This is a genomic window from Haematobacter missouriensis, assembly GCF_000740775.1.
Lineage (GTDB): Bacteria > Pseudomonadota > Alphaproteobacteria > Rhodobacterales > Rhodobacteraceae > Haematobacter > Haematobacter missouriensis.
In genome coordinates, this window is record NZ_JFGS01000031.1 from 1 (window position 1) to 50220 (window position 50220).

General features: G+C 63.3%; 46 protein-coding genes and 1 pseudogene. 28 read left to right on the forward strand and 19 right to left on the reverse strand.

From position 1 onward, the window contains the following. The coding region (locus tag CG51_RS15235) for an SIR2 family protein (RefSeq protein WP_211254210.1) at nucleotides 1-732 on the forward strand (732 nt) is incomplete at its 5' end. Between the two features lie 27 nt (nucleotides 733-759). On the opposite strand, the gene CG51_RS15240 is transcribed toward CG51_RS15235, so the two are convergent. Then, nucleotides 760-1692: an IS5-like element ISPpa3 family transposase gene (locus CG51_RS15240; protein ID WP_026155396.1), complete on the reverse strand. Its 933-nt coding sequence runs from the start codon at nucleotides 1690-1692 to the stop codon at nucleotides 760-762. Between the two features lie 100 nt (nucleotides 1693-1792). Here CG51_RS15240 and CG51_RS19670 point away from each other — a divergent pair. Beyond that, nucleotides 1793-2553: pseudogene (locus CG51_RS19670) on the forward strand (IS5 family transposase). A 69-nt stretch (nucleotides 2554-2622) separates the two neighbouring features. Here CG51_RS19670 and CG51_RS19265 read toward each other — a convergent pair. From CG51_RS19265 to CG51_RS15290, 8 genes are all read right to left on the reverse strand, one after another. Then, nucleotides 2623-2988 (reverse strand): hypothetical protein, encoded by a 366-nt coding sequence (locus tag CG51_RS19265; protein ID WP_051930695.1) that lies wholly within the window; start codon nucleotides 2986-2988, stop codon nucleotides 2623-2625. After that, a complete protein-coding gene (locus CG51_RS15260) occupies nucleotides 2985-3182 on the reverse strand; it encodes a hypothetical protein (RefSeq protein WP_035746427.1) in 198 nt (65 codons plus the stop codon). Before CG51_RS15260 ends, CG51_RS19265 begins: the two co-directional genes overlap by 4 nt. A 52-nt stretch (nucleotides 3183-3234) precedes the next feature. Then, nucleotides 3235-4185 (reverse strand): DUF932 domain-containing protein, encoded by a 951-nt coding sequence (locus CG51_RS15265; RefSeq protein WP_428829759.1) that lies wholly within the window; start codon nucleotides 4183-4185, stop codon nucleotides 3235-3237. A 753-nt stretch (nucleotides 4186-4938) separates the two neighbouring features. Beyond that, entirely contained in the window at nucleotides 4939-5739 is an 801-nt protein-coding gene (locus tag CG51_RS15270) for a phosphodiesterase (RefSeq protein ID WP_035746484.1), read from the reverse strand. Nucleotides 5740-5805: 66 nt separating this feature from the next. Continuing rightward, entirely contained in the window at nucleotides 5806-7089 is a 1284-nt protein-coding gene (locus CG51_RS15275) for an ABC transporter substrate-binding protein (RefSeq protein ID WP_035746428.1), read from the reverse strand. A 23-nt stretch (nucleotides 7090-7112) separates the two neighbouring features. Next, nucleotides 7113-7877: a carbohydrate ABC transporter permease gene (locus CG51_RS15280; protein WP_233141185.1), complete on the reverse strand. Its 765-nt coding sequence runs from the start codon at nucleotides 7875-7877 to the stop codon at nucleotides 7113-7115. A 47-nt stretch (nucleotides 7878-7924) separates the two neighbouring features. Next, a complete protein-coding gene (locus tag CG51_RS15285) occupies nucleotides 7925-8827 on the reverse strand; it encodes a carbohydrate ABC transporter permease (RefSeq protein WP_035746485.1) in 903 nt (300 codons plus the stop codon). Further along, nucleotides 8824-9951: an ABC transporter ATP-binding protein gene (locus CG51_RS15290; protein ID WP_035746430.1), complete on the reverse strand. Its 1128-nt coding sequence runs from the start codon at nucleotides 9949-9951 to the stop codon at nucleotides 8824-8826. The genes CG51_RS15285 and CG51_RS15290 overlap by 4 nt, the downstream gene beginning before the upstream one ends. Nucleotides 9952-10714: 763 nt before the next feature. Here CG51_RS15290 and CG51_RS15295 point away from each other — a divergent pair. From CG51_RS15295 to CG51_RS15315, 5 genes are all read left to right on the forward strand, one after another. Next, entirely contained in the window at nucleotides 10715-11242 is a 528-nt protein-coding gene (locus CG51_RS15295; RefSeq protein WP_035746431.1) for a DsbE family thiol:disulfide interchange protein, read from the forward strand. Between the two features lie 110 nt (nucleotides 11243-11352). Continuing rightward, entirely contained in the window at nucleotides 11353-11760 is a 408-nt protein-coding gene (locus CG51_RS15300; protein ID WP_312528960.1) for a TlpA disulfide reductase family protein, read from the forward strand. Nucleotides 11761-11875: 115 nt separating this feature from the next. Then, entirely contained in the window at nucleotides 11876-12577 is a 702-nt protein-coding gene (locus tag CG51_RS15305; protein WP_416171637.1) for a cytochrome c biogenesis CcdA family protein, read from the forward strand. A gap of 52 nt (nucleotides 12578-12629) precedes the next feature. Next, on the forward strand, nucleotides 12630-13196 hold the full coding sequence (locus CG51_RS15310; protein WP_230383522.1) for a class I SAM-dependent methyltransferase: 567 nt from the start codon (nucleotides 12630-12632) through the stop codon (nucleotides 13194-13196). Nucleotides 13197-13413: 217 nt separating this feature from the next. Continuing rightward, nucleotides 13414-13965 (forward strand): cation diffusion facilitator family transporter, encoded by a 552-nt coding sequence (locus tag CG51_RS15315; protein ID WP_233141184.1) that lies wholly within the window; start codon nucleotides 13414-13416, stop codon nucleotides 13963-13965. Here the strand turns inward: CG51_RS15315 and CG51_RS15320 are convergent. From CG51_RS15320 to CG51_RS15330, 3 genes are read right to left on the reverse strand one after another with little or no spacing between them, the layout of a single operon-like run. Further along, entirely contained in the window at nucleotides 13949-15196 is a 1248-nt protein-coding gene (locus tag CG51_RS15320; RefSeq protein ID WP_035746437.1) for a cytochrome P450, read from the reverse strand. The genes CG51_RS15315 and CG51_RS15320 overlap by 17 nt on opposite strands. Before the next feature lie 3 nt (nucleotides 15197-15199). Further along, the gene (gene lspA / locus CG51_RS15325; protein WP_035746438.1) at nucleotides 15200-15700 is read right to left on the reverse strand and encodes a signal peptidase II; all 501 of its coding nucleotides are present in this window, start codon (nucleotides 15698-15700) and stop codon (nucleotides 15200-15202) included. Beyond that, nucleotides 15697-16551 (reverse strand): cation efflux transmembrane domain-containing protein, encoded by an 855-nt coding sequence (locus tag CG51_RS15330; RefSeq protein WP_035746439.1) that lies wholly within the window; start codon nucleotides 16549-16551, stop codon nucleotides 15697-15699. The genes lspA and CG51_RS15330 overlap by 4 nt, the downstream gene beginning before the upstream one ends. Before the next feature lie 56 nt (nucleotides 16552-16607). Here CG51_RS15330 and CG51_RS15335 point away from each other — a divergent pair, with 56 nt between their 5' ends. The 15 genes from CG51_RS15335 to CG51_RS15405 all read left to right on the forward strand — a co-directional run bounded on the left by CG51_RS15335 (nucleotide 16608) and on the right by CG51_RS15405 (nucleotide 29745). Beyond that, nucleotides 16608-16952, forward strand: coding sequence for an ArsR/SmtB family transcription factor (locus CG51_RS15335; protein WP_035746440.1), 345 nt, complete (start codon nucleotides 16608-16610; stop codon nucleotides 16950-16952). Further along, nucleotides 16949-17137 carry a multicopper oxidase domain-containing protein gene (locus tag CG51_RS15340; protein WP_035746442.1) on the forward strand — a complete coding sequence of 63 codons (189 nt, stop codon included), beginning with the start codon at nucleotides 16949-16951 and terminating at the stop codon, nucleotides 17135-17137. The genes CG51_RS15335 and CG51_RS15340 overlap by 4 nt, the downstream gene beginning before the upstream one ends. Nucleotides 17138-17527: 390 nt before the next feature. After that, nucleotides 17528-17800, forward strand: coding sequence for a hypothetical protein (locus tag CG51_RS15345; protein ID WP_035746443.1), 273 nt, complete (start codon nucleotides 17528-17530; stop codon nucleotides 17798-17800). Then, nucleotides 17797-19713: an ATP-dependent helicase gene (locus tag CG51_RS15350; protein WP_035746445.1), complete on the forward strand. Its 1917-nt coding sequence runs from the start codon at nucleotides 17797-17799 to the stop codon at nucleotides 19711-19713. Before CG51_RS15345 ends, CG51_RS15350 begins: the two co-directional genes overlap by 4 nt. Nucleotides 19714-20165: 452 nt before the next feature. Continuing rightward, entirely contained in the window at nucleotides 20166-21116 is a 951-nt protein-coding gene (gene trbB / locus CG51_RS15355) for a P-type conjugative transfer ATPase TrbB (RefSeq protein ID WP_299364168.1), read from the forward strand. Then, nucleotides 21113-21442, forward strand: coding sequence for a TrbC/VirB2 family type IV secretion system protein (locus CG51_RS15360; RefSeq protein ID WP_035746450.1), 330 nt, complete (start codon nucleotides 21113-21115; stop codon nucleotides 21440-21442). The genes trbB and CG51_RS15360 overlap by 4 nt, the downstream gene beginning before the upstream one ends. Then, nucleotides 21442-21723 (forward strand): VirB3 family type IV secretion system protein, encoded by a 282-nt coding sequence (locus tag CG51_RS15365; protein WP_035746452.1) that lies wholly within the window; start codon nucleotides 21442-21444, stop codon nucleotides 21721-21723. The genes CG51_RS15360 and CG51_RS15365 overlap by 1 nt, the downstream gene beginning before the upstream one ends. A gap of 10 nt (nucleotides 21724-21733) precedes the next feature. Then, complete coding sequence (gene trbE, locus CG51_RS15370) at nucleotides 21734-24241, forward strand: conjugal transfer protein TrbE (protein WP_035746454.1); 2508 nt, start codon at nucleotides 21734-21736, stop codon at nucleotides 24239-24241. Beyond that, complete coding sequence (gene trbJ / locus CG51_RS15375) at nucleotides 24238-25020, forward strand: P-type conjugative transfer protein TrbJ (protein WP_035746456.1); 783 nt, start codon at nucleotides 24238-24240, stop codon at nucleotides 25018-25020. The genes trbE and trbJ overlap by 4 nt, the downstream gene beginning before the upstream one ends. 17 nt (nucleotides 25021-25037) lie before the next feature. After that, on the forward strand, nucleotides 25038-25325 hold the full coding sequence (gene trbK-alt, locus CG51_RS15380; protein ID WP_035746458.1) for a putative entry exclusion protein TrbK-alt: 288 nt from the start codon (nucleotides 25038-25040) through the stop codon (nucleotides 25323-25325). 2 nt (nucleotides 25326-25327) lie between these two features. Then, on the forward strand, nucleotides 25328-26686 hold the full coding sequence (gene trbL / locus CG51_RS15385) for a P-type conjugative transfer protein TrbL (RefSeq protein WP_035746459.1): 1359 nt from the start codon (nucleotides 25328-25330) through the stop codon (nucleotides 26684-26686). Further along, nucleotides 26683-27372, forward strand: a complete 690-nt coding sequence (gene trbF / locus CG51_RS15390) for a conjugal transfer protein TrbF (RefSeq protein WP_035746461.1) — start codon at nucleotides 26683-26685, stop codon at nucleotides 27370-27372. Before trbL ends, trbF begins: the two co-directional genes overlap by 4 nt. Next, nucleotides 27369-28397 (forward strand): P-type conjugative transfer protein TrbG, encoded by a 1029-nt coding sequence (gene trbG / locus CG51_RS15395; protein ID WP_035746463.1) that lies wholly within the window; start codon nucleotides 27369-27371, stop codon nucleotides 28395-28397. Before trbF ends, trbG begins: the two co-directional genes overlap by 4 nt. Next, complete coding sequence (locus CG51_RS15400; RefSeq protein WP_035746464.1) at nucleotides 28394-29521, forward strand: TraB/TrbI/VirB10 family type IV secretion system protein; 1128 nt, start codon at nucleotides 28394-28396, stop codon at nucleotides 29519-29521. Before trbG ends, CG51_RS15400 begins: the two co-directional genes overlap by 4 nt. Before the next feature lie 2 nt (nucleotides 29522-29523). Continuing rightward, nucleotides 29524-29745 (forward strand): DUF2274 domain-containing protein, encoded by a 222-nt coding sequence (locus tag CG51_RS15405; protein ID WP_035746465.1) that lies wholly within the window; start codon nucleotides 29524-29526, stop codon nucleotides 29743-29745. On the opposite strand, the gene CG51_RS15410 is transcribed toward CG51_RS15405, so the two are convergent. Further along, nucleotides 29740-30372, reverse strand: a complete 633-nt coding sequence (locus CG51_RS15410; protein ID WP_035746466.1) for a TetR/AcrR family transcriptional regulator — start codon at nucleotides 30370-30372, stop codon at nucleotides 29740-29742. The two genes, CG51_RS15405 and CG51_RS15410, sit on opposite strands and share 6 nt — an antisense overlap. 250 nt (nucleotides 30373-30622) lie before the next feature. Here CG51_RS15410 and CG51_RS15415 point away from each other — a divergent pair, with 250 nt between their 5' ends. After that, a complete protein-coding gene (locus tag CG51_RS15415; protein ID WP_051930700.1) occupies nucleotides 30623-31609 on the forward strand; it encodes a LysR family transcriptional regulator in 987 nt (328 codons plus the stop codon). Between the two features lie 167 nt (nucleotides 31610-31776). On the opposite strand, the gene CG51_RS15420 is transcribed toward CG51_RS15415, so the two are convergent. The 5 genes from CG51_RS15420 to CG51_RS15440 all read right to left on the reverse strand — a co-directional run bounded on the left by CG51_RS15420 (nucleotide 31777) and on the right by CG51_RS15440 (nucleotide 44496). Then, nucleotides 31777-33897, reverse strand: a complete 2121-nt coding sequence (locus CG51_RS15420; RefSeq protein WP_035746467.1) for a UPF0149 family protein — start codon at nucleotides 33895-33897, stop codon at nucleotides 31777-31779. Between the two features lie 89 nt (nucleotides 33898-33986). Then, nucleotides 33987-37286, reverse strand: coding sequence for a DUF499 family protein (locus tag CG51_RS15425; RefSeq protein ID WP_035746468.1), 3300 nt, complete (start codon nucleotides 37284-37286; stop codon nucleotides 33987-33989). 13 nt (nucleotides 37287-37299) lie between these two features. Then, nucleotides 37300-40098 (reverse strand): DUF1156 domain-containing protein, encoded by a 2799-nt coding sequence (locus CG51_RS15430; RefSeq protein ID WP_035746469.1) that lies wholly within the window; start codon nucleotides 40096-40098, stop codon nucleotides 37300-37302. Further along, entirely contained in the window at nucleotides 40095-43607 is a 3513-nt protein-coding gene (locus CG51_RS15435) for a helicase-related protein (protein ID WP_035746470.1), read from the reverse strand. The genes CG51_RS15430 and CG51_RS15435 overlap by 4 nt, the downstream gene beginning before the upstream one ends. Before the next feature lie 25 nt (nucleotides 43608-43632). Further along, entirely contained in the window at nucleotides 43633-44496 is an 864-nt protein-coding gene (locus tag CG51_RS15440; RefSeq protein ID WP_035746472.1) for a WYL domain-containing transcriptional regulator, read from the reverse strand. A gap of 104 nt (nucleotides 44497-44600) precedes the next feature. Between CG51_RS15440 and CG51_RS15445 the strand changes: the two genes are divergently transcribed. From CG51_RS15445 to qatD, 5 genes are read left to right on the forward strand one after another with little or no spacing between them, the layout of a single operon-like run. Beyond that, nucleotides 44601-44837, forward strand: a complete 237-nt coding sequence (locus tag CG51_RS15445; RefSeq protein ID WP_233141183.1) for a DUF2188 domain-containing protein — start codon at nucleotides 44601-44603, stop codon at nucleotides 44835-44837. 42 nt (nucleotides 44838-44879) lie between these two features. Next, nucleotides 44880-46862 carry a Qat anti-phage system ATPase QatA gene (qatA, locus tag CG51_RS15450; protein WP_035746473.1) on the forward strand — a complete coding sequence of 661 codons (1983 nt, stop codon included), beginning with the start codon at nucleotides 44880-44882 and terminating at the stop codon, nucleotides 46860-46862. Beyond that, the gene (gene qatB / locus CG51_RS21065) at nucleotides 46862-47749 is read left to right on the forward strand and encodes a Qat anti-phage system associated protein QatB (RefSeq protein WP_035746475.1); all 888 of its coding nucleotides are present in this window, start codon (nucleotides 46862-46864) and stop codon (nucleotides 47747-47749) included. The genes qatA and qatB overlap by 1 nt, the downstream gene beginning before the upstream one ends. Continuing rightward, complete coding sequence (qatC, locus tag CG51_RS15460) at nucleotides 47746-49116, forward strand: Qat anti-phage system QueC-like protein QatC (RefSeq protein ID WP_035746476.1); 1371 nt, start codon at nucleotides 47746-47748, stop codon at nucleotides 49114-49116. The genes qatB and qatC overlap by 4 nt, the downstream gene beginning before the upstream one ends. Next, complete coding sequence (gene qatD, locus CG51_RS15465; RefSeq protein ID WP_035746477.1) at nucleotides 49113-49868, forward strand: Qat anti-phage system TatD family nuclease QatD; 756 nt, start codon at nucleotides 49113-49115, stop codon at nucleotides 49866-49868. The genes qatC and qatD overlap by 4 nt, the downstream gene beginning before the upstream one ends. 139 nt (nucleotides 49869-50007) lie before the next feature. Here the strand turns inward: qatD and CG51_RS20430 are convergent. Further along, the coding region (locus tag CG51_RS20430) for a hypothetical protein (protein WP_211254211.1) at nucleotides 50008-50220 on the reverse strand (213 nt) is incomplete at its 5' end.

Consider the following 50220-nt stretch of genomic DNA (forward strand, 5'->3'; position numbering starts at 1 on the left):
GCAGCACATCAAGGAAGGCAAATATGCCTCACAACACTTGCCCCAACCTATCAAAAACAGATTGATGGCCTGAAAGCCGAACTCGCGCAGCACGACATCGAGACGATCCTTTCGAGGATTCGCTCTCTGAGCCAGGTGATTGGTTCGTCGAAAGTCCACGATCTCGACGGCCCAGGTTTTGCGACTTTCGGAGAAGCGATCTGCTCCGAGATAGGCAAGATCGTGGACGTCCGATTGCCAGAGACCGGATCAGCTTATGCAGATCTCGTGAATTGGATCACGGGCACAACGCGTGACTATCCGGTCGAGATTTTTACCACGAACTACGACTTGTTGTTCGAAGAAGCGCTCGAATCCGTACGAGCGCCGTACTACGATGGCTTCACGGGTGGTCGCGAACCATTCTTCGACCCCGTCTCAGTGTCGCGCAGTGATCTTCCCGCGCGCTGGACGCGGCTATGGAAGCTCCATGGATCGCTCGGCTGGCGCGCCAGCGCGAAGGGCGAAGTGATCCGCACGGGGCAGAGCTCGGCAAGTCACCTCGTCTTCCCCGAACACCTGAAATACGATCAAACACAGAAAGCGCCCTACGCAGCGTTGCTCGATCGCCTTCGTACATTCCTGCTCACCCCCGACACGCTACTCATCTCTATTGGATTTTCTTTTGCCGATGCACACATCGCGGCCCGGATAGATGAGGCGCTCGGCGTTGTTGCAGAAGTCAGTGTGTGAGCGCAGTTTTCCCTTTCCGCGTTGAGTTCATGCCACGCGTTTGATCTCGGCGGATCCGAGGGCATTGAAGCGGTTCATGAGGGCGATGCGGATATGGATTTCGGCGGTCTGGCGGTCCGGGTCTCGTGATGAGATGCGTTCACCGAAGGCCTTGAGGCAGCGCATCCTTGCCTCGATCCTGCTTCGGACGTGATAACCTGACCAGCGCTTCCATATGGCCCTGCCCAAGCGCTGGGTTGCCCGGAGGATCTCGTTGCGCGCCCTGGCTGCGGGGCAATCCTCCTTCCAGAGACGGCCATTCCTCCGGATCGGGATGATGGCGGTGCCGCCTCGATCCAGGATCGCGGTGTGGCAGCGTCGGGTGTCAAAGGCACCGTCGCCGGTGACGGTGCCGATCTGTTCATCCTCTGGGATCTGGTTGAGCAGGTCGGGCAGAACAGGGCTGTCGCCTTCACGGCTTGAGGTGAATTCGACGGCGCGGATGTCACCTGTAGCCGTGTCCATCGCCAGATGAACCTTACGATATTGGCGTCGGCGATGCGGGCCATGCTTGCGGGCAAGCCATTCCCCATCACCAAGAAACTTGATCCCGGTGCTGTCCACCAGCAGGTTCAGCGGCCCCGGCGCACGGCGGCTCGTGATCTGAACCGTGATGCGCTTCTGCCTGCGGCTCAGGGTCGAGAAATCGGGCACCCGCCAGTCGAGCCCGGCCATCGAAAGGATGCTCGCCACCATCCCTGTCGTTTGCCGGAGAGGCAGGCCGAACAGAACCTTCACCATCAAGCAGAACTGGATCGCGGCATCAGAGAAGACCGGCGGCCGACCATTGCATCCGGATTTGGGTGCGCGCCAAACCATGTCCTTGTCCAGCCAGATCAGAAGGGACCCGCGCCGCTTCAAGGCATCGTTGTAGGACTTCCAGTTCATCGTGCGGTAGCGGGTGGGCTCAGGCTTGCTCATACTCGCCCCTTAGGGCGTGTTGACAAAAGGGATTCACCGGGCGCGGTGATCGTGATTCAAGCTGGTATCTGCAATGGAGACCAGCGTGGCACGAAACCTGATGTCGAACGACGAGTGGGCGTTCTTTGAACGCTTCATCCTGGCTGTCCGTTCTCCGAACGGCCGCAAGCCCACGAACCATCGGCTTGTTCTGGATGGGATTTTCTGGATCGCCCGAACGGGGTCGCCCTGGCGCGACCTGCCGGAAGAGTTCGGCAAATGGTCGTCTGTCTATCGGCAGTTCCGGCGCTGGACGTTGGCGGGGCTGTGGGAACAGATCCTGGAGGCGCTGAACGAGAGCCGGATCGTGCCGGATGCGCTGCAGATGATCGACAGCACCGTGGTTCGCGCTCATCATCAGGCAGCGGGCGCAAAAGGGGGACTCCGCGCCAAGGTTTCGGCCGCTCGCGAGGTGGCTTCACGACCAAGATCCATCTGCGGGTCAATGCGGCAGGCCTGCCCATGAGAACCGAGATCACGGCCGGGCAGACATCGGACTACCTCGGCTTCGATCTGGTCATGGCTGACAACCTGCCCGAGCCAAGCGTTCTGCTCGCAGACCGCGGCTACGACTCCGACAACATCCGCAAGACCATGGAGGTGCGCGACGTGGTGCCGGTCATCCCCATGCGCAAAACCCGGAAGCTACGGGTCGCCGTTGACCGCAGGCTCTACCGCCTGCGCAATCTCGTTGAGCGGTGCTTCAACAAGCTCAAGAATGCCCGTCGCGTCGCCACCCGCTACGACAAGACCGCCGAAAGCTTCCTGGGCTTCATCGACATCACGTCGATCCGCCTCTGGCTCCGCCATTTGTCAACATGACCTAGACAATGACAAACCCGCCAGCATTAGTGACATCGATTCGGTTCTGTCACTAAGCGCGGCTGAATATCAGGCTGCGGCGCCAGGGCGGCAGGACGCCAACAGATCGGACGCGAGTTGTCGCCGCGCATGTGGCGGCAGCTCGTCGGCCGCTCGTTTCGCAAGCTGTGCCATGCCACGCTGGCCGAGGTCATCGTGCCGAAGGCGATGACCGCAGGCCACGAAGTAATACCAGATTTCCGGCGCGGTGGCGCAGGCCGCCCAGTTCTCCGCTTCCGCCTCGATAGAGGCGAACGCGGGGAACGGCGTGCCGGGCCTGACAGTATCCAGCCACGCATAAACTACTTCCTCGGCGTCATGTACGTCACAGTCGGCCAGGGCGGCCATCAGCCGCCGCCGGGCCGCAATGCGATCTGCAAGGGCGTTCTGTGTCACAGCCGATACTCCTCGACGATCCGGCGGGCGCGCTGATGGTTATCCAGCATGGCGCGGAAAAAGGCGTGGCGGCCTTCGCGGTGTTCACGGCTGCGCTGAAACAACGGGTCGATAACCAATCGCGCAGCGCGAATGACGGCGCGGTCCGATGCGCTGACATGCAGGTGAAGGCGGTTATAGGTTCCGGTCCACATGGTCTATCCTCCTGATGATGGGAAAGGGCGGGCCGCAACCCGCCCCTCGTGATTAGCCGTTCTTCAGCTCGGCCATGCGATCAGTGAGAAGCCACAAGGCACGGTTCAAGGCACGGTTCTGGTCGATACCCTGAATGGCGCGTGTGGTGCGCTTTGCCGGTCGGCCGTTGGAGTCGATGACGCGACCACGCTGGCCGCCCTTGATGACGTTTTCCTGCACCACATTGAATGCGGTCCAGAGATCGGCTGCGCCATCGCCGGAACGGCGGGGCCGCAGCAGGGCCTCCGGCGTGATGGGCGCGACGCTGGCGTCGCCTTCGGTCGGAAAGCGCAGGCCATGGGCGCTTTCGGCCAGAATGTTGCGCTCTGCATCCGACAGCATGATGCCTTTGAAGCGGCTGACCTGATCGGCCACGACAGGCGCATCTTCCAGCACGGTATAGGCACCTTCGATCACCTGACCGATGGCATCTCCCGAATGGCGGACCTTCACTTCGCTGAACGTGTCGCCGCACATCAGGCCATTGGCGCAGACGAAGCGGAAAAAACCGGGAATCACCTGATAGGCGCTGGTTCCGTCATTGGCGTTGATCAGGATGATTTCGAAGGCATCGCCTTGGCTGCTGACAAGCGAGCGGTGGCGCAGGCGGACCATGTGCTTGGTGTATTCGGCCTTACCTTCGATCCGGGTGCGGGCCTGATAGGCGCTGAACGGTTCAAAGCCCTCGCCGCGCAAGCCTTGCAGCACGGTGATCGTCGGCACCGGGGCAAAGCGGGTGCTGCGGCTCTCGTGGGCCTCGGTCGCAAAGATCGACGGCACGGCGGCGCGCAGTTCGTCATCGGTCAGGGCTTCGCCGCTGGCGTGACCGCTGACATTCATTCCGCGCATGAAACGATTGAAACCCATTTTTTCTTTCCTTCCAAAGTGGTGTGACGGCTGCCCTTGGTGCCCTTCTGATAATGGGGCGAGCCGGAATGAGGGCAGCGAAGTGCGGCCCCTCATTCCGGCTTGCCTCCCGGCGAGGGCAGGAGGGGGTCCCATGCAAGGTTGGAGGTCAGGGGCGAAGGGGAGGGGGATCACCCGGCCTGCACGACGACGAAGGAGGAGGAAGGCTGGGGATACCCCTTCGCCCCGTCCGACCGATGGCCTTGAATGGGGGAACCGGCGGTTCCCAAGGCGGACGCGCGCAGCGCGGCCAAAAAACAGGGCGGGGGCGTTCGGCTTGTCCGAATCCCCCCGACCAGGCGCAGCCCGCATCTGTGATCTGTCAGCTATTTCTGGCTTTCCGTCAGATTTCTGACCCAAACGGCACCGAGGCCGGGGTCACGTTATCGACGCTTTGAGCCCATCAGCGACATTCGTGCCGGCTGCATCGAATGCAGGTGCAGCGTGAGCACTCGGCCCTTTGCGGTCGGTCGGGAGAGCAGCAACGCCGCGGTGCGGCTTTCCCAGACCAGACATTGGTGCAGGTCGCAGCGTGGACCATCGGGCCATGTCCGGTTACCTCGGCACGGAGCATCAAGGTCATGCCAGCTGCGAATATCACATGCGACCGCATGCTGCGATCGTTAGATTAAAGACCTGAAACCACCGCTTGTCTGGAGCAACTGCCGAATGTTCTCGCTTGCCGCGTCCAGACTACGACCGCCCGTAGCGACACCGACGTGAAGGCCACCACGGCAATCGACAGCTTAACCCCGACGCGTAGATCGTGATCGCCCACAGGCGCCTGATTCTATCCCCGTTGACCATGTCTCACGGTCCCTCGCAGATAGGAGCGCGGACTGTCGGGACTTGTCCGACCTCGACCGTGAACGCCCGGAAGCCGAGTTCGTCGATCAACAGGATGCGATAGGTGGGGTTGCCGTCGGTCCACCAAGGGTCTGGCAGGGTGAGGTCGGTGATGAAGCGATGCGTGCAGGACTGGCCGGAACTGTAGGGGATTCCCTCGGGGCTGGTGCCCGACAGGGGCATGTGGATATGGCCGAAGACGATGTGGCGCACCCCAGCCGAATGGGCGACAAGGCGCGCCAGAAGGGCGCCGTCGTCATGCAGGCTGATGTCGCGGAAATGGCGGATGCCGTCCGCGACGGGGGGATGGTGGACGAAGACCGTCACGGGCGCCGGACCCGCTTCGGCCAGCGCCGCGTCCAGCCAGGCAAGGCGATCGGCGCCGTAGATGCCGCCGATCACCCCGGCCTCGTGCGTGTCCAGGAACAGGAGCCGGCCGGAATCGGTATCAAGGACGGACTGGATGTAACCGTTCGCGTCGCGCGGGTGATCGGGGAAGGCGGCGACGAATTCGGGGCGGCGGTCGTGATTGCCCAGCAGAAGCCGCACCGGAAAGGGCGCAGGCGCAAGGATCTCGCGCAGAAGCGCATAGGCTTCGGCATCGCCGTGATTGCAGAGATCTCCGGTGATCACCAGAAGGTCCGCGTCGGCGTGCCGCCCCAGGATGTCGGCCATCGCCGCGCGCAGCCGCGCCTCGGGATCGACGCCATTGGCGGGGATGCCCGGCGGCATCAGATGCGTGTCAGTCAGCTGGATGATCTTCATGGTGGTCCCTGCGAAAGAAAAGATGCGGGGCAGCGCGCCCCGCATCCGTGACGGCGCGAACGCGCCTTACTGCATCAGCGCATTCGTCTGCTCGACCATCTGGGCCAGCCCGTCCTCGGGCGAGACCTCGCCGCGCATGACGGTGCCGATGATGTCTCGCTGCGTGCGCCAGACGCGGACCGAGTCGCCGCCCGGATAGCCAGCCCAGGGCAGCGAGCGGTCGGCCTGGCGCGCGGCTGTCGCGACATTCGGATGCTCGGCGTAATAGGGCGCGAGGTAATCCTCGCCCGTGGCGCGTTTGTTGGTGGGCAGATAGCCGGTGATGCGCACGATGATGTCCTGCGCCTCGGGGCCGGTCACCCATTTGATGTAGTCCCACGCCGCCTGCTGCTTGGCCTCGTCCTGCGTCAGCATCACGGCCGAGTTGCCGCCGGTCGGCACGCCGCCGTTTTCGGGATCGTCCAGCGGGAAGGTGGTCGTGATCAGCTCGAAGCGGTCGCCGACCAGACCCTCGATGGTCTGGACATGGGCGGGGGTCGAGAACAGGAAGCCCGTCATGCCGGCGCCGAACTGCTGGCGGGCCTGATCCCAGTCAAAGGTCGGCGCGCCGGCCTCGGCCGCCATCTGGCGGATCATCGTCAGCCCGTTCAGGCCGATCTCGTTGTCAAAGGCGACCTGATTCGTCTCGGTGTCGATCAGCTTGCCGCCCTGCTGGTAGACCATCGCCTGCCACAGCCAGTCATCGGGCCAGCCCGCAATGTCATAGGACATGCCGGCGACGCGGGGATCGGCCTCGTGGATGGTCTTGGCCAACTCGATCAGCTCGGGGAAGGTGGTCGGCATGTTTTCGGGATCGCCGCCCGCGGCGCGCACCAGATCGGCGTTCACATACATGATGGGCGAAGAGGCGTTGACCGGCAGCCCGTATTGCTTGCCGTCCACCACGCCAAGCGCCAGCATACTGGGTGCGAAGTTCTCGTCGAGGAAGGTCTGCCCGCCCTCGGCCTCGATGAAGGGGGCCAGATCGACGATCTGATCGCGCGGGGCCAGCGCCTCGACCAGCTCCGCCGTCAGGTTGTAACCCGAGAAGTAGACATCCGGCAGGTTGCCGGTCACGGCCGAGCGCAGGATCTGCTGCTGGCCCTCGTTATAGCCGACGGCGGGGGCCAGGAAGTTGATGGTCACGTCAGGGTTGTTTTCCATGAACGCATCGGCCAGCGGCTGGTGGAAGCGCGTGAAGCCGGGCAGGTTGTAAAGCACGTCCAGCGTGACCTGCTGGGCCTGGGCGAGGCTTGGCAGCGCCAGCGCGCAGACGGCGGCGCCCAGGGTGAAACGGCGGGATAAAGTCATCTTTGCTCTCCGGGTCGGGGGCCCTATTTGACCCCGGTCATGGTGATGCCCGCGATGAAGCTGCGCCTAGCCAGCAGGAAGCAGACGATCATCGGGGCGGTGATCATGGCCGCGCCCGCCATCAAGGCGCCGTAATTCGCGCCGGATTCGACATCCGAGAAGAACAGCATTCCCAGGGGCGGCGGGGCGATCGCCATGTCCGAGACGACGATCAGCGGCCAGTAGAGGTCGTTCCAATGCGCCACGACCGAGAAGACCGAGAAGGCCGCCAACGAGGGCAGCGAGCCACGCAGCACAAGGCACCAGCAGATCTCCATCTCGGAAAAGCCGTCCATGCGGGCAGCCTCGATGATCTCGTCGGGGTAGGAACGGAACGATTGGCGGAACAGGAAGATCGCAAAGACCGACAGGAAGAACGGCATCATCTGCGCGAAGTAGGTGTTCAGAAGATTGGTGCGGGCGAGGCCGACGAACAGTGGCAGCGCTAGGGCCTGCATCGGGATGCACAGCGCGCCGATGACCAGCGCCATCAGAAGACGCCGGCCAGGAAAGCGCAGCTTGGCCAGGGCATAGGCAGCCGGCACCGCCGTCAGGACCTGCACGATCAAAATGCCACCGCAGACGATCAAGCCATTCAGCATGAACCGCGCCATTGGCACCGTGCTGGCGGCCTGACTGTAGTTCTGCACTGCGCTGAACTCGCGCGGGATTGGCCAGAGAGAGACATCAAAGATTTCGGCCGGCGCGCGGATCGAAGTCAGGATCATCCAGTAGAAGGGCAGCAGCATCAGCGCCGCGCCAAGTCCCAAGACCAGGTGGGGAAAAAACCGCCGCATCAGTAATGCACCTTCCGGTCCATGCGCATGGTCTGGCCGATCGACAGGACCAGCACGATTGCCAGAAAGATCAGCGTCAGCGCGGCAGCGTAGCCCGTGTTCGAATACTCAAACCCCTCAAGATAAAGCGCATAGAGCAGCGTTTCAGACCCCGAGCGGCCCTTGGTCAACACGGCCACGGTCTCGAAAACTTTGAAGGCCGAGATCGATGTTGTGACGATCACGAACATCGTCGTCGGGCCCAGCATCGGCCAGGTGACTGTCAGAAATCGGTCGATGGGGCTGCGGGCCCCGTCCATGCGCGCAGCGTCGATCAGGTCGTTCGGGATAGCGGTCAGCCCCGCGAGGAACAGCACCATGTTGAAGCCAAGCACTTGCCAGATGCCGATCAGCGCCAGCGTCGGGATCAGCAGCGCCGGATTGCCGAGGAAAGACACCGGATCGAAACCCGCCCAGGTGATCGCCGCGTTGACGGGCCCCAGGGTCGGGTGCAGCAGGAACTGCCAGACCGTGGCCATCGCGACCAGCGTCGCGGTGACGGGCAGGAAATATGCCGTCTCCCACAGCGCGCGGGACCGCCGGCGCCCATGCACCAGCAGCGCGATGCCCAAGGCGAGGAAGACTCCGGCGGGGATCACCAAGACGGCATAAAGGGCGGTGTTCGCCAGCGCGCGGGTAAACACCGGGTCCTGAAAGGCGGCCCGGAAATTACCGAGACCCACGAACCGCCACTCCAGTGCGCCAAGCCGGTAATCGGTGATGGAAAATCCGGTCAGCACGAGGACCGGCAGGATATAGATCGCCAGCATCAGAAGCACCGCGGGCGCGACAAAGAACAGACCCCGCGGCAGGGCGATGGCACGGTGGGCGGGTGCGGCGGCGGGCAGGACGGCGTCGGTCATGCGGCCACCTGGCCGGCAGCCCATGCGGACAGCCGCTGCCCGTCCGCCGCGAACAGATGCGCCCGCTCGGGCGGGATGCTCAGCCGCAGCATGTCGCCCCGCGCCGGCCGGGCGCTGGCGCCCTGTCGCAACACGAGGGTTGCGTGATCAAACTGCAGCGCACAGGTCAGGAAACGGTCGGGGCCGTGCGTCTCGACGCGGAGGACCTCGGCGGCCAGTCCCTCGTCCCCGGCCTGCAGGTCCTCGGGGCGGATGCCGACGGTCAGGGGGCCCGGCCGCGCTCGGATGCCCGTCGCCTGTCCCGCGATGTTAACGCGGCCCTCGGCATCTGCCTCGGCCGGCAGCAGGTTGATGCCGGGCGAGCCGATGAACCGCGCCACCGCCAGGGTCGCCGGTCGCTGGTAAAGATCGTCGGGAGTGCCTAGCTGCTCGATCCTTCCGTCGATCATCAGCGCGATGCGGTCCGACATCGTCATGGCCTCGGTCTGGTCGTGGGTGACATAGACGAAGGTCGCCCCAAGGCGGCGATGCAGGGCCGCCAGCTCATCCCGCATATGCGCCCGCAGCTTCGCGTCGAGGTTCGACAGCGGCTCGTCCATCAGAAATGCCGCCGGCTGGCGGACCAGCGCCCGCGCCAGCGCGACCCGTTGCCGCTGCCCGCCCGACAGCTGCCCCGGTTTGCGGTCCAGAAGATGGGTGATCTGAAGCGTCTCGGCAGCCTTTGCGACGGCCGCGTCGATCTGGGCCATCACCGCCTTCGGCGCCAGCAGCCGGCCCAACAGCGGCAGCCGGGCGGGCAATGTCAGAAGCCGCATCCGCAAGGGCGTCGCAATGTTCTGACGGACGCTCATATGCGGATAGAGCGCGTAGGACTGGAACACCATCGCAAGGTTTCGGTCGGACGGATCGCGTGAGGTCACATCCTCGGCGCCAATGAAGACCAAGCCATGGTCGGGCGCTTCAAGACCGGCAATGACGCGCAGCAGCGTCGATTTCCCGCAGCCGGACATTCCGACCAGAGAGAGGAACTCACCCTCCTTCACCGAAAGGTCGATATCCGTCAGAACCTGCGTGGCTCCGAAGCTTTTGCGTATGCCTCGGAGGTCGATGGATTGTTGCGACATGCGCGCTCCTTTTTCGAAGGAGAGTGTTCCACGTAGAGATGTCAGATCGGCTACAAGTCGGTTAAAGTTTTTTGACAAGTGCTCCTGGTTCTACTCCCACAGTCGGTGGCGCAGGATCACAAGTGTTTCAGCAAGGCACCCAAGCTCTGTTAGTCGTTGTGTCCGCTGCCAGCCGGCCAAAGCGAGGTGATTTTCCTATGTGACAATCTTGAGTAACCAGCCTTCCACGCGCAAAACGAGAGGACCTGTTATCTGTGAGCAGAGGAACATCTGGCAGCAATTGCTGCACCGGCTTTTGCTGTGGGAGCGGCGAAGGCGGAAGAGAACTTGCCCCACCCCGATTAGAGTTACAATAGCGCCGAGCGCACCTTTGCGCTACTCCATGCATAGAACGGCCCAAAGCGGACCTTCATCCCGACGCCGAGCGCCGCGTTGCAGCTTCTCCAGACCGGCCATTCGCTGCGGGTGCTCGATTTCTTTAGTGTCTGAGGTCAGCAATGCGGACGAAGGGGCCGTTCAGAGGTCTGAATTCAACGGCCTCTTCAGATACCAACCTTTCGCTGATTTCTTAGGAATCTAGACAGTAAGTATGGCTCGGGTCTGCGAAGCCGCGGCCAAGCCTCCCCCATCGTTCGGCATTGTGATCGGCGACGGTTTGCTTCATATCAGCGGTTGCTGATACCTTATTCCTTCCAAGCATTGATGGCAGGCTATGAGTTCGAAGGATACCCAAGAAAAGCGGCGCCGGAGCGGACGGCCGCTCATGATTTTGCCTATTCTTCTGTTTGGGTTGCTGGGCGTAGTCTTCTACTGGGGCCTCTGGAACAACGACGACCGGTTGCCCTCGACGCTGATCGGAAGACCAATCCCGGAATTCGCGCTCCCGCCCATCGAAGGGCGGCAGGACGGCCTAGCCTCGGCGAACCTGCTAGACCAGGTTTCTCTCGTCAACGTCTGGGCGTCGTGGTGCGTCCCCTGCCGCACGGAGAACCCGCTTCTCGTCGATCTTGCCGAAGCGGGCACCGTTCCGATCTACGGTATCAACTACAAGGACGATGCCGAGGAGGCGCTGGGTTTCCTCGAAGAGCTCGGCGATCCCTTCACCCGCATCGGCGCGGACCGATCAGGCCGCGTTGCGATAGACTGGGGCGTCTATGGAGTGCCGGAAACATACATAATCGACGCCGAGGGGCGCATTGCATACAAGCATGTCGGCCCCTTTGATCAGGCCTCGCTTGAGGAGGACATTCTGCCGGTCGTGCGCCGGTTGCAGGCTGAGAGCGACCCGTGAGGCGACGTGACGTCCTTGCCGGAGTCTTGGCGCTTGCGGCAAGCCCTGCCTCCGCCCGACCACCGATCCCTAATCACGGGACTCCGCGTGATCTCCTGTCGCCGCCTTTCGTGGATGGAGATGGACGGAATCTGACGCTGGCGGACTTCGAGGGACGTGTCGTGCTTCTGAACATTTGGGCGACCTGGTGCCCGCCTTGTCGCGAGGAGATGCCGACGCTCGACGCGCTGCAAGCGCGCCTCGGCGGATCGGATTTTCATGTTCTGCCGCTGTCGATCGATCGGGCCGGTCTCGAACCTGTGCGCCGCTTCTACCGAGAGACCGGCATTCGCAACCTCGATCTCTATATCGCGGAGGATACGCGCGCGATGCTGGCCTTGGCCGTGGTGGGCCTGCCGACAACGATTCTGATCGACCGCATTGGGCGCGAGCGCGGGCGCCTCGCAGGCCCGGCCGAATGGAACAGCCCCGAAGCCGTTGCGCAGATAAGCGCTCTTATTGACGAACGTAAGCAATAGGACATGGAAAAGCACGACGACCGCGCCAGCCGTTCCGCTCCGTGCGCACACGTGGTGGCGGTCTACCGATCAGTTTGGAGATGTGGATTTGATTGAACTTTCCGCTCTTGGACTAATGGCGGCATTGCTGGCCGGTGCCGTTTCCTTTCTGTCGCCCTGCGTGCTGCCGCTCGTGCCCGGCTACGTATCCTACGTTGCCGGACGTACGGTCACCGGCAGTGCAGCGCCTTCGAAGGGGCGGGCCGTCTGGCTCAGCTTCTGTTTCGTCCTTGGCTTCTCCACGATATTCATCGCGCTTGGGGCCTCTGCCACCGCGCTCGGTCAGGCGCTGCTGCAGTGGCGCTACGAACTCAACCTCGTCGGCGGCGCGATCGTGATCCTGTTCGGTCTGTTCATGATCGGGGCAGCGCGCCTGTCGGCCATGGAGCGCGACCTGCGTTTCCATCGCGACCTGCCGGGCGGGCAACCGGTCGCCTCCTACGTGCTCGGACTCGCCTTCGGTTTCGGCTGGACACCGTGCATCGGGCCGATCCTCGGCGCCATCCTAACCGCCAGCGCGACAAGCGCGACGATTGGCGAGGGCGTCGCATTGCTTGCCTTCTACTCGGCCGGCCTTGGGATCCCGTTTCTGGTCGTCGCGGGGTTCACCGACAGTATTGCCGGCAGGCTGCGCGGCATCGGTCGTTGGGGTCGCCGCCTGCATCAGGCTGCGGGCGGCGTCATGATCCTGATGGGCCTGGCGATGATGACCGGGCGGTTGAGCGCACTGGCCTACTGGCTGCTGGACACCTTCCCTGTCCTTGCGCGGATCGGGTGAACAGATGCGACTGTACGAGAAACATATCCTCCCTCGGCTGACGCATCTGGCGATGGGCCAGGATCAACTTCTTCCCTACCGGCGCCGCGCCGTCTCCGGGCTGCATGGACGTGTGCTGGAGATCGGGATCGGCTCGGGCCTGAACCTTGCGCTCTACCCCGAGGCCGTGCGTCAGATCATCGGTGTTGACCCGTCGCCCGAACTCCTCTCTCGGGCCGCGCAAACCTCCCATGGCCTGATGCCCGCGGCCGAGATGATCGAGGGCGTGGCCGAAGCATTGCCGCTGGAGGATCGCAGCGTCGACTGCGTCGTCGCCACCTGGGCGCTCTGCAGCGTGTCGGAGCCGGAGAAGGCGCTCGCCGAGATCCGGCGCGTTCTCAAGCCGGACGGCATCTTCCGCTTCGTCGAGCATGGTTTGGCGCCGGAGCCCGGTGTCCGGCGCTGGCAGCGCTGGCTCACGCCCGTCTGGAAACACTGCGCCGGGAACTGTCACCTTGACCGTCCAACGGCCGGCTTGATCGAGACAAGCGGCTTCCGAATGGAGCGGCTCGACACCGGCTACGCGACAGGTCCGAAGCCCTTGGTTTTCATGTATGAGGGGCAAGCTCGCCTCTACTAAGGAAGCTTGGAAAAAGAACAACATCGGCTTTCGATTCGTGGCGCAACACTAATGGCAAGGCAATCAATTCTCGCCTCGAACTTTGGCTGCAGGCTCCGCATTATGAGGTATCACGAGTAGTCAGCAAGATAACCGGCAGGCCAATCTGACGCGCGGCATCCGCGTCGAGATCGCCAGCCTCGTCTACAACATCATCGAGGTCGTCGTATCCGTCACCGTGGGACTTCTGACCGGCAGCGCGGCACTGGTAAGCTGGGGTCTCGACAGCACGGTCGAAGCCACCTCAGCCGCGACGCTGATCTGGCGCTTGAAGGGGGAGAGAGGTGCCGGCAAGCGCACGGTCCTGCACCGCAAGAAGGTCGCGCTCTACGTGGTTGCCTGTGCGTTCTGGATCGTCGTCGCGGCGATCCTCTACGAGGCGGTCTCCGCCTTCATTTCGCAGAAGGCGCCGGGCTTCAACTGGTGGGGTATCGCGATTCTGGGTGCTTCGCTCGTGGTCAACCCGTTCCTCGCCTGGGGCAAGTATCGCTATGGCAAACGGCTCGATGCGCCCGCCCTGAAGTACGATGCCAAGGACACCATGATCTGCCAGTATCAGACAATCGTGGTGTTGGCCGGGATCGGTCTGACGCAATGGATGGGCTGGTGGTGGGCCGACCCGGTCGCGGCGCTTCTGATCGTGCCCTACGTTGCGTGGGAAGCGTTTGAGGCCACCAAGGATGCGCGGTCGGTCGATCCGGAGGAGGCCGACGCTACTGCCGACGCCTGACGTTGCGCATGATGAACCGGGATTTAGGCATGGGCGGCAGTTCTTCGGTTTCCAGATCCAGATCCTGATCTGGCACTTCGTAGTCGATGGCGTTCACGAAGAAACTGCAAAACGCCTTCATCTGGCTGATCGCGATCCACTCGCCCGGACAACGGTGGTTCCTGTGGTGATCACCACCGCCCTGCGGAATGAAGTCGTAGGGGGTGGCCTCCCGATCGTGAAACCGCTCGGGCCGGAACTCTTGCGGCGCGTCCCACGAGCGAGCGTCGGTATTTGTGCCGTAGAGGTCGAGCAGAACCCTGTACCCTTTGGAAAAGCGATATCCGCGCCACTCGAAATCGCTCTTCACCCGTGCCGCGACCGCGGGAAAGAACGGATACAGACGGCGGACCTCTTGCACGAAAGGTTCGAGCTGTCCCTCGTCGTCCTTCAGCTTTTGCCGCCACTCGGGATGCCGATGCAGGGCATGCGCCGCCTGGGCGATGAACGCAGAGACGGCGACGATCGGGCGTACTACGTTCAGAAGCTCCACGGCGGCAACCTTGGAGGTCAGCAGCTCCCCATTCAGATCGCGCCACGTCGCGACGACATGGGCGGCGCTTTCCTGTCCTGTCTGAAGGCTTCCGTCGCGCACCCGTTCAATAATCCCGGCTATCCAACGCTCTGCGCGATGCCGCGCCAGACGCGCACCCCAGTGCTTCCAGCCGACCGCCCCGGCGTCTTGGAAGAGCGCCGTCATCTGCGCCGTCCGCGTCTTGACCTCCGCTTCGGGAAGCGGCACGCCCGACCAGGCGCAGGCAGCTCTGGTGAGGATTTCGCGCACTTCGTCGTAGAGAACGACCTTCTCCGCCGCTTGCCAGTCCCGTGCGTAGCGGTCCAACAGGTCCCGCGTCGTGTTTTCGAGAGCTTCGATCCGCTCCGACGCCATGAGTGACATAAACATCCGCTTCCGATGACGGTGGGCCTCGCCATCGAGCCCCTGGATGCCCTTTTCGCCGAGCAGGGTTCTCTGGATACGCTTCGGCATCGAGCCTGCGCGCACGAGCCCATCCTCGGAATAGAAGACCTCCGCAGCTGCGGCACCAGTCATGCAGATCGTCTTTTGAAAGAGGATGCGGGTCTCGAACAGGTCGCCCTCAAGATCGCGGCATGTGTCCGGAATGAACCCATATGGGTTGCGCAGCAGGGCAAGCGTGCTGTCGATGCCCTTTGCGGATGGAATGCTGGACATCGATTATTTCCCCGTAACGTTTTCTTCTCGGTGGTTACGTTCGGGCTTGTTCTGCGCCGAGCGGAAGCTGTCCCAGAACAGCAGGGCCGCACCGCAGAAAATCGCCACATCCGCAAGATTGAAGGACGGCCAGTGGTATGTTCCGTAATGGAAATCCAGAAAATCCGGGACGGCCTGATAACGCAGCCGGTCGAGGACATTGCCGAGCGCGCCGCCGATGATCAGACCGAGAGCGGCAGCCGTCAGCCTGTCCGGCGCGCGCCACAACCAGATCAGCAGCCATGCCACGATTACGGCAGCAAGTGCGATGAGACCCCACCATGGCACGATCCCGCCCAACATACCGAAGCTGACGCCATCGTTCAGAACCCGCACGAGATTGAGAAAGGGCAGAACCTCGACTCCGCGCTCAAGCGCCGGTGTGTTCAGGGCAAGCGCCTTGGTGCCCTGATCGAGACCAAAGGCTGCGATCGCGCAAAGCCCGCCCAGAAAGCGGCTATTCATGCCGGCGCCTTCAGATCGGCCCGCGCATCGCGAATGATCGCCCAGGACGAGTGCAGGAACAGTCCGGCGATGCCGAAGGCGACGATGAGGTCCGGCCAGGCGCTGCCCAGCCACGCCACGAGACCGGCGGCAACGACAACCGCCGCATTGCCGATGGCGTCGTTGCGAGAGAAAAGCCAGACGGCCCGCATGTTCGCGTCGCCCTTGCGGAACGGCAGCAGCGGCAGAACGGAGATGACGTTGACGACAAGGGCAATCATGCCAAGCAGGCCCATGAGACCCGCATCCGGCGTCGTCCGTTCGAAGACCCGGACGATGGTCGTGCCGAGGACGCCAAGACCGAGGAGCCCGAGGAAGATGCCTTGGATCAGAGCCGACCGTGCCCGCCAAGCGAGGCTCCAGCCGATGGCCAGCAGGCCGAGGAAGGTGATCGCGCCATCGCCGATGAAATCGAGCGCATCGGCCTTCACGGCCTGCGATCCGGAAATGAAACCGCCGATCATTTCGAGGACCCCGTATCCCACGTTCAGGATCACGACGATCCAGAGGGCACGGCGGTAGGCCGGGTCCTGATGGGCGGGATTCGGCGGAATGTCTTCATCGCCCTCGATCCGGTCGAAGCCATAGCCTGTCACCGCGACTGCCTTTTCGATGTCCGGCAGGCGCACTTCGGGTGCAGTCAGTGTCATGATGTGCGTCGCGGCCGACACTTTCACATCGCCGGGCGCGACCCCGGCTGCCTGTGCCGCCCGCTCGATCTGCGCGGCATCCTTGGCGCAATCCATACCGGAAACCCGGTAACGGACGGGCGGGACATCTGCCGTCGATCCGGCATTTTCGGTGTTGGCCATGGTCGCGCTATTCCTGCTAGGATGAATCGAAGAACAACATATCAGCGAGGAGTGATATGGCGCAATTGGTCGATGACCGCAAGAGCGCAACCATCGAGCGACGGGCGAAGCTGTTCCGCGGCTTCGCGGACCCGAGCCGCCTGGCCATCCTCGGTGCACTTTGCAACGAGCCATTGGCCGTTCACGAGATCGTCGAGCGGACCGAACTATCGCAACCCAACGTCTCCAACCATCTGAGGTGCCTGCTGGACTGCGGGCTTGTCGCCAGCGACCGCGAAGGGCGCTTCATCCGTTACCGTATCAGCAACCCGCGCATCACGGTCCTTCTGAACGATGTGGACGCACTTCTCGACGTGGTCGCAAAGGGTGTTGAGGCGTGTGACAATTATCGTGAGGCGTGAGTCAGAACGGACGGCCGGTCGACTCGGCGCAGATCGGTTGGAAAGATGTTGTCCGTGTGCAGGGTCCGACCGGAATCCTGCTGAGGTTCGACAAGCTGGCTTCGGAAGAGACACCATTCATGTATCACTGCCACATCCTCGAACACGAGGATGCGGGCATGATGGGGCAGTTTACGGTCACATAACAGGACCCCACCCGCTCGACACCGGGCGTCGTCAAGAGCTTACGTCTTCTTGCGGCGTTCTATCAGGTGCCGGTGTCGCCTTGTTGAAACGCATTACGGAGTATGTCTAGACCCGAACGGAGAACACCTCGCTAAGCTGCGGGTCCGCCGAAGCGGCCGTCCAGTCGCTCGGCAGCATTCGTCAAAAAGGGCTCGCTACCGACCTTCGCCGCGCCAAGCATGAACGGCAGCTCGGTATAATCCGCAAGGTTGTTGACCGAAGGCACACGGTAGATATTTGCGGTACTTGCAAGAGCGCTCGGTTATCCTTGGCTTGCCGTCGTCGATGGAGATGCCGCCGGGCTCGGCTACATCGCCAGGATCACCGCACGAAAGTTTTCCGCCGAGGAAATGGCTCGCCGCACCTTCTCGTTGCCGGCCGGTTATCTCGAACAGCAGCTCATAGCAGATGGACTGCAAAACGAACTGAAAGCAATTCTTGTCTCTTTTGGAAACGTAGGAGCAGCGGATTTTGACGATGCGACATTGATTGCGGCACTCGAGAACGACAAGAGCGGCTACGCAGCCGTCCTCGCAAAACAGTGCGCCGAGAACCCGGCGCTGGCGCAGCGCATGCCTGCATCATTCCGCAATGCAATCTTGGCATTGAGAGGCCTAACATGACCGATACCGCCCTCAACGTGGCATTGTCAGAACTGACCGAAGCACAAAGTATCGCTGTCGCTTGGCGCGATGGCCCGATGTTCGTTCTCGCCGGCCCCGGCTCCGGCAAGACCCGCGTCCTGACGACGCGGGTGGCCAAGCTGCTTGCCGATACGCCCGATCGTTCGTTCCGCGTGCTGGCTCTGACCTTCACCAACAAGGCGGCTGACGAAATGTCCGCGCGCGTCACTGCATTGGTACCTGAACAGGAACGGCGCGCTCTGATCGGGACCTTTCACTCCTTCTGCATGCAGATGCTGCAGCAGCACGGCTCCCACATTGGCATCAACCCTGATTTTGCAATCTACTCGCTCGACGTCGATCGCCAGGAAATTTTGCGCGACGCGATCAAACAGGCGGGCCTGAGCCAAAACGACGTTCGGCTTCTGTCTACCATTGACAAGCTTAAGTCGCAGCTTATCCAACCGACAGGCTCGGCCCGATACTTTCGTGATCCGTCCGATGGCGCACGGGTGGAGCAGGTATACACCGCATACGAGGCGGCGCTCACCCAAGCCAATGCCCTAGATTTTGGTTCGCTCATCGCCCAGGCCTATCGCCTTGTCACAGACTTCCCCGGCATCGCCGGACGCTATCGCAAGACCTATGCCTACTGGATGTTCGACGAGTTTCAGGACACTACCGATGGGCAGTACCGACTAATCCGCGCGCTCGCCGGCAAGGATTTCAGGAATGTCTTCGCCGTCGCCGACGATGACCAGATCATCTACCAGTGGAACGGCGCGAGCTACCAACAGATCCAGCGGTTCCGAGCCGACTTTTCCCCGCAGGAACTGCAGCTTCCCACAAACTACCGTTGTCCGCCCGCAATTGTTGCCGCCGCGAACCATCTTGTGGTCCATAATCTGCAACGCACGGCCGCCAAGCAGCCGCTGGAGGCGGGCAAGACCTCGCTGAAATATCGCGATGAACAGCACATCCGCGTCCTACGCTATTCCACCGACGAGGTGGAAGCCGCGTCGATTGCGGAAGGCATCGCCAAAATCGACCGCGCTCGATGGGGTGAAGTCGCGGTACTGGCCCGTACGCGCTACATGCTAGAAAAGCTTCAATCCGCGCTGACGCAGAAGCAGGTCAGTGCGGTCATTTCTCAGCGCCGCGATGATTTCCGATCACCTCAGTTCCTGTGGCTCACTGCCGTACTTCGCCAAGCGCTGCGCCCGCTTGATCGGCGTGCGCTGGAAACCCTGACCGGCGCTTTCAATCGTTGGTTTGGCACTGACGCCCGTGTCGATCTCATCATCACCGCCACCGAATTGACGGAACGCTCCCTGCTCGATGAATGGGCGGTAGCGGTCAAAGCCGGACTGGGTGATGATGTCAATGGCAACGCTCTCGTCGATGTAGCTGCAACCTTCGCAAAGGAGCCCGCGCGGTTCAGGCAGTTTGTTGACGCAGTCCTCGCCATGATCCCGGCGCAGGACGATGAAGCCAGTGACATTGCAGAAGACCGGGCGGCTTGGTCCGATCTTGTGAGAAGTATCGGCAAAACCATCGGCCGCGATGCGCCACTTGAACAGTTTCTCCAGGAACTGGCCATCCGCTCAAAGGAAGCCCCAGTCGGCAGCAATACCGTGACCCTTATGACGATCCACGGCGCCAAGGGGAAGGAGTTCGATCATGTTTATGTGGTCGGACTGGCGGAGGACATCTTGCCGAGCTTTCAAAGCCTGAAGGCGGGCGAGAACAGCGCTGAAATGGAAGAGGAGCGGCGCAACTGCTTCGTGGCTATCACGCGTGCGCGAGAGTGGCTCTGCCTCTCCTATGCAGACAACTATCGGGGATGGAACAAGCAACCGTCACGTTTTCTACGCGAGATGGGTTTCGTGTTGCCCGATCAACCAGCGCAATGAAGCTCTGATCAGTCCAGCACCAAGTGGTTGGCCTGCTGGACACTGATGACGAACCCACGAATGTCCGCCCCCGTCATTGCACCACGCCTCCGGCGCAGAAGCAGCGAAAGCCCGCCTTTTCGCCCCTGCTGGTCGAGCTTGCTGCAGTGCAGCCGATTACCGCGCCTCAGCAGCGAACGGCAACTTGGTCCGCAAGGTCGCAATGTTCATCGAATCAGCCGGCTTGTGTTGAGCGACTCCCCCGCGCCGCGCCGCCTTGGCCCTGAGTAGCATCACCGCCATTCTCCTGTATTTGCACGCCACACTACTACGACGGTCGAAACTTGTTGAAACGGCCGCTTTGGGGTCTCTTTTAGTCATCCCCATCCGGGGAACTCTCGCCTCCCCGGTGGAACGGGGACGAGATGGCAGGCATCAACCACAATCAGGCAACGGTGGACCGCGGCGCGCGCATGCTCCGAACGGCGCTCGGGCCTGCCATCTCAGCCCTGCTGCAAGACCCGTCGGTCGTCGAGGTCATGCTGAACCCCGATGGCCGGATCTGGGTGGACCGGCTGTCCGAGGGACTGGCCGATACGGGCGAGATACTGTCGGCTGCCGATGGTGAGCGCATCGTGCGGCTGGTCGCCCACCATGTCGGTGTGGAAGTGCATGCCCGCAGCCCCCGCGTCTCGGCCGAACTGCCGGAGACCGGCGAGCGCTTCGAGGGCCTGCTGCCGCCGGTCGTCGCCGCACCCGCCTTCGCCATCCGCAAGCCCGCCGTCACGGTCTTCACACTCGACGACTACGTGGCGGCCGGCATCATGTCCGCCGGTCAAGCGGAAACGCTCCGCGCCGCCGTCCAGTCGCGTGCGAACATCCTCGTCGCCGGTGGCACGTCCACCGGCAAGACCACGCTGACCAATGCGCTGCTGGCCGAGGTGGCCAAGACGCAGGATCGCGTCGTCATCATCGAGGACACCCGCGAGCTGCAATGCGCGGCACCCAACCTTGTCGCCATGCGGACCAAGGATGGCGTTGCCACTCTGTCCGATCTGGTCCGTTCCTCGCTGCGGCTGCGTCCCGACCGTATTCCGATCGGTGAGGTGCGTGGCGCCGAGGCGCTCGATCTCCTCAAAGCCTGGGGCACCGGGCACCCCGGAGGGATCGGCACCATCCATGCCGGTTCCGGCATCGGCGCGCTTCGCCGCCTCGAACAATTGATCCAGGAAGCCGTCGTCACCGTCCCGCGCGCCATGATCGCCGAAACCATCGACCTCGTGGCCGTCCTTGCCGGTCGCGGTTCCGCACGGCGGCTTGTCGAACTCGCCCGCGTCGATGGTCTCGGTCCCGACGGCGACTACCGGATTTTCCCCGCCTTTTCAGAACCCGGCACCACTCGCAACACTGGAGAACCTGCATGATCCGTCGCGCCTTCCGCATCCGTCACCATATCGCAACCGCCGCCGCCTTCGCCTGGGTGAGCCTGATGACATCCCCGGCCTTTGCCTCCGGCTCTTCGATGCCCTGGGAAGCGCCGTTGCAATCCATCCTCGAATCCGTCGAAGGGCCGGTGGCGAAAATCGTGGCGGTGATTATCATCATCGTCACAGGCCTGACGTTGGCTTTCGGCGACACCGGCGGCGGCTTCAGGCGACTGATCCAGATCGTCTTCGGCATCTCCATCGCCTTCGCCGCCAGCTCCTTCTTCCTCTCGTTCTTCAGCTTCGGCGGCGGAGCGCTGGTCTGATGGCCGTGAGTTTCGAGGCGCTCGACGCGGTGCCGGGCTTCGCTGTCCCGGTCCACCGCGCCCTGACCGAGCCGATCCTGCTCGGTGGGGCGCCGCGATCCGTCGCGATCCTGAACGGCACGCTGGCCGGGGCAGTCGGCCTCGGCCTCCAGCTCTGGCTCGCCGGCATCCTGATCTGGGCGGTCGGTCACATCGCCGCCGTCTGGGCCGCCAAGCGCGATCCGCTCTTCGTCGAGGTCGCGCGCCGCCATCTGCGCATCCCCGGCCATCTCTCGGTGTGAGGTTTGATCCATGATGAATCTCGCAGAATACCGCCGCACCGCTTCCCGCCTGGCCGATTATCTGCCCTGGGTGGCGCTGGTCGGGGAGGGAGTTGTCCTCAACAAGGATGGCTCGTTTCAGCGGACGGCGAAGTTTCGTGGCCCCGATCTGGATTCCGCCGTCGCGGCCGAACTGGTTGCGGTCGCGGGACGGCTGAACAACGCCTTCCGCCGTCTCGGCTCTGGCTGGGCCATTTTCGTGGAAGCACAGCGTTCGGAGGCCGCAACCTATCCTGCGGACCGCTTCCCCGATCCCGCCTCGGCATTGGTCGATGCCGAGCGCAAGGCCGATTTCGAGGAAGAGGGCAGCCATTTCGTCTCCGGTTACTTCCTGACCTTCCTCTGGCTCCCGCCCGCCGAAGATGCCGCACGATCGGAGTCCTGGCTTTACGAGGGCCGCGAGACCTCGGGCGTGAACCCGTGGGAGCTGGTGCGCGGCTTCATCGACCGCACCGACCGCGTGCTGGCGCTGCTCGACGGCTTCATGCCGGAATGTAGCTGGCTCGATGACGCCGGCACGCTGACCTACCTCCATTCCACCATCTCGACCAATCGGCATCGCGTCCGCGTGCCGGAAGTGCCGATGTATCTCGACGCTCTGCTGGCCGATCAGCCGCTGACCGGCGGGCTGGAGCCGCGCCTGGGCTTGTCGCATCTCCGGGTGCTGACGATCACCGGCTTTCCCGGCACGACCACCCCCGGCCTCCTCGACGAGATGAACCGGCTGGCCTTTCCCTACCGATGGTCCACCCGCGCCATCCTCATGGACAAGACCGACGCGACCCGGCTGCTGACCAAAATCCGCCGGCAATGGTTCGCCAAGCGCAAGAGCATCGCGGCGATCATCAAGGAGGTGATGACCAACGAGCAATCCGCGCTCGTGGACACCGATGCCGCGAACAAGGCCGCCGACGCGGATATGGCGTTGCAGGAACTCGGCGCCGACATGGCCGGCATGGCCTATGTCACGGCGACCGTCACCGTCTGGGGCGAGGACGCCCGCCGCGCCGACGAAAAGCTGCGGCTGGTCGAGAAGATCATCCAGTCCCGCGATTTCAGCGTCATGGTCGAGACGGTCAATGCCGTCGACGCCTGGCTCGGCAGCCTGCCCGGACATGCCTATGCCAATGTCCGCCAGCCGCCGGTCTCGACGCTCAACCTTGCCCACATGGTCCCTTCGTCCGCTGTGTGGGCGGGGCCGGAACGGGACGATCACTTCGGCGCACCCCCGCTGCTTTACGGCAGAACCGAAGGATCGACCCCGTTCCGGCTGTCCCTTCATGTCGGCGACGTAGGCCATACCCTTGTCGTCGGACCGACCGGCGCCGGCAAGTCGGTGCTGCTGGCGCTGATGGCCTTGCAGTTCCGTCGGTACGCGCGCTCACAGGTCTTCGCCTTCGATTTCGGCGGCTCCATCCGCGCCTCCGCACTCGCGATGCAGGGTGACTGGCATGATCTCGGCGGTGAACTGACCGACGCTTCCGAGACGTCGGTTTCGTTGCAACCGCTGGCCCGCATCCACGAGACATCCGAACGTGCCTGGGCCGCCGACTGGATCGTGGCGATCCTGATGCGCGAGAACATCCAGATCACGCCCGAGGTGAAGGAACATCTCTGGACCGCGCTGACCTCACTTGCCTCGGCTCCGGTCGGGGAACGCACCATCACCGGCCTCGCCGTGCTGCTTCAGTCCAATGACCTGAAACAGGCGCTGCGCTCCTATTGCGTCGGCGGTCCCTATGGTCGGCTGCTCGATGCGGAGGCCGAGCATCTCGGCTCGTCGGATGTGCAGGCATATGAGATCGAAGGCTTGGTCGGCACCGGCGCGGCGCCCGCCGTCCTCTCTTACCTGTTCCACCGTATCGGCGACCGGCTCGATGGCCGGCCGACGATGCTGATTATCGACGAGGGCTGGCTGGCGCTCGATGACGAAGGGTTCGCGGACCAGCTCAGAGAATGGCTCAAGACCCTGCGCAAAAAGAACGCCAGCGTCATCTTCGCCACGCAGTCGCTGTCGGACATCGACAATTCGGCCATTGCACCCGCGATCATCGAAAGCTGCCCGACACGGCTTCTGCTGCCAAATGAGCGCGCCATCGAGCCGCAGATCACCGCGATCTATCGCCGCTTCGGCCTCAACGATCGCCAGATCGAGATCCTCGCACGGGCCACGCCCAAGCGGGACTACTACTGCCAGTCGCGGCGCGGCAACCGCCTGTTCGACCTCGGATTGTCAGAAGTCGGGCTGGCGCTTTGCGCGGCATCGGCCAAGTCCGATCAGGCCCTGATCAGCGACATCCTCGCCGAGTATGGCAGCAACGGGTTTCTCGCCGCCTGGCTACGTGTACGCGGCGTCGATTGGGCGGCCGATCTCATCCCGGACCTCACCAATCTCGCGACCGAAAGCGAACACCTGCCGCCAGTCGTCGATGAAAACGAATTCGGCATCATCCTGGAAGAAGAGGAGATTACCCCATGAAGCGCGCAATTCCCCGGTTCATCCGCATGGCAAGCGCCTCGACGCTCTTGCTTGCGCTCTCCGTGCCGCTGGCTCTGGCGCCGGTGTTCACGACACCGGCCCATGCCTTCTTCGGCGGGTTCGGCCGGATCGTCTATGACCCGACCAACCATGCCGAGAACCTGCTGACCGCCGCGCGCACGCTGGAGCAGATCAACAATCAGATCACCTCGCTCCAGAACGAGGCACAGATGCTGATCAACCAGGCCCGCAATCTCGCGAGCCTGCCGTATTCGTCGCTCCAGCAGCTTCAGCAGAACGTCCAGCGCACTCAGCAGCTTCTCGGTCAGGCCCAGAACATCGCCTTCGATGTGCAGAACATCGACCAGATGTTCCAGCAGGACTACGGCAATCTGTCCCTGACCGCGACCGACCAGCAGCTCATTGCCGATGCCCGGTCCCGCTGGGAGAATACCGTCGGGGGCCTCCAGGATGCCATGCGGGTGCAGGCCGGCGTTGTCGGCAACATCGACAGCAACCGGGCCGAGATGTCCGCGCTCGTCGGCGAAAGCCAGGGCGCGACCGGCGCGCTTCAGGCCACTCAGGCCGGCAACCAGCTTCTCGCCCTCCAGTCGCAGCAGCTTTCCGACCTGATCGCGGTCATCTCGGCCAATGGCCGGGCCGAGGCCCTCATGGAGGCCGAACGCGCGACCGCCGCCGAGCAGGGCCGCATCCAGCGCGAGCGGTTCCTCACCCCGGGTTCGGGCTACCAGCCCGGCAACGCGCAGATGTTCAACTGAGCCGGGGAGGGCAGATCATGGAAGGGAAGGTGCTGGTCCGGATTGCCGCCATCGTGTTCGTCGCCGTCGCGATCACCGCGGCGATCATCGAGATGACCCGCGAGGAAGCCCCCGCGCCAGCACCTTCCGCTCCTGCTCTTTCGCGTCAGGTCGATCCCCTGCGCGAAGGGCAGCGCCGCTGTCAGGAGATGGGAGAGGCGGCAGCCAATGATGCCGCCTGCCTGGGCATCTGGGCCGAGACCCGCGACCAGTTTCTCGGCCGGACACCCGCGCCGTCGACGCCTGGCCCGGATGAGGGGCGATAATCATGGGCGGGACGGGGGTCATCGACAATTTTCTCGGCATCTTCACCGGCTACATCGACTCGGGCTTTGGCCTGCTCGGCGGTGAGGTTGCCTTTATTGCCACGACGCTCATCGTCATCGACGTGACGCTCGCCGCCCTGTTCTGGGCCTGGGGCGCCGACGACGACATCATCGCGCGCCTGGTGAAGAAGACGATCTTCGTCGGCGTCTTCGCCTATATCATCGCCAACTGGAACAATCTCGCCCGCATCGTCTTCGAGAGCTTCGCCGGCCTCGGCCTCATGGCCTCGGGCACGGGGTTTTCTGCCGCCGATCTCCTGCGCCCTGGCCGCGTCGCCCAGATCGGCCTCGATGCCGGGCGCCCGCTGCTCGAATCCATTTCCGATCTCATGGGCTGGATCGCGGTCTTTGAAAACCTCGTGCAGATCCTCTGCCTGTTCTTCGCCTGGGCACTGGTGATCCTCGCCTTCTTCATCCTGGCGATCCAGCTCTTCGTCACCCTGATCGAGTTCAAGCTGACGACGCTTGCAGGCTTCGTGCTGATCCCCTTCGGTCTCTTCGGCAAGACCGCCTTCATGGCTGAAAGGGTCCTGGGCAATGTCGTCTCATCCGGCATCAAGGTGCTGGTGTTGACCGTCATCATCGGCATCGGCTCGACGCTCTTCGGCCAGTTCACTGCAGGCTTCGGCGGTGCGACCCCGACCATTGACGACGCCATGGCCATCGTGCTGGCCGCCCTTTCTCTTCTCGGCCTCGGTATCTTCGGTCCCGGTATCGCCACCGGCCTCGTCTCGGGCGGCCCGCAACTCAGCGCAGGGGCGGCGGTTGGAACCGGCCTCGCGGTCGGCGGTGCTGCTGTCGCGGGCGGTGGCGTGACCATGCTTGCGGCGCGTGGTGGCGGTGCCGCACTTTCGGGCGGTGCTGCACTTGCCCGCGGCGGGGCCTCGGCCGCCGGTGCGGCCTCGTCGGCCTATACGCTCAGTTCCATGGGCGGGTCCGGTGCAGCCGGTGTCGCGTCCGGCCTTGGTGGCGTGGCGCGCACCGGAGTATCCGCAGCCATCTCGCCCCTCAAGCGTGCCGCGTCTCGCTCCGCCGACAGTATGAAATCCAGCTATTCCGACGGCGCAAAAGCGGGGTTCGCGGCGTCCGGCGGCAGCTCCTCAATGGGCACGATCGGCGGCGCCCCATCGCCTGATCCGTCAACGCCCTCAGCCGCAGATAGCCCGCCGGCCTGGGCGCAGAACATGCGCCGCAGCCGGGCGATGAGCCATGGCGTCACCGCTGCCGCCCATGCCGTCCGGTCCGGCGACAGCCATGGTGGCGGCTCCTCCGTCAGCCTTTCCGAAAGTAACCGCACATGAACATCTTCAAACGACCGACGACCCATTACGGCAAGATGCCGGAACCCGAAACGCCCTATCAGCGCGCCGCGCAGGTCTGGGACGACCGCATCGGCTCGGCCCGGGTCCAGGCAAGGAACTGGCGCTACATGGCGTTCGGCTCCTTGATCCTCGCGGCAGGTTTCGCCGGCGCTCTTGTCTGGCAATCGGCGCGTGGGAGCATCGTGCCATGGGTCGTTCAGGTGGACAATCTCGGCCAGGCGCAAGCCGTCGCGCCGGCAGCAGCCGATTATCGGCCGACCGACCCGCAGATCGCCTTTCACCTCGGCCGTTTCATCGAACAGGTGCGCGCGCTCCCGGCCGACGCCATCGTCGTCCGCCAGAACTGGCTCAGGGCTTACGAGTTCACCACCGACCGGGGCGCGGCCGCATTGAACGACTATGCCCGCTCCAACGATCCCTTCACGCGCGTCGGCCGCCAGCAGGTAGCCGTCGAAGTATCGAGCATCATCCGGGCGTCGCCGGACAGTTTCCGTGTGGCCTGGTCTGAGCGGCACTACGAGAACGGCCAACTCTCCACCACCGAGCGATGGACCGCGATCCTGACGGTCGTGATCCAGACCCCGCGCAATGCCGAGCGGCTGCGCTCCAATCCCCTCGGAATCTATGTCAACGCGATCAACTGGTCGCGGGAGATGAGCCAATGACCGCCACGACTTTCCGCAAAGCCGGGCTTCCGGTTTTCCGCAAACCCGCCTTCGCGGCTTTGCTGCTTTCCGCCACCATGCTGGCCGGCTGCGCCACCAACCGGACGCCGCAGTTCAGCTACGACGCCGATGTGCCGCCGGTGCCGACCGTGCAGGCCGCCGCAGCCGACACAACGCCCCGGCCGCTGCACGTCCCGCCCGCCTGGACTGTGGCGCGGGGCGGCGAGGCTGCCGGCACGGCGACGGCCCGCGTCGAGAACGCCAATGCCGCCGCCCGCGTCGAGCCGCGCCGGGAAGGCTACTATAATGCCATCCAGATTTATCCCTGGTCGGAAGGCGCGCTCTATCAGGTCTATGCCGCAGTCGGGCAAATCACCACCATCGCGCTGGAGCCGGGCGAAAGCCTGACCGGCGCGGGGCCGATTGCCGCCGGAGACACCACCCGCTGGATCATCGGTGACACGGAGAGCGGCAGCGGCCCGACCCGCCGGGTGCATGTGCTGGTGAAGCCGACCCGACCGGACATTTCGACCAACCTCGTCATCACCACCGACCGGCGCATCTACATGATCGAACTCCGCGCCCGCGAAGCTCTCTATATGCCTGCCGTGGCATGGGCGTATCCGACACCACCGCCGGGAAGCCGCGTGACCACGCCCTCAGCCCCCGTCATCCCGGCCGAGACCGCGCGCAACTATCGTTACGGCTTGCAGGTGCAGGGCAGCAGCCCGCCATGGCGGCCGGTTTCCGTCTTCGACGACGGCAGGCGCGTCTATGTCGTCTTCCCGCGTGGCATCGTGCAGGGAGAGATGCCGCCTCTGTTCGTCCTTGGATCGGACGGCGAACCGCAGATCGTCAATTCCCGCATCCATCGGAACGTCCTGATCGTGGACCGCCTGTTCGGCGCAGCGGAACTTCGCCTCGGCAGCGGCGACCGCCAGCAGGTCGTCAGGATCGTCCGCGTCGAGCAGACGCGGGCCGCAGCCCAGCCAGCCGGTGCGACCACGGGAGGATCACCCTCATGAGCGATACCGACACCGCAGCCCCCATGCGGTTGCGCGCCGAGCCGCCCCGCGTCACCCGCCTGTCCCGCAAGGTGCTGGCAGGCGCCGGAGCCGTTGCCCTTCTCGGCATTGGCGGGGCACTGATCTACGCTCTCCAGACCCGCGATGCCGGGCCGGGCGGCGGCGAACTCTATTCGACCGAGAACCGCCCCACAGCAGATGGGCTTGCCGGCCTGCCGCGCGACTATACCGGCCCGGTCCTGGGACCGGCGTTGCCGGGCGATCTCGGTCGCCCGATACTTGAGGCGCAGAATCGGGGACAACCGGTCGCGCCACCGACCATCACGACGCCCGCCGTTGATCCAGATGAGCAGCGGCGTCTCGCCGAGGAAGAAGCCGCTCGTCTGAGCGGCGTGTTCTTCCAGTCTGGCCCGCGGGCTGGAGCGACGCCGGGAACGACCATGCCCGGCCTCGCGGGTCTCGATCTCGGTGGTCAGGCTCCAGCGCAGGATCGCCATACCGCTTTTCTCAACGGGCCTGTGGACCGGCAAACCGTCGCCCCGGATCGCGTCGCACCACCGGCATCGCCCTATATCCTTCAGGCCGGGGCGGTGATCCCGGCGGCGCTTATCACCGGCATCCGTTCCGATCTGCCCGGCCAGATCACGGCCCAAGTGACCGAGAACGTCTATGACAGCCCGACCGGCAGCTTGTTGCTGATCCCGCAGGGAACGCGCATCATCGGCCAATATGATGACGGTGTGACCTTCGGCCAGCGCCGCGTCCTGTTGGTCTGGAATCGCCTGATCCTGCCCGGCGGCCGCTCCATCGTCCTGGAGCGCCTGCCGGGTGCGGACGCTTCCGGTTACGCCGGGCTTGAGGATGGCGTGGATTACCACTGGTGGGATCTGATGCGGGCCGCTGGCCTCTCGACCTTGCTTGCGGTCGGTGCGGAATTGGCCAGCAGCGACGAGGATCGACTGATCCGCGCCATACGCGACGGGGCGCAGGATACCATCAACCAGGCGGGTCAGCAGATCGTCCAGCGCCAGTTGCAGGTCGTACCGACACTGACGATCCGTCCTGGCTACCCGGTCAGGATCATCGTCACCCGCGATCTGGTATTCGAGCCGGCAGGAGGTTGACCATGACAAAGCTGAAACTCGGCCCGCTCCCCGACGACAAGCCCGTGAAGGTGACGGTGGAACTGCCCGCGTCGCTTCACCGCGATCTGGTCGCCTATGCCGAGGTACTGGCCCGCGAGACCGGCCAGCCCACCGCCGATCCCGTCAGGCTGATCGTACCGATGTTGGAGCGGTTCATCGCCACGGATCGTGGCTTTGCAAAGGCGCGAAAGATCCGCTCATGACGTGATCGGGTGTTTGGCCGGGCCGGTTGCCGCGATCATCTCCATGAGCGCGTCTATCACGCTCTGCGTCGAGTCCCACTTCGCCGCGTGGTCCAGCAGGCGGTTCTGAATGTTCAGACTGACCGCTCCATGGATCGTTGACCAGAACATGAAGCCGTAGCGTTGCAGGTCAGCACCCGGCAAGTAACCATGCTCCTGAGATGAGCGCAGGCCTGTCAGCAGCAGACTCAGGACCTGACGACCCGCTTCGCTTGACCACGGATCATCGCTCACCCCAAGCTTCGGGGGCGGTGAGAACATCAGCCGGTACAGAGTGGGGTTCTCCAGGGCGAAGCGCGCATAGGCATAGCTGCCATCGCGCAAATAGCCGAACGGATCGCCTCGCATCTGTTCGAAAACCGCGAACTTCTCGTTGTAGAGGCGTCCAAATCCTTCGTTGCGCGCCGCGCGCAGTAAAGCATTCTTGTTGCGGAAATGGCCGTAAAGGGCCGGCGCCGTGCAGCCCACGGCCTGTGCCACCGAGGTCAGTGGAACATCGAAGTCGCCTTGCTGTGCCAGCAGACGGATCGTTTCCTCGACCGCACGGCGAGCAATATCAAGTTCCTGCTCTTTTCGGGGGCGAGCCATCGAGATCCCTGTTGCGACTGTCCGCTGAAACTGAATACGATTTATTTTTTTCGTTGACGGACCCGTTGTCAAGCAGCACCATTCCAAGAACTGAATGACATTCAGTTTGAGGCGGAGAGGAGGGGAGATGGTCGCGTACGAATCTGGGCATCATGGTGCGCGCCTCTCTTGTGGCACGCGCCGTCGCCTTCGCCGGCAGGCCGCGACCGAACGCCGGCCAGAAGCCGACTGCGGTTCGGGATGATGCGTCATGCCTGCGCGCCGGAACAGGGACGCCCCATCTGGTAGCTCCGTCCTCGCGCGTATTGTCGAGGGCAGCGCCGGTAAGAACACAATCCGGTTGCGCCAGCTGCGGCATTTCCTTGCAGCGGCGGACCAAGGGAGTTTCCGCAAGGCAGCAATCGCGCTCGCCATCAATGAATCGTCGGTCAGCCGCCAGATCCGCGACCTTGAGGATGAATTGGGTGCTTCTCTTTTCATACGACATTCGGGCGGGGTGCGGCTGACAGTCGCCGGGCAGGAGTTTCTGCGCAGCGCCCGGCATGCCCTTCGGCAGATCGACATCGGCGTGACAAAAGTCGCTGCGGTTGGCCGGGCTGACCAGGGACTGCTCAAGGTCGGAATTTTCTCGTCGCTGGCGTCGGGGTTTCTGTTTGACCTCCTGCGGAAGTTCGGGAGGCACCATCCGACGGTTCAGATCGACCTCATGGACGGAAATCCTGCCGAGCATGTCGCGGCTGTCCGGAAGCTGGACCTGGACATCGCCTTCATTACCGGAACCGCTCGCTGGGATGGCTGCGAAACGGAGCATCTCTGGTGCGAACGGGTCTTTGTCGTGCTGCCGACCGACCACCCGCTGGCTGCCAAAGCCCAACTCGGATGGCCTGATCTGACAGGTGAACGCTTCATCGTGAGCGATGTCGCACCGGGCCAGGAGATCCACGACTATCTGGTCGCTCACCTTGCCGGTCTCGGTCATCACCCTGACATTCACTCCCAGCATGTGGGCCGCGACAACATCCTGTCGCTGGTCGCGGTCGGTCGTGGCCTCACCTTGACGAGCGAAGCCACCACCGTCGGGCAATTTCCGGGGATCGCATTCCGGCAACTGGCGGACGAAGTGTTGCCGTTCAGCGTGGTCTGGTCTGATCAAAACGATAACCCGGCCTGCCGACGCTTGTTGAGCATGGCTCGCGCGATGGGGAAAGCTTCTGTGCTGTCACAACCACCTCTCTGAGGATGGCAACCCTCGAAGCAAGAATGTCGTGGGGCTTTCCTCTGGCTCGCGTGCTCTCGAACAGCAACCACCTTCAGATCCGACGGATAGTCTCACCTCCGCCGGATGCGCGCCGCGATAGCCCAGGCGCTCGCCCCTTCGGACGACATTTGCAGTGGAAACAACTATCAGGAACCCCTGTTTCGATCATGACGTGCAGCGATCCACTGGCCGAGACTCTTCAATTCGGCCGCGCTGAAGCCCGTGGCCATCGCATCGGCAGCGCGCTGCATCATCGCCCGATCGTCCGGGGCCGTGGACTTCGCAGGCCAGGACGATCGAAAGTGCTCGCAGGCATGGCTGAACCCGGCCGCCCAGTTCCGCATGGCCATCTGGCTGCGCCCGGACATTGCGGCCGTGAATTCCGCAGGCTTGTTCGCTTGGTCTACGCAGGCGTTCGCGCGCATCAGGATCAGATCGGCGAAGCGCTGGATACTGTCCGGCGTCAGGTTTCCAATGGCGCTGCCGAGGATTTCGGGCAACCACCTGTTGGGCGCGATCACCTTCGGCGCGATGGTGACCGACATCAGGAACCCGTCGATCCAATCCGCCGTGATCGCCGAGCCCTTCACGAGGCGTGCCAGTTCGCCCTTCCGCTCCGGCTTTGGCGTACATGCCTCCGCCTCTTCCGCCCATTCCTCGAGCGTGGCGTCCGGATTCACGTCCGGGTCGTCGAATACCCATGCCTCGACTGTCTGGTCGTGGACATCGGCCATGACCGGGATCCTCTTCAGATCGCGTCCTTCGAGGAGCGCCACAGCCGTGGCCGTGAAGCTGTTGGCGTCCGGGTGGTCGGCCGCCGTCAGCACATCGGCCGCCCGCGCGACAAGTCGCGCCCAGAAGTCGCGTCGGGTCTCGAGCCATCGCCACAGCGCCGAGTCCAGCGCGCGCGGGCTGTGGCGGCCCTCGAGCACCTCATGCGCATGATCGCTTTCCTCGAACCAGCTCTGGACGATCTCATGACGATCCCACCAGCCTTCGCTGGCATTGATCAGCTTGCCTCGCGCCTGCGCCGAGAGGTCGCGTATACGTTCCGACGCGGGCAAGGCAGAGATCATGGCTTCGGTCGTGACGGCTTCAGGTCGCAGCTTGTCGAGGCCGCAGAGTTCCGCCACCTCGATGAGTCCCGGGGCCGGGGGCAGCCCTGCTGCCAGGCCATCGGCCAGCGCCATGGCGAGGCTGCCTTCGAGCCAGGAGAGGGGCACCTTGACCGCGCCGGTTTCCTGGCTGATGCGGCTGATCAGCGCCTTCTGTTCGCTCGCCGACGTGCAGGGCACGGCATAGGCGTCCTTGACCCCGTGGCCCTGCTTGAAGAGCAGCATCGCGGTCTTGCGGCTTCCGCCCGATTGCAGCGCGATCATGAGGCTTTGCGCGCCGCCGCCATCGGGCAGTGTGGCCATGACCGAATTGATGGTCCACGGCTTGGCTGATGCGCCGGTCACCAGGCCCGACCGCATGGCGAGTTTCAATGCCTTGTCCACCGAGGCGCGGGCCTCGTCCTGAGGCATCCAGCTGCGCAGGATCACCATCTTGCCTGCAACCTCTTCCGACAGCGTGCCGGCGGTGGCGCGTTCGCTCAGCGCCCATGCAGCCGCAGCGCGGATCTGCGCTGACGGATCGAGCAGCCAGAAACATGCCAGCTTCACGTGGATCGGCTCCGATCGTCCAACCGACCATGCAATGACGTGCTGACGCATTGCCGACGGCATTGCCGGGAACGTCTCGGTCAGCGCTGCATGCAGCGCGAGCGCATCGCCCTCGGTCTGCTCGATCAGACTGCGGAACAGATCTTCCAGCGCCGCCTCCGCCGCGATAAAATCCTGCGGAGCAGGATCGGGCGCTGCGCGCATCATATCGGCGGAAGAAACCTCCAGAGATGCGGGTGCGGGCAGTCCGTTCCTCGTCCATGCGCTTGCAAGAAGCAGGCGGTGGAAGGGGCTCAGGCGCCCCTGGCCAGAAGCCAGTTCGACCGCGTCCGCCACCGCCTCAAGAAAGGCATCGCCGCGCTTCTTTCGGTTCTCCTTGGCGATACGCGCGGCACTCAGTGCCGATGCCAGCAATTCGGTGAGTGGCTCCAGCTCCGGGGCACTCTCCTCCGTGGCGCAGAGCTTCGCGACCAGACGCCCACCCAATGCAGGCCGATGCAGCATCGTAAAGCTTGCGCGGTCGAGAATCTCGCCGCGCGCGTTATCATCGTCCCGCAGCCGCGACAGTTCCGCCAATGCTGTCTCGATCGGTCCTTCCGACACGTATCCCTACTTTCTGAATCACGCCACCGCTGCCGTGGCCAATTTGTACCATCATTCTTACCTGCGGGACGACGAGCAACCCATCTCGACTATTCGACCGACTTTTCGATGAACCCGAGTGTGTTGGCGTTTTCGACCAGCGTTCTGACCTTTGCCCGATCGAGGCCAGAAGGGACCTCGGCTTCGATTTCGAGCCTCAACTTCACATCGCTACCGGGAATGATGGTGAGTTGTTCGACGATGGCCTCAACGATCTGGTGCATGTCCCGCGCCGGCCTCTCGGCAGATACCATCACCGTTCCGGCAAATCGGGTCGGCCTCTTTTCCGTGGTGGTGGATTCTGATGTACCGCCGGTGTTCTGGCTACCGCTAGTTTCCCCTGAGGTCTCGGTCGCCTCGTCGGGATTACCGGTCGGCTCAGGCGGCACTGGCGACGGTCTATGTGTTTCCGCAACATCCGGTTTCACAATAATGCTGTCGCTATCGATGACCACAACGGCGTTGCCAGCGTGTGAGATCGCGAGACCCAGATAGGTGCCTGTCTTCTCGTCCCACCGCTCGGCATAGGCAAAGGGGCCGGGCAGAATGCCGCTCACGGCAGCCTGCACGGCCTTGATCAGCACCTCCTGGCTTTTGATGCGCGGAAGATAGATGTAGCGATTGAGAAACTCTCGCAGTTCCTTCAGGGACAGATGGGGCTTGCCGTTCCAGATGTATTTCTGGAGATCACGGTCGAGGCGAGACGGCCCCAGTTCCACGAGCAAGCCTTCTTCGGCGACCAGCTTCTTGCTGGCGCGCGCCAGCAGCCCGTCCTGCGCCGGAATTTTGCCCGACACCCATTCCCAGTCAGCCTGGGCGCTCTCCTGGGTCGGATAGTGCAGATAGCACCATGCCTCTTTCAGGCGCGTCTTCATCGTCTCGTTGGCCTCCGACAGTTGTGTCTTGGCCAGCGCACTGTCGCTCTGGGTGAGGTTGAGCCGCTCGGTGTCACGGACGATCTCGCCCCAGGCAAGGGAGGCGCGCACGGCATCCTTCAGATTATCGAGTTGCCGACTTTCCGCAGCGATGAATACCAGCATGTTGCGATAGACGCGCGGCGTGCTGCCGCGCTGCATCAAGATGTCTTTCGCCTCGACCAGCGCGTCCGAACCGTCGCGCCCGTTATGCGGATGCTGGACCCCCAGCACAACGGCACGCACGCCGCCCGCCTCATCGGGGACTTCGGCTGACGAGGCCGGCGCGACCTGAACCGCGTCGAAATGCCCGCGATCGGCGAGGCCATTTACATATTTCCCGAGTTCCGCGTCGATTGTCACATCGACCAGTGCCGCTTCAATCTGTGCCGCCTTATCCGCTGCGATACGGTTGAGGCTCGCCGACATCGAGTACCAGTAGCGGCCAAGATCGGCGTGCATGAACTTCGCCTGGTTGGTCAACCGCCGCAGTGCATCGCCGAAGATCGCCGGACGCTCGCCCGGCTGCACGACCCCGAGATTGATCTGCTTGTCGTCGAGGCCGGTATTCTGCTGCTGGTGCGTCGGAGCTGTGCCCATGAAGATCGTGCGCGCAACGCGCCGAGTCGCCGAATAGCGGTTCAGGTTCGGTGCCGACTGGTCGATCTTGTATGGCGTGGATGCCGTGCCATCGACATCGCCGGCGATGATCGACTGCCAGGTCACGTCGAGATAATGCAGCAACTCCGGCTCAACGCGCGGCGAACTGACCGACACGCTGCCGGGCATGATCATCACCGAGGGGTCACCGCTCATCCAAAGCTCGTGAATGGCCTGCGCCATCAGGCGCAACACGCCGCGTGTGCGCTGGAATTTTTCCAGCGATCCCCAACTCGTATAAAGCTGATCGAACAGTTCGGGATGGATCGGATAGGCTTTTTCCAGCTTGCGCCGGTAATCTTCGTCGGCACAACCCTGCGGGAAGTCGTTGGCGTTTTCCCGGTACAGCTTGGCGAACTGCTTCAGCGTGTTGTCGCGGTGATGGAACTTGTCGCCGGGGATTTCCTTGAACAGCCGCCGCCGGACGATCTCATAGCTTTCTTCCTGGCTTGCCGGTCGCCATGAGGACTCCACGCGGCTGAAGGTCTGCTTGAGGCGGGCAAGTGCTTCTTGCCCACCTTCGCCGCCGACCTCGATCTGCGACGCTGGCAAGGACGCCACCAGCAGAGTGCCGGGGCTGGCCTTGACCGCCTCGGTCAGCGACTGGACGAAAGACAGGTTCGCGTCGAACGAACCGGACGGCAGCCCCTCGACCTTGTAGATCTGCCGCAGATAGGCGACCCATTCGTCGATCAGGATCAGGCAGGGCGCGTATGTCTTGAAGAGCGCCTCAAGCAGGTTCGAGCCCGGCGCAATGCCGCTGGCGTCATTCTCCGCCACCATGTCGAAGCCTTCCGGCCCGCCAAGCTGCCATGCCAATTCGCCCCAGGTCGTGCGGATCTTCCGGCCACCCTCGGCGTTCAGCACGTCTTGCGGTCCCCGCGACGTGCCGACCAGCACCGCGCGGCGGATAGCCTTCGGAACGCTCAGCCCCTGCTTGTCGAGCAACTGGTCCAGCCCCGACAAGTCCTGAACCGGCGTCGGCCCCGCCATGTGGTAAAGCGCCAACATCGAGTGTGTCTTGCCGCCGCCGAAATTCGTTTGCAACTCGACCACCGGATCCCCGCCAGCACCCGCAAGGCGCTTGGCCGCGCCGATTAGCAGCGTGCTCAATCCTTCGGTCAGATAGGTCCGGCTGAAAAACTGCTTCGGATCGCGATACTCGGCCGGCGCGCTGCCCGTATGCACCTTGGCGAGGTCGGCCGCGAACTCGGCCTGCTGGAACTCCCCCGTCGCCACATCCTGGTGCGGCTCGACCACCTCGCGCCACGGCAGCAGGCCCGCCACCGTCTCGACCGAGATTTCCAGCCGCTGGCTTTTGCGCCGCTCCTCGTTGCGCGCCAGTTCGGTGAATTTCGTGCGCAGGATGGTGTCGCGCATCTTGCCGATCTCGGCGGCGACCTCTCCGGCGCTGATCGCTTCCATCAGGCGGCGCATGCTGTCCAGCGCGCGCTCGGCATCGTCATAGGTGAACGGCTCGTTGTGCGAGAGCTTGTTGCGCACATCCAGCAGCTCGGACACATAGGACCGCTCCGGGTGCCCGAGGACCGTGGCGAACGCCTCCTTCCAGAAGGCCATCATGGTCTTGAGCAAGCCCTGCTGGTCCCAGCCCACATTCCCGGTCGAGTTCGGGCGCAACCCCTGAACGCGCTGGACCACCTCAAGCTGCCAATGCCCCTTGATCGCGGTTTCCAGCCGCTTCTCGACAAAGGGGATCAGCGCCGTCGGGATCAGTTCCATCCCCTCGAATACATATTGCCGCGTGCTTTTGGCCATGTTCTGGCTCCCCTCAGAATCCCATACGGATCTGGCGATCCCCGCTTGTGTCGTGAATGCCCGCAGCCGCCTTCGTCAGTTCGGCCCAGTCGGCGATCAGGGCGTTGTAGGCCGTGGCCTCCTTCGCATCCTTCCGCTTGTTCGCGCTGATGTCGTAAAGGCAATAGGCTAGGTCTTTCACCGCCTCGGCCTGGCTGCCGATCTTTTTCAGCAACACGGCGGCATCGTGCGAGATGCCGTCCCGCTCATGCGCCTTGACGAGGTGCTGGAGGCATTCCCACACCGTCAGGTGGCCGTCGCTCTCCGGCTCCCAATCCTCGGCAAGTTCGTCGCGGGTCAGGATGCGGAGCTTGCCTGCCGCGCTTTCGACGATTCCGGCGTGCTTGACGCTTTCGACCGAAATGCCGCGCGCGCGGGCGAGGTTGTCGGCCACGCCGTAATCCCCCTTGCCGTTGCCGTTCTGCTGGAACCAGGTGATGGCAAAGCGGGACTCAGAATCGAACTCGCCCTCGATGCCGCCGAGATATTCGTCCAGTTCCCGGTTGATCAGTTGCAGCGCGGTCTTGACGCTCATCGGGCTGTCGTCGGATTCCAGCACGGCCCGGTAGCGCGAGAACACGCCCATGCCGGGGCCGATGGCCGATTGCGGCATGTCGGCGGGGGCGATGTTGGCGGCCTGAAGCTCGGCGATGGCCGGGGGCAGTTCGCGCCTCAACGCGCGGATGAACTCGGCCCGGGTGATGACCTCGGCGGAGGCCTCCTTCTTGCGGCAGACAAGCACGACCGAGTTGGCGAGGGCGTTGGTGCCCGCGGCGATCATCCGGTTCGCCATTTCGGTGCGCATCGGCCATGTGCCGACGACGGCATAACCGGCCTCGACCACGGCTTGCAGAAAGGTTGCCCAGCCGGTGGAACTGATGCCTTCTTGGTCTATCTCGCTCTGCTTGAATGCGTAATAGATCGAGGCGGGGAAGGCATCAGACGACTGTTGCGCCATATTTGCGATAGCTTTTCCCATGCCGTCCATGAAAAATGCCTCGGCCGCATCTCTGCCGCCATGCCGATATGGCGTCGCGACGAGTTCCTCAGCCTTGGGGGTTGCTAGCACCCCGAAAATATCTGGATAAACTGGGCGAAGCGCGGGCTTTAGCCAACAGAAGAAAAAGTCCGAAAGATCGGCATAGCCGATATTATCATAGTAAGGTGGATCAGTCGAAATAACCGTCCCAACGGGGTAGTCAACCGTTTGAGCGTCGTGGTTTCGCTCTAGTCCATCTGCACGAGGGCTGAAGCGTTCAATGACTTTGACGATACTGCCAAGGCTTGTTCGGTAATCTCCAGCGGCATCGGCGAATGCATTGTTCTCGCCAAAGTCCCACAGCATCGGGATGGCCTGTCGGCCAAACAAGTTCCGAACTTGTGTCTTCGATGACTCCCAACGGCAAAGTGAGTTTTGAATATCAGACAGGCGGCTAACGCCAAAACCCAGATACACGCTCACCGCCTCGGCATAGGCTTTTGCGCCCTTGCCGCCGTCGCGGAGCGGGGTTTCGTCGGGGGGCATCCCGGCGGCGAGGGCGTCGGCCTGAACCTGCGCCCGCGCCTCATGCACCAGATCGCTGAACGTGTTCAACGCGACAAGCTGGCGGTTGGTGAACAGTTTTCCGAACGTATCAAGTCCGTAATCCACCGTCCAGAAATTGCGCGGATCGCTCGGCAGGGGCGTTTCCGGCGACCATTCCGGCTTGGCGGAAAGCGCCAGTTCGGCATGATCGGCCTTCGGTTCGACATAGGCGCGGCTGCGGTTGCCCTCGGCCACGATGGCAATCAGGGTCTGCCCCATTTGGCCGGCCTTGCCCTTGGCTTTCACATAGTCCGGCGTGATTGCCGTATCCGAGATGATGCAACGGAAGTTGGCTCCACGACCGGCCTTGGTGCCCTCTTTCGCCGCCGCAAGCTCGGCCTTCGTTCCGCCCTGCCGGATGCGATAGCTGATGGTCTTGGCGTGACGGTCCACGACGGGCTCGACCCAAGCCTCGCGTCCGGCCTTGGAACTCAGCAGAAAGCTCGATGCAATCGGCACCTGCACATCCGCGAATGCCGGGTCTGGGCTCGGCACCGTCCGCGCCCAGATCCAGGCGATCACCGTCGCCTTTCCTCCTCCATACTCCTTTGGCAGGTCCACCTGCGGGTAAAGATGCCCGATACGCTCCCACGCCTTCTCGCGCATCCATTCGCCGTAATATTTCACATCCTCGGCCAGCCCCTCGGCGTTGCGATAGAACGACCGTTCCTTGATGCCGGGGTGGATCGGGGGCATGTCCTTGAACTTCGGTGGGATCTCGATCATCGCCTTGCCGATCATCACCGCCACCGGGTTCAGGTCGGACCCATAGGCCGGCAGGCCCAGCCGCTGCGCCTCGAGCGGGATCGACCCGCCGCCCGAGAACGGGTCATAGACCGGCGGCAGCACCCCGCCGCACGAGCGTCGGATTTCCGCCCGCGCGCGTTCCAGCACCTCCTCGTTGGTCGAGTTCTCCCATTTCACCAGGTCCTCGATGATGGCAAACAGCCGCTGCCGCTCGCGCTCCTGATCCTCATGGGTGGGGAACTGGTCGGGGAGGCTGGAGGGATCGTCCACCAGCTGCGCAAACAGCACCGCCCGGCACGCCGCCAACGGCCGCCGCGCCCACCACAGATGCAGGGTGGAGGGGTGCCCATGCCGGATCGACTTCTCCCGAGCCGAGGCGGCGTTGATGGCCTCGAGCGGGATGGCGACTTCGATCAGTTTCTTCTTGTAGGGTTGGGTCATGCGGGCACCTCTGCCCGCTCAAGCAGGCGCTTTAGATTAAACTGGATCGCGGTGTGTTCGAACGCGGGCTCGTGCTCCGACAACGCCCCCCGGACATATCGCGGCTCACGGGCAAAGCCGCTGTCGATCTGGACGATGGCCAGGACGTATTTGCCCGGTTCGTGCAGCGAGGTGATGATCTCCTGCCGGGTCAACATCACCGTGTCGGCGCCGTCGATGCGGCCCTTGACCTCGATGAAGCGCAGATGCCCGGCGCGGGGATCGAGCGAAGCGATGTCGTAGCCGATCTTCTGCGCGGATACGTCGGTGGGCTCGTTGCCCAAGGCGCGCTCGGCCGCCATGACGGCCTCCATCGCGGCAAGTTCGATCGCACGGCGCGCGGCGGGGTCTTCCGCGAAATGGTTCGGCACACCCGGTGAGGTGGGGGTCTGGCGCGCGTCCAGAAGCCCGCGCGGAATGACGACCATGCCGCCCCGCACGCGCGGGGGCTGCGATGAAATGAAACGCTCACGTTCGAGTTGATCCATGCGGCGTTTCTGACGTTCCGCCAGTTCCTCGGCCCGGCGCTGCGCGTTCTGCCAGTTGACCCGCGTCTTCTTGCCGGCCCGCTCCTCTTCCTTCAATTCGAAGGCGCGCGAGTCCCAATAGTTGATTTCCTTCTTCAGCCGCGCGCGGACTTCCCGCTCGACCTTTTCGATCTCGGGCAGGCGTCGCGCCTTGACCTCGGCGACATGGCGCTGGGCAAGCTCCACCGTTGCGAACCGGACAGCCGCTTTTTCCAGTTCGGTGGTCAGCCAGTCTTCAGCCAGGAGGTCGCTGACACTGGCAACCTCCTCGGCCGTGGCTGGTCGAAGGTTGAGGTGCGGCGCAATCCCCGCGTTGATGGTCTGGCCGGTCTTGTCGATAGCGGCGAACTGAAGCCGCTGCGAAATCACATGCGGCTTGCCGGCGCTGGTCACGCGACCGTCCTGGACCGTGTGCTCCAGCAGGAAGATCGCTGACAATGCGTCGCCCGAATCCGTGTCGTCCACAAGGATCGCGCCTTGCCGCATGATCTGCTCATACTGTTCTCGGATCAGGCTGATCACAGCTTCGAGTAGTGGGTGGCCGGGGCAGACGAAGGCGGCAACGGGCTGCTGGTTGATCTTGTCCTTTTCGAAGCAGATGCGCTCATACTGCTTCTGGATCGGTGCCCCGGTGCCGATCTGACGATCACGCTCGCGGATGCGCGCGGGCACATGGGTGATCTCCCAGCGGCCCTCCTCGCGGCGCTTGAGACGACCGCCCAGATGCTGGAACGCTTCGACGAAGAAGCTCTGGATGTGGTGCGGCTGCAGGCGCAACGCTTCTGCGCGCTCCATTTCGAGTCGCAACTCCTCGACCTTCCCCTCCGGCATGGTGTCGTTGGACAGCGCCCGGCGGCGCAACAGTTCCAGCAGATGCCCCTGATCGACGGCGCCATCGACCTGCTGGAAGAGGCGCGCCTTGACGTCTTCCTGCTCGCCATACTGGATGGCTTCGAACAGTAGATCCTTGAGCGCCGTTCCCTCGAACAGCTCGCCAAGTACATCATAGACGCGCCCGCCGAGGGCTTCGCGCGCGGCTTCCAGCTTTTCAAGCAGCCGCGCATAAACCTCGCCCTCGCGCGTGTCGGCCGCGACGAGATTCCAGAGGTGGCAAACCTCGGTCTGGCCGATGCGGTGGATGCGGCCGAACCGCTGCTCGATCTTGTTCGGATTCCACGGCAGGTCGTAGTTCACCATCAGGTGGCCGCGCTGGAGGTTCACGCCCTCGCCGGCCGCGTCGTTGGCGATCAGGACCAGCATGTCCTTGTCCTGCATGAACCGCTCGACAACCTTGCGCCGTTCCTCGCGCGAGACGCCGCCGTGGATCACTTCCACGGCTTGCGTGTTACCGAGCCGAGCCCGCACCTTGTCGAGCAGGTAGTGCAAGGTGTCCTTGGGTTCGGTGAAGATGATCAGCTTGCGGCGATTGCCGGCGGCGTCGATCATGAGGTCGTCGTCAAGAATACGATTGAGCTGGCTCCACTTCGTGTCCACGCCCGAACGCAGCACGCCAAGTGCCATAGACTCCAGGCCCTTCAGCGTCTCAACCTCCAGTGCAAGTTGCTCGACCGTCTCGGCTGTTGTCGCGCCGGTCGAGATCAGATCCTCGAGCTCGTCTATTTCCTCCTGCCCGTATTCCTCCATGTTGCCCAGCATGTCGGTGTTGATAGTCGGCTCGTCGAAACCGGCCCGGCGGCCCTTGGCGGCAAGGCGCGCTTCGCCCAACTCGTTTTCCAGCCGTTCGCGCCGGCGCTTGAGCGACTGGTAGATGGCGGCCGGCGATGAGGCGAGACGCCGCTGCAGGATCTGCAAGGCAAAGCCGACATTGTTGCGCTTCTTCCCGTCTCCCTCGGCGAAGCGCTGCACACGGTTCATCTCGGTGCGAACATATTCGGTGACGGCGGTGTAGAGCGCGGCTTCTCCTTCCGAGAGCTGATACTTGACCGTGCGCGCCCGCCGCTCGGGGAAGAGCGGCCGGCCATCGAACTTGAGCAGTTCCTCCTTGGTCAGCCGCCGCATCATGTCTTCGGTGTCGGCATAGTGGACGCCGTCCCGGAACCTGCCCTCGAACCGATCGCCATCGAGCAGGGCCATGAAGAGCTGGAAATCCTCTTCCTTGCCGTTGTGCGGTGTCGCCGACATGAGCAGCAGATGCCGGCAGACCTGGCCGAGCTTCTGGCCGACCTGATAGCGCCGCGTATATTTGACCTCGCCCCCGAAATAGGTGGCTGACATGCGGTGGGCTTCGTCGCAGATGATCAGGTCCCATTCACGGGCGCTCATGAGCTTCTCCTGAAGCTCCTCGTTGCGCGCCAGCACGTCGAGGCGGACGATCAGCCGATCCCGGTCGCTGAACGGATTGCCTGACCGCGAGTTCTCGATCATGTCACGGGACAGGATGTCGAATTCGAGATTGAACTTCTGGCCGAGTTCGTCCTGCCACTGTTCGACCAAGCTGCCCGGCGCAACGACGAGACAGCGTTCGAGATCGCTGCGGGCGATAAGTTCCTTGATGAGCAGGCCTGCCATGATTGTCTTGCCGGCACCGGGATCGTCGGCGAGCAGGAAGCGAAGCGGCTGCCGCGGCAGCATCTCGCCATAGACCGCCGAAATCTGGTGTGGCAGCGGATCGACGAGGCTCGTGTGGATCGCCAGATACGGGTCGAAAAAATGCGCCAGCTTGATGCGGTTGGCTTCCGTCACCAGGCGCAGCAGGGCACCATCCGCGTCGAACGACCAGGGCCGTCCGTTCTGCTCGACATCAAGACGATGCTCATCGTCTCGATAAAGGACAGCTTCAGCCACCGTGCCGTTGTGGTCGCGATAGACGACGTTGATTGCCTGATCGCCGATCCAGTCCACTGACACGACCTGCACGGGTTGGATCGAGGCAATTCCCCGCACCGATGCGCCGTTCTTGATGTCTTCAAGCCTTGCTGTCATCGGTCAGCACTTCCTTTCGGCACGTTCAAAGTCGAAGCCCCGCCTTCTCCAGGGCGGCCTCCGTCTCCTTACGATTTACTGTCACAATATGCTGCGTATAGGCACTTTGCTTCGCAGCGTCGCCAAGCAAACCAAGCCGTTTCAGCACATAGAAAAGCATCGCGTAGCGGACGGAAAGTGCGCCGTTGCCGCGGTCCAGCCCATAGTCTTTGGCGACGACCTTCTTCTGGCTCTCGGTAAGGGCAGGGTGAGGCCCGATAACTACGTCGAAGTAGTTGTTCCAGAGCCAGTCCTGCTCACCGGCTTCGCCTGGCTCACCCTGCGAGCCGACTTCGAGGATGCGCGGCAACAAGAAGTCCTTGAACTTGTGCTCCAAGTGGCAATAGGCCCGCGCGTGCCAGCGGAAACCGTCATGACCGAAGGCATGCGGCGTGATCCGTCGCCAGATGGGGTCCGGCCGCACCTTGTTCATCGACTGGTAGAGGACATCGATGGACACGCCCTCGCGGATGGCATCGAGAATCTTGCGCAGGACCGTGATGTCGATGTCCCGTTTGGGGGTCAGCGCGACATCGGCGCTGGGAAGCGATGCAATCCACGACTCGCTCGCGGGGACAACGCCTTCGGCGACCGAGCGAAGCTGGGAGAGATAGGCGTAAGGGTCCGGATCGACGAAGCGTAGAACGAATTTCTCGGCGGCGACGTAGCGCTTGGCGCGGGTGTCATATTCGATGTTTCCGGGTGCGCGTTCCTGATAGAGTGTCAGGTCCTTCGACGCCTGAGGGACGGATACGCCAAAGAAATCCTTGATATCAGAACGGTTTATCGACCCCTCCCAGAACAGGCGGAACTCGATGAACTCCAGTCTTTGTTCGACGCCCCAGCGCAATTTTGATCCCTTTGTGGGTTGAGAAACTATACTGTCATTGACGTGCGATGCGTATAGTTCATATATGTGACATCCCAGCCGAGTCAATGAGAGGAGAGGGGGCAGTGGCCGACAGGTACGTTACCAAACATCCGAAGGGTTGGGCAGTGAAAGCCCCTGGAGGCGAAAGGGCGAGCAGCGTTCACGCCACGCAGCGCGCGGCCGAGCAGGCAGCAAAGCAGACGGTTCGCAATCTCGGTGGCGGCGAAGTCCGCATTCAGGGGCGTGATGGTCGCTGGCGGGATTCTGACACCGTGCCGCTGGGCAATGACCCGAACCCGCCCAAGGACAAGAAGCACTAGGACCGAGGCGGCATCGCCACATTTCCAGCTTGGGAGCCCACGATGATCCTGACCGACAACGAGACCAAGGTCGATCTCCTCAACAATGAGGCGATCGCCGCGACGATCATCGAGCTCCTTCGCGATAGGCCGGATCAGCCGGTGACCGTTGGCGTCCATGGCGATTGGGGTGCCGGCAAGTCGAGCGTTCTGGAGATGATCGAGGCCGGTTTCGAGGGCGAAGCGAAGGTCCTGTGCCTCAAATTCAACGGCTGGCGCTTCCAAGGCTTCGAAGACGCCAAGATCGCTCTGATCGAGGGAATCGTTACTGGTTTGGTCGAAAAGCGGCCCGCCCTCACCAAGGCAGGCGAAGAGGTAAAGGCTGTTTTCCGTCGAATCGACTGGCTGAAGGTCGCGAAGAAGGCAGGTGGTCTCGCGTTTACTGCGTTCACCGGTATCCCGACACCAGAGCAAATTCAGGCTATCGTGGGGACGCTCGAAGGAATTCTTGATGATCCAGCAAAACTCGCCACCAAGGAAAATGTCGCAGCCGCCATCGACGGTGTGAAAGACTTGTTGAAGCCGGCCGGTGAAGGCGGATCGACTAACGTGCCCGAAGAGATCAACGCCTTCCGCAAGGCGTTCGACGGTCTCCTCGACAAAGCTGGCGTCGAGCAACTGGTCGTTCTAATCGACGACCTTGATCGCTGCCTTCCCGACACGGCAATCGAGACGCTCGAAGCTGTGCGCCTCTTCGTCTTCACGTCACGCACCGCGTTTGTCGTCGCCGCCGATGAAGCGATGATCGAATATGCGGTGCGCAAACATTTTCCTGACTTGCCTGACACGACTGGGCCGCAGACCTATGCCCGAAACTATCTGGAGAAGCTGATCCAGGTGCCGTTCCGCATTCCGGCTCTCGGTGACACCGAGACACGCATCTATGTGACGCTGCTGCTCGTGGGCGCAGAGCTCGGCGATGTTGATCCGGCCTTCAACAGCCTCATTGACGTCGCCCGCGAGCGGCTGAAGCGGCCATGGACATCTGGCACGCTCGATGCTGCCACCGTTAAGACGGCGCTGGGCGACAAAGCCCCGCGAGCGAACAGCGCTCTGGCACTCAGCGATCAGATCGGGCCGATACTCGCCAGCGGGACCAAGGGGAATCCGCGTCAAATCAAACGATTCCTCAACACACTGGTCTTGAGGCAGCGAACCGCTGAAGCCCGCGGTTTCGGCGATGACGTCAAGCTTCCCGTTCTCGCCAAGCTGATGCTCGCCGAGCGGTTCCTCCCGCGCCTGTTCGACCAGATCGCCGCTGCCGCCGCTACCGCACCGGATGGCAAATGCTCCGATTTGGCGGAACTTGAAGCAACCGCAAACGGCACGGGAAACGACGAGGAAAAGGTGAAACCGGCCAAGGCAGCAACCGGCAAGGGCAATGCGGCGGATAAGGCCGCACCCAAGCCGGTGGCCCCGAAAGCAGCTGACAGTGCGCTGTTGGGCGAGTGGCTTTCGTCGCCCACCATCAAGGACTGGGCCGCGGTGCCAACCAAGATAGGCGACGAGGATCTCCGTCCCTATCTGTTCGTCGCCAAGGACCGTAAGGACTATTTCGGCGCCGCCTCTGTGCTCGGACACCTGGCTACCGTCGTCGAGCAGCTCTTCGGCGGGAAACTCGCGGTCCAGGGTCTCGAAGGCGATCTGAAGCGCCTCGCGTCTCCCGAAGCCGCCAAGGTCTTCGAGGCGGTGCGCGGGCGTATCGTCGGCAGCGACATCTTCGAGACCGAGCCGGCCGGCGTGGACGGCCTAGCCGTCCTCGTCAAAGCTCACCCCACTCTTCAGGGCGATCTCCTCGACTTCCTCGAAGCGCTTCCCCAAGGCCGACTGGGACCGTGGGCGTGCAGAGGATGGGAGAGCGCGCTCAAGGACGTCGAAGCCACGCAGCGATTTAATCGGCTACTCCAGATCTGGGAAAAGGATGGTGGAGCGATGCTCAAAGCTGCGGCCAATGGCGTGTTGCGCACGCGCCAAGGAGTACGCTGATGGGCACGTCCAGCGCTTTCGGCGGCCAGGGCGGCGGCACGCCGCTCGTCCCGAGTTGGCTCGGCAATGAAGGTTCGCCGCCCGCCGCGCCAGACGGAGCCACACCTCCCAACGGCGGCGGCGCGCCACCTGCCCAACCGCCCGCCAGACCACCGGCACCTCCCGAAAGGCCGCCCGTTCCCCCGACGGCGGACCCAACACGCTTCTCGGCGGCCCGTGGCAATTTCTCCCGCTTCGCCGGCTCCGGCGGAGACGATCGCAAAGCCCTCGGCCGAGCCGTATCTCATTATGTCGGATCGTCTTCGGGTGGGGCGCGAACGGCAGCAGCCCGGATGGGGTCGGCGCGCGGCGCCGGCAGCCGCCTCCTCGGCTTCCTGTCGGACGCGGCAAGGCGTGGCGCGACCGAGGCGCTCCGCGCCCTCAATCTCGGCGCGCTCGCCGGCCGGCCGATCGAGGAGATATTCCTGGGGCTGGCCGACTATGTGTGCCCGGACGGCGGCACCATCGACGAAGGCATCGCCAGGGAGGCGTTCGTCGAGACGATTGCCGACCTGGCTGGCGCGGGGATAACTGACCTCGACAGCCTAACTCCCGACCAGATGCAGACTGTCTTCGAGCTCTATGCGACGAACGCGATCGAGGCCCGGCTCTGCAACGACATCGGTTTGAAGGCGGTGAGCCTGCCCTCCGACAGCCGCCAAGCGGCGCGGGTCCAGGCGCAGTTGAACGATTTCATCCGGCGTGCCGTCGCCGACGCTCTGACGACGGCACGCGCGGCCGTCGCCGCACTGACGCCCGATCGCGTACTCACCTTCGTCGGCGGCATCTACGAGCAGGCGTTCGGCATCCTGCAAATCATGGGCGACGCCGAAGCGGAGGGAGCATGAGACGACACGTCATCATTGGTCGCTACGGTCTGGGCGACCGCAGCCGGTTGTCACTCGGCGACGGCGAGATCGAAACCCGCCTCGACCTGGTCGTGGGCGAACGCACGCTCGATCACGGGATCGGCCATGCGCTGGGCGATCTGGTTCGGCTCGGCCTCTATCCAACCGAGATGGGCGTGGACGTCTTGGTTCTCGCCGCCCACGTTCACGTCGCCGACACTCGCGTGTCGCGCGATAGCGAGTCCCAGGACGGCTGGACACGGGAACTTCGCCTGATCGTGCCAGTTTCCGATCCCGATCGATGGACGTCGGCGGCGCCGACGTTTGAGAGGATGCTGAATTTCTTGACCGGAGATCGCTGGTCGCTCGGGTTCCGGGCGCGGCCCCGTCGTTTCGCGCGAGTCGTGCCGACGGTGCCTGGCAGGCTCATCGGTCCACCCTTCAATGATTTGGCGCTCTTTTCCGGCGGACTCGACAGCTTGATCGGCGCCATCGACGCGCTCGAAGCCGGCCGCACGCCGCTCCTCATCAGTCATGCCGGCGAGGGCGCGACGAGCGACGCCCAGACCACGATCTTCGATGCGTTGAAGGCGCACTATCCGGCCAATGCTTTCCAACGCTTGCGGCTTTGGATGGCCTTCCCCGACGGCTTCATCCGTGGAACCACCGCTGAGAACACCACGCGCGGTCGTTCCTTCCTCTTCTTCGCCTTGGGCGTGTTCGCAGGCAGCGGGCTCGACGGTCCGTTCACGCTGAATGTGCCCGAGAACGGCCTGATCGCGGTCAATGTGCCGCTCGATCCTCTCCGCCTCGGCGCGCTGAGTACGCGGACCACGCACCCGTTCTACATCGCCCGCTGGAACGACGCGCTCACCGCTCTGGGCATCGCGGGCTGCATCGAGAATCCCTATTGGGACAAGACGAAGGGCGAGATGGTGGCCGCATGCGCCAACGGGGCGCTGTTGACGCGCCTTACGCCGACGTCCTTGTCTTGCGCGTCTCCCACCAAGGGACGCTGGCAGGGGCTCGGCACGCAGCATTGCGGATATTGCCTGCCATGCCTGATCCGCCGCGCCGCGCTTCTCAAAGGACTTGGTCCCGGCGCCGACTCGACCGTCTACACGCTCGACGACCTGGCCGCCCGCATTCTCGACACGCGCCAATCCGAGGGCGTACAGGTCCGGTCCTTTCAACTCGCGATCGAGCGGCTCCGCGCCAGGCCCGCCTTGGCACCCATCCTCATTCACAAACCCGGCCCGCTCTTCGATGAGTGTCCGACTCGCCAAGTGTCGCTGGCCGACGTCTATCGCCGTGGCCTCGAGGAAGTGGGCGCTCTGTTGACTGGGGTGAGGACACAGCCCGGATGAGCGATGAGGTCCCTCTCGGCGGCGTCGATTTCCACTGCCATCTCGATCTCTATCCCGACTTCGAAGCCGCGATCGCGAAAGCGGAAGCGGCGCGAGTTTACACGCTGACCGTCACCACCACACCGAAGGCTTGGCCGCGCAATCACCAGCTGACGCGCGCCACGCGCTATGTGCGCGCCGCACTCGGTTTACACCCGCAACTCGTGGCGGAACGGGCCGGTGAACTGGCACTGTGGGAACGGCACCTGCCGGAGACGCGCTATGTCGGCGAGGTCGGTCTCGACGCCGGTCCTCGATTCTACAAATCGCTCGACGCTCAGAAGCATGTGTTTCGCGCGGTCCTTGAACGATGTGCCGAGGCCGGTGGCAAGATCCTCACCGTACACAGCGTCCGCAGCGTACCGGCGGTGCTCGAAATGATCGAGCGCCATCTCCCGCAAGACCGGGGAGCCGTCGTTTTGCACTGGTTCACCGGAACCAAGGCCGAGGCCCGGCGTGCTGCGGCCCTCGGTTGCTATTTCTCTATCAACGCCGAGATGATGCGTTCGGATCGCGGCCGTGCGCTTGTCGCCGAGTTGCCCTTGGATCGGATCTTGACCGAAACGGATGGACCTTTCACCCAGATCGACGGTCGGCCTGCCGCGCCGGCCGATGCGCCGAAAGCGGTCATAGCAATCGCACACGCACGCAAATTAGATCCAAGCGTGATTGATAGGGCAATCCAGTCCAACCTGAAATCGCTGCTACGATAGGCTATAGCCAAGAAGCAGCCTATGATCGCCGAGAGATTCCACCTCTGGAACGGGACGGGATGAGGACAGGACAGGTTGCCTCGGGCTATTTATATCCACGAATAGCAGAGCTTGCTTCCCAGGCTGAAACAGCGCTAGGTCAGATGTTTGTCTGGCCTCGTTCCGATAGCAGCGCCAGAAGGGTCGGATTGATGTAGAGGTTTTCCCGCCCGACCCTTACTTCTTCCAGCAGTCCTTCAGAGACCATCGCCTTCAGGTGCGCTGCCGCTGTCTGGCGTTTGGCGACGCCGGAATCGACGAGATTGCTGATCCGGCAATAGGGGTTTGCAGCAGAGCATCGAGAACGTAGCCG

Coding starts and splice junctions, on each gene's coding strand:
- CG51_RS15260 (WP_035746427.1), bottom strand. CDS start 3,182: ATGTGGACCGGAACCTATAACCGCCTTCACCTGCATGTCAGCGCATCG.
- qatB (WP_035746475.1), top strand. CDS start 46,862: ATGGGCACGTCCAGCGCTTTCGGCGGCCAGGGCGGCGGCACGCCGCTC.
- CG51_RS15335 (WP_035746440.1), top strand. CDS start 16,608: ATGGCGCAATTGGTCGATGACCGCAAGAGCGCAACCATCGAGCGACGG.
- CG51_RS15435 (WP_035746470.1), bottom strand. CDS start 43,607: ATGACAGCAAGGCTTGAAGACATCAAGAACGGCGCATCGGTGCGGGGA.
- qatD (WP_035746477.1), top strand. CDS start 49,113: ATGAGCGATGAGGTCCCTCTCGGCGGCGTCGATTTCCACTGCCATCTC.
- lspA (WP_035746438.1), bottom strand. CDS start 15,700: ATGAATAGCCGCTTTCTGGGCGGGCTTTGCGCGATCGCAGCCTTTGGT.
- CG51_RS15430 (WP_035746469.1), bottom strand. CDS start 40,098: ATGACCCAACCCTACAAGAAGAAACTGATCGAAGTCGCCATCCCGCTC.
- CG51_RS15285 (WP_035746485.1), bottom strand. CDS start 8,827: ATGACCGACGCCGTCCTGCCCGCCGCCGCACCCGCCCACCGTGCCATC.
- CG51_RS15425 (WP_035746468.1), bottom strand. CDS start 37,286: ATGGCCAAAAGCACGCGGCAATATGTATTCGAGGGGATGGAACTGATC.
- trbF (WP_035746461.1), top strand. CDS start 26,683: ATGAACATCTTCAAACGACCGACGACCCATTACGGCAAGATGCCGGAA.
- CG51_RS15405 (WP_035746465.1), top strand. CDS start 29,524: ATGACAAAGCTGAAACTCGGCCCGCTCCCCGACGACAAGCCCGTGAAG.
- CG51_RS15410 (WP_035746466.1), bottom strand. CDS start 30,372: ATGGCTCGCCCCCGAAAAGAGCAGGAACTTGATATTGCTCGCCGTGCG.
- CG51_RS15320 (WP_035746437.1), bottom strand. CDS start 15,196: ATGTCCAGCATTCCATCCGCAAAGGGCATCGACAGCACGCTTGCCCTG.
- CG51_RS15295 (WP_035746431.1), top strand. CDS start 10,715: ATGATTTTGCCTATTCTTCTGTTTGGGTTGCTGGGCGTAGTCTTCTAC.
- trbE (WP_035746454.1), top strand. CDS start 21,734: ATGATGAATCTCGCAGAATACCGCCGCACCGCTTCCCGCCTGGCCGAT.
- CG51_RS15275 (WP_035746428.1), bottom strand. CDS start 7,089: ATGACTTTATCCCGCCGTTTCACCCTGGGCGCCGCCGTCTGCGCGCTG.
- CG51_RS15360 (WP_035746450.1), top strand. CDS start 21,113: ATGATCCGTCGCGCCTTCCGCATCCGTCACCATATCGCAACCGCCGCC.
- trbL (WP_035746459.1), top strand. CDS start 25,328: ATGGGCGGGACGGGGGTCATCGACAATTTTCTCGGCATCTTCACCGGC.
- CG51_RS15400 (WP_035746464.1), top strand. CDS start 28,394: ATGAGCGATACCGACACCGCAGCCCCCATGCGGTTGCGCGCCGAGCCG.
- CG51_RS15305 (WP_416171637.1), top strand. CDS start 11,876: ATGGCGGCATTGCTGGCCGGTGCCGTTTCCTTTCTGTCGCCCTGCGTG.
- CG51_RS15240 (WP_026155396.1), bottom strand. CDS start 1,692: ATGAGCAAGCCTGAGCCCACCCGCTACCGCACGATGAACTGGAAGTCC.
- trbG (WP_035746463.1), top strand. CDS start 27,369: ATGACCGCCACGACTTTCCGCAAAGCCGGGCTTCCGGTTTTCCGCAAA.
- qatC (WP_035746476.1), top strand. CDS start 47,746: ATGAGACGACACGTCATCATTGGTCGCTACGGTCTGGGCGACCGCAGC.
- CG51_RS15365 (WP_035746452.1), top strand. CDS start 21,442: ATGGCCGTGAGTTTCGAGGCGCTCGACGCGGTGCCGGGCTTCGCTGTC.
- qatA (WP_035746473.1), top strand. CDS start 44,880: ATGATCCTGACCGACAACGAGACCAAGGTCGATCTCCTCAACAATGAG.
- CG51_RS15330 (WP_035746439.1), bottom strand. CDS start 16,551: ATGGCCAACACCGAAAATGCCGGATCGACGGCAGATGTCCCGCCCGTC.
- CG51_RS15265 (WP_428829759.1), bottom strand. CDS start 4,185: ATGAGGGGCCGCACTTCGCTGCCCTCATTCCGGCTCGCCCCATTATCA.
- CG51_RS15280 (WP_233141185.1), bottom strand. CDS start 7,877: ATGCTGCTGCCCTTCTACTGGATGATCCTGACTTCGATCCGCGCGCCG.
- CG51_RS15345 (WP_035746443.1), top strand. CDS start 17,528: ATGGCTCGCCGCACCTTCTCGTTGCCGGCCGGTTATCTCGAACAGCAG.
- CG51_RS15310 (WP_230383522.1), top strand. CDS start 12,630: ATGGGCCAGGATCAACTTCTTCCCTACCGGCGCCGCGCCGTCTCCGGG.
- trbB (WP_299364168.1), top strand. CDS start 20,166: ATGCTCCGAACGGCGCTCGGGCCTGCCATCTCAGCCCTGCTGCAAGAC.
- trbK-alt (WP_035746458.1), top strand. CDS start 25,038: ATGGAAGGGAAGGTGCTGGTCCGGATTGCCGCCATCGTGTTCGTCGCC.
- CG51_RS15415 (WP_051930700.1), top strand. CDS start 30,623: ATGCCTGCGCGCCGGAACAGGGACGCCCCATCTGGTAGCTCCGTCCTC.
- CG51_RS15290 (WP_035746430.1), bottom strand. CDS start 9,951: ATGTCGCAACAATCCATCGACCTCCGAGGCATACGCAAAAGCTTCGGA.
- CG51_RS15270 (WP_035746484.1), bottom strand. CDS start 5,739: ATGAAGATCATCCAGCTGACTGACACGCATCTGATGCCGCCGGGCATC.
- CG51_RS15350 (WP_035746445.1), top strand. CDS start 17,797: ATGACCGATACCGCCCTCAACGTGGCATTGTCAGAACTGACCGAAGCA.
- trbJ (WP_035746456.1), top strand. CDS start 24,238: ATGAAGCGCGCAATTCCCCGGTTCATCCGCATGGCAAGCGCCTCGACG.